Origin of the sequence: Sphingomonas sp. Root720, from assembly GCF_001428605.1 — a bacterium.
Classification (GTDB): Bacteria; Pseudomonadota; Alphaproteobacteria; order Sphingomonadales; family Sphingomonadaceae; genus Rhizorhabdus.
Genome location: NZ_LMID01000011.1, coordinates 57,672 through 113,266, shown reverse-complemented (window position 1 = coordinate 113,266; position 55,595 = coordinate 57,672). Strand labels below are relative to the sequence as shown.

The 55,595-nt window shown below is 66.6% G+C and carries 57 protein-coding genes and 1 tRNA gene (2 of these 58 cut by a window edge); 20 read left to right on the top strand and 38 right to left on the bottom strand.

The window, feature by feature from the left end:
• The 11 genes from ASE22_RS11355 to ASE22_RS11305 form a co-directional block, all read right to left on the bottom strand.
• Positions 1–84, bottom strand: partial view of a hypothetical protein gene (locus ASE22_RS11355; RefSeq protein WP_056359117.1) — the 5' end (the start) only. The gene continues 345 nt to the left of window position 1, outside the view; 84 of the gene's 429 nt are visible here — the first part of the coding sequence; it begins with the start codon at positions 82–84; the stop codon falls past the left edge of the window.
• 53 nt (positions 85–137) lie between these two features.
• Positions 138–485, bottom strand: a complete 348-nt coding sequence (locus tag ASE22_RS11350) for a hypothetical protein (RefSeq protein WP_056359114.1) — start codon at positions 483–485, stop codon at positions 138–140.
• A 51-nt stretch (positions 486–536) separates the two neighbouring features.
• Positions 537–1,076 (bottom strand): helix-turn-helix domain-containing protein, encoded by a 540-nt coding sequence (locus tag ASE22_RS11345; protein WP_235536412.1) that lies wholly within the window; start codon positions 1,074–1,076, stop codon positions 537–539.
• 123 nt (positions 1,077–1,199) lie between these two features.
• Positions 1,200–1,691 carry a transcription elongation factor GreB gene (gene greB / locus ASE22_RS11340; protein WP_082545607.1) on the bottom strand — a complete coding sequence of 164 codons (492 nt, stop codon included), beginning with the start codon at positions 1,689–1,691 and terminating at the stop codon, positions 1,200–1,202.
• The gene (locus ASE22_RS11335) at positions 1,688–2,491 is read right to left on the bottom strand and encodes a TrmH family RNA methyltransferase (RefSeq protein ID WP_056359109.1); all 804 of its coding nucleotides are present in this window, start codon (positions 2,489–2,491) and stop codon (positions 1,688–1,690) included. The genes greB and ASE22_RS11335 overlap by 4 nt, the downstream gene beginning before the upstream one ends.
• Before the next feature lie 115 nt (positions 2,492–2,606).
• On the bottom strand, positions 2,607–2,879 hold the full coding sequence (locus tag ASE22_RS11330; protein WP_056359106.1) for an HPr family phosphocarrier protein: 273 nt from the start codon (positions 2,877–2,879) through the stop codon (positions 2,607–2,609).
• On the bottom strand, positions 2,876–3,283 hold the full coding sequence (locus tag ASE22_RS11325; protein WP_056359104.1) for a PTS sugar transporter subunit IIA: 408 nt from the start codon (positions 3,281–3,283) through the stop codon (positions 2,876–2,878). The genes ASE22_RS11330 and ASE22_RS11325 overlap by 4 nt, the downstream gene beginning before the upstream one ends.
• Before the next feature lie 4 nt (positions 3,284–3,287).
• On the bottom strand, positions 3,288–4,229 hold the full coding sequence (gene rapZ, locus ASE22_RS11320) for an RNase adapter RapZ (RefSeq protein WP_056359101.1): 942 nt from the start codon (positions 4,227–4,229) through the stop codon (positions 3,288–3,290).
• A complete protein-coding gene (locus tag ASE22_RS11315; protein WP_056359098.1) occupies positions 4,226–4,684 on the bottom strand; it encodes an HPr kinase/phosphorylase in 459 nt (152 codons plus the stop codon). Before ASE22_RS11315 ends, rapZ begins: the two co-directional genes overlap by 4 nt.
• 3 nt (positions 4,685–4,687) lie before the next feature.
• The gene (locus ASE22_RS11310) at positions 4,688–6,277 is read right to left on the bottom strand and encodes a sensor histidine kinase (RefSeq protein WP_056359096.1); all 1,590 of its coding nucleotides are present in this window, start codon (positions 6,275–6,277) and stop codon (positions 4,688–4,690) included.
• Positions 6,264–6,971 carry a response regulator transcription factor gene (locus ASE22_RS11305; protein WP_056359094.1) on the bottom strand — a complete coding sequence of 236 codons (708 nt, stop codon included), beginning with the start codon at positions 6,969–6,971 and terminating at the stop codon, positions 6,264–6,266. Before ASE22_RS11305 ends, ASE22_RS11310 begins: the two co-directional genes overlap by 14 nt.
• A 258-nt stretch (positions 6,972–7,229) precedes the next feature.
• Between ASE22_RS11305 and ASE22_RS11300 the strand changes: the two genes are divergently transcribed.
• From ASE22_RS11300 to ASE22_RS11280, 5 genes are all read left to right on the top strand, one after another.
• Positions 7,230–8,828, top strand: a complete 1,599-nt coding sequence (locus tag ASE22_RS11300) for a phosphoenolpyruvate carboxykinase (RefSeq protein ID WP_056359091.1) — start codon at positions 7,230–7,232, stop codon at positions 8,826–8,828.
• Between the two features lie 182 nt (positions 8,829–9,010).
• Positions 9,011–10,153, top strand: coding sequence for a GGDEF domain-containing protein (locus ASE22_RS11295; protein WP_056359088.1), 1,143 nt, complete (start codon positions 9,011–9,013; stop codon positions 10,151–10,153).
• A gap of 107 nt (positions 10,154–10,260) precedes the next feature.
• On the top strand, positions 10,261–11,718 hold the full coding sequence (gene guaB, locus ASE22_RS11290; protein ID WP_056361054.1) for an IMP dehydrogenase: 1,458 nt from the start codon (positions 10,261–10,263) through the stop codon (positions 11,716–11,718).
• A 6-nt stretch (positions 11,719–11,724) separates the two neighbouring features.
• Complete coding sequence (locus ASE22_RS11285; protein ID WP_056359086.1) at positions 11,725–12,894, top strand: RsmB/NOP family class I SAM-dependent RNA methyltransferase; 1,170 nt, start codon at positions 11,725–11,727, stop codon at positions 12,892–12,894.
• 35 nt (positions 12,895–12,929) lie between these two features.
• On the top strand, positions 12,930–13,460 hold the full coding sequence (locus tag ASE22_RS11280) for a hypothetical protein (protein WP_056361051.1): 531 nt from the start codon (positions 12,930–12,932) through the stop codon (positions 13,458–13,460).
• A 45-nt stretch (positions 13,461–13,505) separates the two neighbouring features.
• Here the strand turns inward: ASE22_RS11280 and rsmA are convergent, their stop codons facing one another.
• From rsmA to ASE22_RS11260, 4 genes are all read right to left on the bottom strand, one after another.
• Entirely contained in the window at positions 13,506–14,339 is an 834-nt protein-coding gene (rsmA, locus tag ASE22_RS11275; RefSeq protein WP_056359082.1) for a 16S rRNA (adenine(1518)-N(6)/adenine(1519)-N(6))-dimethyltransferase RsmA, read from the bottom strand.
• On the bottom strand, positions 14,336–15,331 hold the full coding sequence (gene pdxA, locus ASE22_RS11270) for a 4-hydroxythreonine-4-phosphate dehydrogenase PdxA (RefSeq protein ID WP_056359079.1): 996 nt from the start codon (positions 15,329–15,331) through the stop codon (positions 14,336–14,338). The genes rsmA and pdxA overlap by 4 nt, the downstream gene beginning before the upstream one ends.
• 4 nt (positions 15,332–15,335) lie before the next feature.
• Positions 15,336–16,655 carry a peptidylprolyl isomerase gene (locus tag ASE22_RS11265; RefSeq protein ID WP_235536411.1) on the bottom strand — a complete coding sequence of 440 codons (1,320 nt, stop codon included), beginning with the start codon at positions 16,653–16,655 and terminating at the stop codon, positions 15,336–15,338.
• A 97-nt stretch (positions 16,656–16,752) separates the two neighbouring features.
• Complete coding sequence (locus ASE22_RS11260) at positions 16,753–18,999, bottom strand: LPS-assembly protein LptD (protein WP_056359073.1); 2,247 nt, start codon at positions 18,997–18,999, stop codon at positions 16,753–16,755.
• A 157-nt stretch (positions 19,000–19,156) separates the two neighbouring features.
• Here ASE22_RS11260 and ASE22_RS11255 point away from each other — a divergent pair, with 157 nt between their 5' ends.
• Positions 19,157–20,626 (top strand): leucyl aminopeptidase, encoded by a 1,470-nt coding sequence (locus tag ASE22_RS11255; RefSeq protein WP_056359070.1) that lies wholly within the window; start codon positions 19,157–19,159, stop codon positions 20,624–20,626.
• On the opposite strand, the gene cofC is transcribed toward ASE22_RS11255, so the two are convergent.
• The 3 genes from cofC to cofE are packed head-to-tail and all read right to left on the bottom strand — an operon-like array spanning position 20,627 to position 22,907.
• Positions 20,627–21,217, bottom strand: coding sequence for a 2-phospho-L-lactate guanylyltransferase (gene cofC / locus ASE22_RS11250; RefSeq protein ID WP_056359066.1), 591 nt, complete (start codon positions 21,215–21,217; stop codon positions 20,627–20,629). It abuts the gene before it with no gap.
• Positions 21,217–22,140 carry a 2-phospho-L-lactate transferase gene (gene cofD, locus ASE22_RS11245; RefSeq protein ID WP_056359064.1) on the bottom strand — a complete coding sequence of 308 codons (924 nt, stop codon included), beginning with the start codon at positions 22,138–22,140 and terminating at the stop codon, positions 21,217–21,219. Before cofD ends, cofC begins: the two co-directional genes overlap by 1 nt.
• A complete protein-coding gene (gene cofE / locus ASE22_RS11240; RefSeq protein WP_056359061.1) occupies positions 22,137–22,907 on the bottom strand; it encodes a coenzyme F420-0:L-glutamate ligase in 771 nt (256 codons plus the stop codon). The genes cofD and cofE overlap by 4 nt, the downstream gene beginning before the upstream one ends.
• A gap of 233 nt (positions 22,908–23,140) precedes the next feature.
• Between cofE and ASE22_RS11235 the strand changes: the two genes are divergently transcribed.
• The 4 genes from ASE22_RS11235 to ASE22_RS11225 all read left to right on the top strand — a co-directional run bounded on the left by ASE22_RS11235 (position 23,141) and on the right by ASE22_RS11225 (position 26,689).
• Positions 23,141–24,547 (top strand): cytochrome ubiquinol oxidase subunit I, encoded by a 1,407-nt coding sequence (locus tag ASE22_RS11235; protein ID WP_056359057.1) that lies wholly within the window; start codon positions 23,141–23,143, stop codon positions 24,545–24,547.
• Positions 24,544–25,548, top strand: coding sequence for a cytochrome d ubiquinol oxidase subunit II (gene cydB, locus ASE22_RS11230; RefSeq protein WP_056359056.1), 1,005 nt, complete (start codon positions 24,544–24,546; stop codon positions 25,546–25,548). Before ASE22_RS11235 ends, cydB begins: the two co-directional genes overlap by 4 nt.
• The gene (locus ASE22_RS26190) at positions 25,529–25,657 is read left to right on the top strand and encodes a DUF2474 domain-containing protein (protein ID WP_082545605.1); all 129 of its coding nucleotides are present in this window, start codon (positions 25,529–25,531) and stop codon (positions 25,655–25,657) included. The genes cydB and ASE22_RS26190 overlap by 20 nt, the downstream gene beginning before the upstream one ends.
• Before the next feature lie 249 nt (positions 25,658–25,906).
• Complete coding sequence (locus ASE22_RS11225) at positions 25,907–26,689, top strand: FkbM family methyltransferase (protein ID WP_082545604.1); 783 nt, start codon at positions 25,907–25,909, stop codon at positions 26,687–26,689.
• Positions 26,690–26,745: 56 nt separating this feature from the next.
• Here ASE22_RS11225 and ASE22_RS11220 read toward each other — a convergent pair.
• Positions 26,746–26,822: transfer RNA gene (locus ASE22_RS11220), tRNA-Arg, on the bottom strand.
• 59 nt (positions 26,823–26,881) lie between these two features.
• Here ASE22_RS11220 and ASE22_RS11215 point away from each other — a divergent pair.
• Positions 26,882–27,628, top strand: a complete 747-nt coding sequence (locus tag ASE22_RS11215; protein WP_056359046.1) for a queuosine precursor transporter — start codon at positions 26,882–26,884, stop codon at positions 27,626–27,628.
• Between the two features lie 66 nt (positions 27,629–27,694).
• On the opposite strand, the gene ASE22_RS11210 is transcribed toward ASE22_RS11215, so the two are convergent.
• The 13 genes from ASE22_RS11210 to ASE22_RS11150 all read right to left on the bottom strand — a co-directional run bounded on the left by ASE22_RS11210 (position 27,695) and on the right by ASE22_RS11150 (position 39,988).
• Positions 27,695–28,027, bottom strand: coding sequence for a YnfA family protein (locus ASE22_RS11210; protein WP_056359041.1), 333 nt, complete (start codon positions 28,025–28,027; stop codon positions 27,695–27,697).
• Positions 28,027–28,437: a GFA family protein gene (locus ASE22_RS11205; RefSeq protein WP_056359038.1), complete on the bottom strand. Its 411-nt coding sequence runs from the start codon at positions 28,435–28,437 to the stop codon at positions 28,027–28,029. Before ASE22_RS11205 ends, ASE22_RS11210 begins: the two co-directional genes overlap by 1 nt.
• Positions 28,438–28,439: 2 nt before the next feature.
• A complete protein-coding gene (purQ, locus tag ASE22_RS11200; RefSeq protein ID WP_056359036.1) occupies positions 28,440–29,105 on the bottom strand; it encodes a phosphoribosylformylglycinamidine synthase subunit PurQ in 666 nt (221 codons plus the stop codon).
• Between the two features lie 18 nt (positions 29,106–29,123).
• Entirely contained in the window at positions 29,124–29,354 is a 231-nt protein-coding gene (gene purS / locus ASE22_RS11195) for a phosphoribosylformylglycinamidine synthase subunit PurS (RefSeq protein WP_056359034.1), read from the bottom strand.
• 67 nt (positions 29,355–29,421) lie between these two features.
• Complete coding sequence (locus ASE22_RS11190; RefSeq protein ID WP_056359031.1) at positions 29,422–30,285, bottom strand: FAD:protein FMN transferase; 864 nt, start codon at positions 30,283–30,285, stop codon at positions 29,422–29,424.
• A gap of 95 nt (positions 30,286–30,380) precedes the next feature.
• Positions 30,381–31,301 carry a DUF4198 domain-containing protein gene (locus tag ASE22_RS11185; protein ID WP_056359026.1) on the bottom strand — a complete coding sequence of 307 codons (921 nt, stop codon included), beginning with the start codon at positions 31,299–31,301 and terminating at the stop codon, positions 30,381–30,383.
• Positions 31,302–31,312: 11 nt separating this feature from the next.
• On the bottom strand, positions 31,313–31,795 hold the full coding sequence (locus tag ASE22_RS11180; protein ID WP_056359022.1) for a DUF2271 domain-containing protein: 483 nt from the start codon (positions 31,793–31,795) through the stop codon (positions 31,313–31,315).
• Between the two features lie 11 nt (positions 31,796–31,806).
• Positions 31,807–32,427 (bottom strand): PepSY-associated TM helix domain-containing protein, encoded by a 621-nt coding sequence (locus ASE22_RS11175; RefSeq protein ID WP_056359019.1) that lies wholly within the window; start codon positions 32,425–32,427, stop codon positions 31,807–31,809.
• 180 nt (positions 32,428–32,607) lie between these two features.
• A complete protein-coding gene (locus tag ASE22_RS11170) occupies positions 32,608–34,860 on the bottom strand; it encodes a TonB-dependent receptor (protein ID WP_056359017.1) in 2,253 nt (750 codons plus the stop codon).
• 269 nt (positions 34,861–35,129) lie between these two features.
• Complete coding sequence (gene rpoD / locus ASE22_RS11165) at positions 35,130–37,154, bottom strand: RNA polymerase sigma factor RpoD (RefSeq protein WP_056359014.1); 2,025 nt, start codon at positions 37,152–37,154, stop codon at positions 35,130–35,132.
• Positions 37,155–37,206: 52 nt separating this feature from the next.
• Positions 37,207–39,078, bottom strand: a complete 1,872-nt coding sequence (gene dnaG, locus ASE22_RS11160) for a DNA primase (protein WP_056359012.1) — start codon at positions 39,076–39,078, stop codon at positions 37,207–37,209.
• 1 nt (position 39,079) lies between these two features.
• Positions 39,080–39,478 carry an endonuclease domain-containing protein gene (locus ASE22_RS11155; RefSeq protein ID WP_056359011.1) on the bottom strand — a complete coding sequence of 133 codons (399 nt, stop codon included), beginning with the start codon at positions 39,476–39,478 and terminating at the stop codon, positions 39,080–39,082.
• A gap of 57 nt (positions 39,479–39,535) precedes the next feature.
• Entirely contained in the window at positions 39,536–39,988 is a 453-nt protein-coding gene (locus ASE22_RS11150; protein ID WP_056359010.1) for a GatB/YqeY domain-containing protein, read from the bottom strand.
• 135 nt (positions 39,989–40,123) lie between these two features.
• Between ASE22_RS11150 and carA the strand changes: the two genes are divergently transcribed.
• The 5 genes from carA to ASE22_RS11125 all read left to right on the top strand — a co-directional run bounded on the left by carA (position 40,124) and on the right by ASE22_RS11125 (position 46,194).
• Entirely contained in the window at positions 40,124–41,302 is a 1,179-nt protein-coding gene (gene carA, locus ASE22_RS11145) for a glutamine-hydrolyzing carbamoyl-phosphate synthase small subunit (protein WP_056359007.1), read from the top strand.
• Entirely contained in the window at positions 41,299–41,661 is a 363-nt protein-coding gene (locus ASE22_RS11140; RefSeq protein WP_056359003.1) for a ribonuclease E inhibitor RraB, read from the top strand. Before carA ends, ASE22_RS11140 begins: the two co-directional genes overlap by 4 nt.
• Positions 41,661–44,993, top strand: coding sequence for a carbamoyl-phosphate synthase large subunit (gene carB, locus ASE22_RS11135; protein WP_056359001.1), 3,333 nt, complete (start codon positions 41,661–41,663; stop codon positions 44,991–44,993). Before ASE22_RS11140 ends, carB begins: the two co-directional genes overlap by 1 nt.
• An 83-nt stretch (positions 44,994–45,076) precedes the next feature.
• A complete protein-coding gene (gene greA, locus ASE22_RS11130) occupies positions 45,077–45,553 on the top strand; it encodes a transcription elongation factor GreA (RefSeq protein ID WP_056358999.1) in 477 nt (158 codons plus the stop codon).
• Positions 45,554–45,570: 17 nt separating this feature from the next.
• A complete protein-coding gene (locus tag ASE22_RS11125) occupies positions 45,571–46,194 on the top strand; it encodes a rhomboid family intramembrane serine protease (protein WP_056358998.1) in 624 nt (207 codons plus the stop codon).
• Between the two features lie 102 nt (positions 46,195–46,296).
• Here ASE22_RS11125 and ASE22_RS11120 read toward each other — a convergent pair whose 3' ends face one another.
• From ASE22_RS11120 to ASE22_RS11100, 5 genes are all read right to left on the bottom strand, one after another.
• Positions 46,297–46,512 (bottom strand): DUF4170 domain-containing protein, encoded by a 216-nt coding sequence (locus ASE22_RS11120; protein ID WP_056358997.1) that lies wholly within the window; start codon positions 46,510–46,512, stop codon positions 46,297–46,299.
• 156 nt (positions 46,513–46,668) lie between these two features.
• Positions 46,669–47,265, bottom strand: coding sequence for an MlaC/ttg2D family ABC transporter substrate-binding protein (locus tag ASE22_RS11115; RefSeq protein ID WP_056361048.1), 597 nt, complete (start codon positions 47,263–47,265; stop codon positions 46,669–46,671).
• A 101-nt stretch (positions 47,266–47,366) separates the two neighbouring features.
• The gene (locus ASE22_RS11110) at positions 47,367–47,798 is read right to left on the bottom strand and encodes a hypothetical protein (protein ID WP_056358996.1); all 432 of its coding nucleotides are present in this window, start codon (positions 47,796–47,798) and stop codon (positions 47,367–47,369) included.
• Positions 47,795–48,538 (bottom strand): phage holin family protein, encoded by a 744-nt coding sequence (locus ASE22_RS11105; RefSeq protein WP_056358991.1) that lies wholly within the window; start codon positions 48,536–48,538, stop codon positions 47,795–47,797. The genes ASE22_RS11110 and ASE22_RS11105 overlap by 4 nt, the downstream gene beginning before the upstream one ends.
• Positions 48,539–48,541: 3 nt before the next feature.
• Positions 48,542–49,144, bottom strand: a complete 603-nt coding sequence (locus ASE22_RS11100; RefSeq protein WP_235536410.1) for a hypothetical protein — start codon at positions 49,142–49,144, stop codon at positions 48,542–48,544.
• 154 nt (positions 49,145–49,298) lie between these two features.
• Here ASE22_RS11100 and eno point away from each other — a divergent pair, with 154 nt between their 5' ends.
• From eno to ASE22_RS11080, 4 genes are all read left to right on the top strand, one after another.
• Positions 49,299–50,582, top strand: a complete 1,284-nt coding sequence (gene eno / locus ASE22_RS11095; protein ID WP_056358985.1) for a phosphopyruvate hydratase — start codon at positions 49,299–49,301, stop codon at positions 50,580–50,582.
• A gap of 114 nt (positions 50,583–50,696) precedes the next feature.
• Positions 50,697–51,929, top strand: a complete 1,233-nt coding sequence (locus tag ASE22_RS11090) for a sensor histidine kinase (protein ID WP_056358982.1) — start codon at positions 50,697–50,699, stop codon at positions 51,927–51,929.
• An 88-nt stretch (positions 51,930–52,017) separates the two neighbouring features.
• Positions 52,018–53,619, top strand: a complete 1,602-nt coding sequence (gene purH, locus ASE22_RS11085; RefSeq protein WP_056358979.1) for a bifunctional phosphoribosylaminoimidazolecarboxamide formyltransferase/IMP cyclohydrolase — start codon at positions 52,018–52,020, stop codon at positions 53,617–53,619.
• 55 nt (positions 53,620–53,674) lie between these two features.
• On the top strand, positions 53,675–55,342 hold the full coding sequence (locus ASE22_RS11080; RefSeq protein ID WP_056358974.1) for an MFS transporter: 1,668 nt from the start codon (positions 53,675–53,677) through the stop codon (positions 55,340–55,342).
• 172 nt (positions 55,343–55,514) lie between these two features.
• Here the strand turns inward: ASE22_RS11080 and ASE22_RS11075 are convergent, their stop codons facing one another.
• Positions 55,515–55,595: the final stretch of a lipopolysaccharide biosynthesis protein gene (locus tag ASE22_RS11075; RefSeq protein ID WP_056358971.1), read on the bottom strand. It continues 1,428 nt past the right edge of the window; the window shows 81 of its 1,509 coding nt (coding positions 1,429–1,509); its start codon lies off the right edge, out of view — the gene reads right to left on this strand; its stop codon occupies positions 55,515–55,517.

Genomic DNA, 55,595 nt, shown 5'->3' with positions numbered 1-55,595 from the left:
GATGCGTTCGCCCCGTCCGCCTCGGAAGAAGGCGTAAAGGCAGACGCCCCACATCAGCGCGCCGTAGAAGATGAACCGGATCACCCCTCGACCCAATCCGGCTTAGCATGGCCGGCGTCAAGGGGTGATCCGCGGTCTCATGCCACGCGGCGGGGCATCGACTCGCCATTGTCGATCGGCAGCTTCGGGATGCCGGTCTTGTCGCCGGTCGACACGACCGGCAGGTTGAACCTGCGCTGCACGATGGCGAGCTCGCGATGGCCTTCTACGACTTGGCCGCGCGCCGCGACGATCGTGGAGAGCGAGTTGAAAAAGTGCGTGAACGCGCCCTGGGCGACCTCCAGCGCAAAATTGCCGTCGAGCCGCGCCTGCGGGAGCTCGGCTGCCAGGAGGGCGCCGCTCTTGGCGGCCATGTCGAGAGCGCGCTCATATTCTTCGAGTGCGGCATAGACGCGCAGCGTTGCATCATCACGGTTCTTGGACATAGCTCTCCCCATGCGCCGGAACGGGCGCTTCGGAACGGTTGCAGGAAGTCCCTAGTGCTTGAGCGCCAGGGCGATATTCGTCAGAGCGGCAAAACCGGACAACAACGCGCCAGCTCCCAATCCCATTCCGAAGATCAGCACGGCGATCCAGAACAGGCGTTGGGCGATCGACAGGTCATTGCGTGGTTTCCCCCTGGTAGGCACCGGCAAGGGGAGGTCGACGAAGCTTGTTTCGCGGTAGGTCCGGTATGGAACCTGATCTTCCCGAAGCGCGCTCGCCATTTCCCTTTGCCCGTCACCGGCATCCGACGACGGGGCCATGATGGATCTTTCGGTCGGGGAAACAACGGGGCGCGGTTGACTAGTCAATCGCTGACTAGCCTCTCCGCCCTCGTGGGAGGCCAGCATGAGCGCGGCTTCCAGGCGGTTCGACACGCCCAGCGTCTGGATCGCGCTGCGGAAATGATTGTCGACCGTCATCGGCGAAATACCGAGCTCGCGGCCGATCTCCTTCGATTGCTTGTGATGCAGCACGAGGCGCAGGCAATCGCGTTGCCTGGCGGTCAGTTTGCTGATGGCCTCGATGCTCATGCCTGAAAAATACCGCATCGGCGCTTCGAGTCGATGCGAAACTTGGTCTGATCGTCGCAAGTGATTGATCCGGAACGAGACAAGCGCCTCAGAACGCGGTCTGGGACGGCTCTGCCCGGTCGTTCAGGCGTCCGGATACCGAATCGAGAGGATCTCATGCTCGCGCTCGCCCCCCGGCAGGGTGACACGGCGGACCTCGCCGACGGCCGCGCCGCGCAGCGCGCGGGCGATGGGGGACAGCCAGCTGATCCGGCCGCCGCCGGCATCGGCTTCGTCGGCGCCGACCAGGGTCAGGGTCCGCTCGACATCGTCCTCGTCGACGACCGTCACGGTCGCGCCGAAGAAGACACGGTCGCGGTCGGCCTGGCGGGCCGGGTCGACGACCTTCGCCGCCTTCATGCGCCGCGAGAGATGGGCGAGCTCACGGTCAATCTCGCGCAGCTTCTTGCGGCCATAGATATAATCGCCGTTTTCCGACCGGTCGCCATTGCCGGCGGCCCAGCTGATCACCTCGACCAGAGCCGGGCGTTCCGTCCCGAACAGCTGCTCGTAGCGCGCCCGCATCGCGGCGAAGCCGGCCGGCGTGATGTAATTGGGCGGCGGCTGATCGCTCACCGCGTCCTGCGTTGGTTCAGGACCTCATAGGCCATCACCGCCGTCGCCACCGCGGCATTGAGGCTGTCGGCCTTGCCCAGCATCGGCATTCTTACCAGCAGGTCGCACTGATCCTCATAATCGGCCGGCAGGCCCTGTGCCTCGTTGCCGACGAGGATGAAGGTCGGCGCCGCGTAGCGCGGTGCCTGATAGTCCTGGGTGGCCTTGAGGCTGGTGCCGACGAGCTGGCCCGGGCCGGCGCGTAGCCAGGTCAGGAATTCGGACCAGCGCGCGGTCGCGATCGTCTGGGTGAAGAGCGCGCCCATCGTCGCGCGCACGGCTTCGACCGAGAAGGGATCGACGCAGTCGTCGACGAGGATCAGCCCGCCGGCGCCGACCGCGTCGCCGGTCCGGAGGATCGTGCCAAGATTGCCCGGATCGCGCAGCGACTGGGCGACGATCCAGATACCGGCGCGATCGCGATCGATACGATCGAGCGAGGTGTCGAACTCGCGATAGACGCCGATGACGGTCTGGGGATTATCCTTCCCCGACAGCTTGGACAGGATGTCGCGGTCGGTCTCGATCGCTTCGCCGCCATTCGCCTCGACGGCTTCGATAAGTGCTTGTGCCAGGGGGTGTTGGGCGCCGTCCCTCGCAAAGAAGATGAACTCGGGCAGCGTGCCGCTCTCGGACGCCTCGGTCAGGATCCGCAGCCCTTCCGCCAGGAACAGTCCTTCATCGCGCCGGTGCCGCTTCTCGCGAAGCGAACGGACACGCTTGATGAGCGGGTTGGAGAAGGCGGTGATCTGGCGGGGCAGGGCGGTGGTTCCGTAGCTTCGTCATTCCAGCGAGCGCTGGACTCTCATTTTTCTGGCGGTCGCGAAAGCAGGAAACGAGATCCCGGCTTTCGCAGGGACGACGACCGGAGAGCCGTTATTCCTCGCCGAATTTGCCTTCGACCAGTTCTATCAGGGCCGTGAGCGCCTTTTCGGCACCGTCGCCGGTGGCGGATATGACGACGCTGTCACCCTTGGCGGCACCCAGCATCATCAGGCCCATGATCGAGGTGCCGGCGACCTTCGAACCGTCCTTCTCGACCTCGACCTCGGCGCTGTGCGCGCTGGCGAGGGTGACGAATTTGGCGCTGGCCCGGGCGTGTAGCCCCCGAATATTGGTGATCTGCACTTCACGCCGGAACTGCGTCATGCGGCGGCTTCCCCCAGAACCTCGGATGCGACCGAGATATATTTGCGGCCGGCGTCGCGCGCGGCGGCGACGGCGGCCTTGATCTTCATCATCTTGCGCGCGCCTTCGAGACGAATCAGCATCGGCAGGTTGATCCCCGCGATCACCTCGACCCGGCCGGGCTCCATCAGCGAGATGGCGAGATTCGACGGCGTGCCGCCGAACAGGTCGGTCAGCAGGATGACGCCCGAACCGTCGTCGACCCCCTTCACCGCGCGGGCGATGTCGGCCCGACGGCTTTCCATGTCGTCGTCGGGACCGATGCAGATCGCCTCGATCGCTGTCTGCGGACCAACGACATGTTCCATCGCGGTCACGAACTCGGCCGCAAGACGGCCATGGGTAACGAGCACCAATCCGATCATCTGACTAAAAACCCAATGGTCCTGATCCCACGCCTGGCACGGTGCTCTCCTGTACGTCCGACCTCTGGCGAGTCAGATCGCGGTGGCGGACCGTGGGCGAAAATCCCTCGTCACGCAACCGGCTTGCGAGAGTTTCGGCGAAATGCACCGATCTGTGCTTCCCGCCGGTACAGCCGATCGCGATCGTCACATAGCTTTTGCCTTCGGCCTCATAGCGCGGCAGCAGCAGCAAGATAAGCTCCTCGATCCGCGCCCGCGCCTCGGGATAGATGGGATCGCCGGCGATATAGGCACCGACGTCGGGATCGAGACCGGTATGGGGCTTGAGATCGGGCACCCAGTGCGGGTTGCGCAGGAACCGCATGTCGAACATCAGGTCTGCGTCGCGCGGTACTCCACGCGAAAAGGCGAAGGACATCACCGTCAGGGTCGTTCCCGTCCCGGTCGATTCGCCGAAGCGGCGGCGGAGCAGCGCCTGCAGCTCGTTGGTCGAGCTGTCGGTGGTCTCGACCAGTTCGTCGGCGGCCTCACGCAGCGGCGCGAGCAACTCGCGCTCATAGGTGATGCCGTCCTCGACCTGGCGATCCTGCGCCAGCGGGTGACGCGCGCGCGTCTCCGAATAGCGGCGGCTCAGCTCGGCGCCCGAGCAGTCGAGGAACAGGATCGAGGCGTCGCGCCCGCCGTCGCGCAGCGACCGGACCCTACGGATGACGCGCCGGCTGTCGAAATCGCGGGTCCGGCTGTCGATGCCAAGCGCGAGGGGGCGGCCGTCGTCGAGGCTGCCCTCGGGCGGGCTGGCGGCCAACAGCCGGTCGAGCAGCGACAGCGGAAGGTTGTCGACCGTCTCCCAGCCCATGTCCTCGAGCGCCTTGAGCGCGGTCTTCTTTCCGGCACCGGACATGCCGGTGACGAACAATATGCGGCTCGGCTCTCCAGCCTTGGTCATTGCGGGCCTCCCAGCCCATGACGGTGCAGCGCCTGCTCCACCTTGATTGGCGCCGACGCCTCGAAGGCGGCAAGGGCCAGGGTGGGGATGGCGACGCCCTCCAGCGCGGTCGTTGGAAGCGGCTCGTCGGGCAGGCGCTCGACCGGGCCGTCGAGGTCGACCAGCAGGGAGACCATCCCCTCGGCCGCGAACGGCAGGTCGAGGATCCCGACGCCCCGTACCTCGATCTTCCCGGCGATCCGCGGTGGCGGCGTGGCGACCAGCCGGCCTTCGCGGTGGTCCAGCCGGGTATAGTCGTCGGCCACGAGCAGGGCGCCACGATCGACCAGCCGCAACGCGAGATCCGACTTGCCACTGCCGGGGCGGCCCGCGATCAGAACGACGCGGCCGCCGATAGCGACGCTGCTGGCATGTAAAGGGTTGGCGTGCGACGGGGCCAGGGCGGGGGCGCTCATCGTCTAGCGGCTCCAGGCCGGCAGCCGGATGACGAAGCGCGCGCCGTTCGGCGCATTATCCCTGTCGGTTGCGGCGATCGTACCATGATGACCCTCGACGATGGCCTTCGCTATTGCGAGGCCGAGGCCGCTGTGCCGGCCGAATTCCTCGCTTTCGGGCCGGTCGCTGTGGAACCGGTTGAAGATCGCCTCGCGCGCATCGGGCGGCACGCCCGGTCCCTCATCCTCGACCCGTATCACCACATCATCGCCATCGCGGGTGGCTGCAACCTGAACGAGCCCCCCGGCGGGGGAGAAGGAGACGGCATTCTCGACGAGATTCTCGATCACCCGGGTGAGGCGCGAGCCGTCGCCGAACACCACGGCGGTGCCGCGGTGTGGCCGCGCGAAGGCGACGCGGACGTCGCCGTTGCGACCGCGCTCCTCACGGGTCGTCAGCAGCCCCTCGATCATCGTGCCGAGATCGACCGATTCGAACCGGGCGCGGGCCAGCTCGGCATCGACCCGCGAGGCCTCGGCGATGTCGGTGATCAGCCGGTCGAGTCGGCCTACATCGTCGCGAATGACGTCGATCAGCTGCTTCTGGAGCGCCGGATCCGTGACGAGCCCCAGGCTGTCGACCGCCGAGCGCAGCGACGCCAGCGGGTTCTTGAGCTCGTGGGTGACGTCGGCGGCGAAGGCTTCGGTCGCATCGATCCGCTGCCGGATCGCCATGCTCATGTCGGACAAGGCGCGGGCGAGCGTGCCGATCTCGTCGCGCCGTTCGGGCAGGCGCGGCACCTGCACCTCGCGCGCGCGGCCGAGCCGGACCCGGTGCGCGGCAAGAGCGAGGCGGCGGAGCGGGCGGACGATGGTGCGGGCCAGGAACAGGGACAGGCTGACCGAGACGAGCACGACGATCAGCAGGACGACGCCGAGCCGGAGCCGCTCGGCGCGGACGATGCGGGTGATGTCGCGCTGATTCTCGGTCGACAGGATCACGGCGCCGCTGCCGTCGGGACGGCGCAGGTCGATCGCGGCCAGGATCATCGGCGTCCGGTCCGGAGCACGCTCGACCGTGGTGGCGATATTGTGGCTGCGCGCCGCCTGCAACGCGAGCGGCCAGGCCGCGAGCGTGTCATGTCGGGGCTCGCGGAAACGCTCGGGATGGTCGGCGCCGACGATCACGTCGATCGAGCGATCCAGGAAGCGGGCGGCGCGCTTCTGCCATTCCTCCTGCGCCGGATCACGCAGCTCGTAGGTCGGGCCGGAGATCGACCAGCTGTCGAAGCTGCGCGGGACCGCGACGGCGCGCGTGCCCGGCGAGGGATAGGCGTAGACCCGGAGCCGCGTATCGGTAAGCATGCCGAACTTGGCGAGCAGCTGCGGCCGCCCTGGCGGCGGCGTCACCGAATAGGCCTCCGCCACGAGGCGGACCTGGGTGGCCGTCTCCTCGAGACGGGCGTCGATCAGCTGGGCGCGATAGCTGTCCAGGTAGAAGAAGCCCCCCGCCAGCATCGCCAGCGCGAAGATGTTGACCGCCAGGATGCGGGTCGTGAGGGACGTGCGGGCCGCAGCCTCGGGCGTGCCCAGGGCGCTGTCACTCTTCGGCAAAGCGATAGCCCACGCCGTAAAGCGTCTCGATGGCCTTGAACTCGGAATCGACTTGCCGGAACTTGCGCCTCAGCCGCTTGATGTGGCTGTCGATCGTCCTGTCGTCGACATAGACGTCGTCCTGATAGGCGGTGTCCATCAGCTGGTCGCGCGATTTCACGAAACCGGGACGCTGGGCCAGCGCCTCGAGGATCAGGAACTCGGTGACGGTCAGCGTGACGTCCCGCCCGTCCCACTGGACGCGGTGCCGCGCCGGATCCATTTCCAGTCGGCCGCGCACGATCTTTTCGATCGGCGGCGCATCGACCGCGTCCTCGGTCGTCGCCCGCGCTTCGGTGCGGCGCAGTATCGCGCGGATCCGGGCGATCAGCAGCCGTTGCGAGAAGGGCTTCGTGATATAGTCGTCGGCGCCCATGGCGAGGCCGAGCGCCTCGTCGAGTTCATCGTCCTTCGAGGTCAGGAAGATCGTCGGGATGCTGCTCTTCTCGCGCAGGCGCCGCAACAGCTCCATGCCATCCATGCGCGGCATCTTTATGTCGAGAACCGCGAGGTCGGGCGGGTTGTCCAGCAACGCCTTGAGTGCCGATTCGCCATCCGAATAGACACGGACCGCGAACCCTTCCGATTGCAGGGCGATCGACACCGAGGTCAGGATGTTGCGATCGTCGTCGACGAGGGCGATCGTGGGTGTCATGGGACCGATTGGCCTCCCCGAAAGATAAGCTGGCCGACACGCCATGGCCCGGAAAATGCTCGCTCTGCCTAGCGCAGCGCTTATGGCCGTTCAACCATACTGCGCACTCTTTACGATAGGTAGCTTTGAAACTATGCGCGATTTGGAAGATATAAAGGTGCAGAGGATGTCGAACGATGGATTCGCGGCATCGATCGTGCACCTAGACGTTAGGAGGGCGACCAGAAAAAGGTAGCCTCACCCGTATAGGAGACAAAAGTGCCCCAGCTCATCCCCGCCTTTGGCCTCGACAAACAGGGAATCGATGTCGCAGCCCGGCTTCACTGGAACCTGGGAACCGCGCCCCTCGTCGAGCATGCGATCCAGCGGGGCGAAGGGCTGCTTTCCAAGGACGGTCCCATCGTCGTCAAGACCGGCGCGCACACCGGCCGTTCCGCCAATGACAAGTTCATCGTCCGCGACGCCGAGACCGAGGACAGCGTCTGGTGGGGCAAGACCAACAAGGGCATGACCCCCAAGCATTTCGCTGCGCTGAAGGCCGACTTTCTGGCCCACCTGAAAACCAAGGAGACGCTGTTCGTCCAGGATCTTTTCGGTGGTTCGCAGCCCGCGCACCGCGTCAACGTCCGCGTGATCAACGAGCTCGCGTGGCATAACCTGTTCATCCGCACCCTGCTGGTGCGCCCCGAAGCAGCCGAACTGGCGGCCTTCGCGCCCGAGTTCACGATCATCGACCTGCCGAGCTTCGCCGCCGATCCCGATCGGCACGGCTGCCGCAGCCAGACGGTGATCGCGGTCAACCTGACCGAGAAGCTGATCCTGATCGGCGGTACCGCTTATGCGGGCGAGATGAAGAAGTCGGTGTTCGGCATCCTCAATTACAAGCTGCCGGCCAATGGCGTTATGCCGATGCATTGTTCGGCCAACATCGGGCCCAAGGGCGACACCGCGATCTTCTTCGGCTTGTCGGGCACCGGCAAGACGACCCTGTCGGCCGACGCCAGCCGCACGCTGATCGGCGACGACGAGCATGGCTGGTCGGACGAGTCCGTCTTCAACTTCGAAGGCGGCTGCTACGCCAAGATGATCCGCCTGTCGCCGGAGGCCGAGCCGGAAATCTTCGCGACCACCAAGCGCTTCGGCACCGTGCTCGAGAATGTCGTGATCGACGCCGAGACCCGCGAGATCGACCTCGACGACGACAGCCTCGCCGAGAACAGCCGTGGTTCCTACCCCATCGACTTCATCCCGAACGCGTCGGATGAAAATCTCGGCCCGGTTCCGCAGAACCTGATCTTCCTGACGGCCGACGCCTATGGCGTGCTGCCTCCGATCGCGAAGCTGACCCCCGACCAGGCGATGTACCATTTCCTGTCGGGCTATACCGCGCGTGTCGCCGGCACCGAGATCGGCGTCACCGAGCCGTCGGCCACCTTCTCGACCTGCTTCGGCGCCCCGTTCATGCCGCGCCATCCGTCGATCTACGGCAATCTCCTCAAGGAGCGGATCGCCAAGGGCGGCGTGGACTGCTGGCTGGTCAACACCGGTTGGACCGGCGGTCAGTATGGCGTCGGCCACCGCATGCCGATCAAGGTTACCCGTGCGCTGCTCAACGCCGCGCTCGACGGTAGCCTGAACGATGCCGAGTTTCGCATCGACCCCAATTTCGGCTTCAAGGTCCCGGTCGCGGTGCCAGGTGTCGAGAGCAAGATCCTCAACCCGCGCGAAACCTGGCCCGACGCGGCTGCCTATGACGCGACCGCCAAGAAGCTGGTCGACCAGTTCATCGACAATTTCGCGCAATTCGCGGAACATGTGGACGAAGGCGTGCGCCAGGCGGCGCCGAAGGCGGCCTGACGCGATTCCACGGAGCCGGTACGGCTTATAGGAGGGCGTTCCGGCTTCGGCCGGGGCGCCCTTCGTCCGTCCGGGATGGGGATGCCGGCCGGTCGACGCCGGTGATCTTTTCCCGGCGCCGATACCGAAAATTAAGAGGCTGCGGATAATCCCGGACACCTGATCCGCAGAGTGGGTGCCCGATGTACGAAGGAAAACCGCCATCTTCCGCTGGCCGCAAGGCCTGGAGCTTCGACTCGCTGTTCGGCCGCCCCGCCGATGTCCCCGCACCTGGGCCTGCGGCGCAACTTCCGGTCGCCGCCGCGCCCGTAGCGGCCGAGGCGGTCGAGCCGGGTGACCTGTTCGGCCGGATCGGCGGCTTCCTCCGCACACACCGGCTCGATCCGACCCCGGTCAACTACGATCTCGCCTATCAATATCTCGGCGGGCACGATCCGGCGCTGGTCGCCTCGGTCGAGGCTGCGATCGCGCGTGACGGCTTGCTGCGCCGCGACGTGGCCGAGCAGATATCCGAGGGGGCGGCGAACAGGGTCTCGTCCGAGCTGCTCGAGAAGCTGATCGACCAGGCGCACCAGAGCGTCACGCTGGCCGCAGCGCTCGTCGGACAGTCGCGCAGCGACGCCAGCGCCTATGGCAACGCCCTCGACAGGGGCGCGGCCGCGCTCGATGCCGGCGGTGAGCCGGCGGGCCGCGCGCTCGAGCTGATGGTCGAGCTGACCCGCACGATGATCAACAAAACCCAGAATGCCGAGCGTCGTCTCGCCGAGATGGGCAGCCAGATGGACAGTCTCCAGGGGGAGCTGGCCGAAGCACAGGCCGTCGCCGAAAGCGACCCGCTGACCGGCCTCGCCAACCGGCGCGCCTTCCAGTCGCGCCTCGCGAAGGCGATGGCGCAGGCCGCCGTCGACGGCACGCCGCTGTCGGTCGCGTTCTGCGACATCGATCGTTTCAAGTCGATCAACGACAATCACGGCCATGACACCGGCGATCGGATCCTGAAGATGGTCGCAGAGGCGCTGGTCGAAGGCGTCGGAGAAGATGCGTTCGTCGGCCGCTTCGGCGGGGAGGAATTCCTGGTCCTGTTCGACGGTATCATGGCGCGCCGCGCGGCGATGCGGGTCGACGAGGTCCGCGACGAACTGTCGGGCCGCCACCTCGTCTCCAAGACGACGGGCGAGCCGCTGGGGACCGTCACCTTCTCGGCCGGCATCGCGCAGCTTATGACCGGCGAGGACGACGGAGCCATGCTCCGCCGCGCCGACGAGGCGCTTTATGCCGCGAAGAATGGCGGCCGCAACCGGGTGATCATCCACGGCGAGGAATAGGAGCCGCGTAGCGATTGCTACGCAAATCCGACAACCGGACTAGCGGTCTCCGGCCGGCCGACATATATGGCCTCGAATCCTTCAACACCTCGCGGGGATTCGACCTCATGGACATCAGCCTCGGCCTTACTTTCGACGACGTGCTCCTCAGGCCCGGCGAGTCGGACGTATTGCCAAGCCAGGCGATCACCGCGACCCAGGTGACCAAGGCGATCGCCTTGAACATTCCGATCCTGTCCTCGGCGATGGATACCGTCACCGAGGCCGACATGGCGATCGTCATGGCCCAGCTCGGCGGCCTCGGCGTGCTCCACCGCAACCTGACGGTCGAGGAACAGGCCGCCGCCGTCCGCGCGGTCAAGCGCTTCGAATCGGGCATGGTCGTCAATCCGATCACGATGCAGCCGCAGCAGACACTCGCGGATGCGCTGGAGCTCATGTCGCGCAACCGCATCTCGGGCATTCCGGTGGTCGAGGCCGACGGCAAGCTGGTCGGCATCCTGACCAACCGCGACGTCCGCTTCGCCGAGAATCCCAACCAGCCGGTGTCGGAGCTGATGACGAGCCAGAATCTGGCGGTCGTCCCCAGCGGCGTCAGCCAGGAGGAGGCGCGCCGCACGCTCCACCAGCGCCGGATCGAGAAGCTGCTGGTCGTCGACGAGGCCTATCGCTGCGTCGGCCTGATCACGGTCAAGGATATCGAGAAGGCGGTGAACTATCCGTCGGCCACCAAGGACCCGAGCGGGCGGCTGCGCGTCGCCGCCGCGACCACGGTGGGCGACAAGGGTTTCGAGCGCACCGAGGCTCTGGTCGACGCCGAATGCGACCTGATCGTCATCGATACGGCGCATGGCCATAATCGTGACGTCGCCCGCGCGGTCGAGCGGGTGAAGCGCCTGTCCAATTCGGTCCAGGTCATCGCCGGCAACGTCGCGACCGCCGAGGCGACCCGCGCGCTGATCGATGCTGGCGCCGATGGCGTCAAGGTCGGCATCGGTCCGGGCTCGATCTGCACCACCCGCATCGTCGCCGGCGTCGGCGTGCCGCAGTTGACCGCGGTGATGGAGGCGGCCGAGGAAGCCGCAAAGTCGGGCGTGCCCGTGATCGCGGACGGCGGCCTGCGCACGTCGGGCGACCTCGCCAAGGCGCTGGCGGCCGGCGCCGGCACGGTGATGGTCGGTTCGCTGCTGGCGGGGACCGAGGAAGCGCCGGGCGAAACCTTCATCTACCAGGGTCGCGCCTACAAGTCCTACCGGGGCATGGGCTCGGTTGGGGCGATGGCGCGAGGCTCGGCCGACCGCTATTTCCAGCAGGACATCAAGGATCAGATGAAGCTGGTGCCCGAGGGGATCGAGGGCCAGGTTCCGTACAAGGGCACGGCCCGCGACGTGATCCACCAGCTGGTCGGCGGCGTGAAGGCCGCGATGGGCTATACCGGAGCCCGGACCATCCCCGAGCTGCAGAAGCGCGCGCGCTTCGTGCGCATCACCAACGCCGGTCTGAAGGAAAGCCACGTGCATGACGTGTCGATCACCCGCGAGGCACCCAATTACCCGACTCGCTGACCCGTCATGACGCCGGGCGCGCGCGCGCAGGCGGCGATCGAGCTGCTCGACGAGATCGTCCGGGCAGCGCGCGAGGGCGGCGCTGCGGCCGACACGCTGATCGCGCGCTATTTCAAGACGCGCCGCTATGCAGGATCGAAGGATCGCCGGGCGATCCGCGACCTGATCTACCGCGCGATCCGCCGCACCGGCGAGTTGCCGTCGAGCGGTCGCGCCGCGCTGGTCGGCCTCGCCCGCGAGGATGAGGCGCTGGCGGCGGCGTTCGATGGCGCCCCCCACACCCCGGCACCGATCGTCGCGGACGAGGAGGGGAGCCCAAGAGGGGAAGTGCCGCGCTGGCTCGCCGACCGCATCGACCCGGCCGAGCATGCGGCGCTGCTCGAACGGGCGCCGCTCGACCTCCGGGTCAACCATATGCGCGCCGGGCGGGACGCGATCGTCGCGCAGCTTCCCGCTGCGGCGCCGACCCCGTTCGCGCCGCATGGCCTGCGCCTGCCCGAAGGTACCCCGATCGAAGCCAGTGCGCCGTGGATCGAGGGCCTGATCGAGATCCAGGACGAAGGCAGCCAGCTGATCGCGCTCGCCGCGCTGGCGACCGGCGATATGACCGTCCTCGATCTCTGTGCCGGGGCGGGCGGAAAGACCCTGGCCCTGGCCGCCGACATGGGCGGCGAGGGCCGGCTGATCGCCAGCGACACCAACCGCGCGCGGCTCGATCGCCTGGCGCCGCGCGCGCGGCGCGCGGGCTTCGGCGGCGTCGAGGTGCGGTTGCTCGACCCCGGGCGCGAGATGGAGGTGCTGCGCGACCTCCGAGAGGGCTGCGATGTCGTCCTGGTCGATGCGCCCTGTTCGGGCACCGGCACCTGGCGGCGCAATCCGGAGGCGCGCTGGCGGTTGACGCCCACCCGACTTGCGAAGCTTATGGAAACGCAGGCGCATGTCCTCGATCTCGCCGCCGGCCTGGTCCGGCCCGGCGGCGCGCTCGTCTACGCGGTCTGCTCGTTGCTCGACGACGAAGGCAGCGGACAGCTGCGTGCGTTTCTCGACAGAAGCCCGTTCTTTACCGTCGATAAGCTTCCGTTCATCGCCGGTCGTGAACATGGGGGTGGAAAGCTGCTCAGCCCGCGGCATGATGGCACCGACGGCTTTTTCGTCGCCAGGCTGGTGCGTGCATGATAGAAAGCCGGCAAGCTTCGGTATTGGAGATGTTGATGCGTTTTTCGCCTGTTGCGATGGCCTTGTCCCTGTCCCTGCTGGCGGTTTCGAGCGGCGTGAACGGCCAGAAGGCCGACGACCAGATCAATCCCAGGTCACTTGCGCTGCTGGCCGAAGGGCAGACCGCGCTGAAGACGGGCAATCTCCAGGGCGCCAATGACGCGCTGGAAACCGCGCTCGCGATCGACCCCCGCAATCGCGCTGCTTTCATCGCGCTGGGCCGGGTCGCGCAGGCGCAGCAACTCCCGGGCAAGGCGATCCGCATGTATTTCGAGGCGCTCGCGCTCGAGCCCAACGATGTCGGCGCGCTGTCGGCGCAGGGCGAGGCGATGGTTCAGAAGGGCGCCGTCGAGCGCGCCCGCGCCAATCTGGCCCGGGTCAAGGCGCTCTGCAAGGCGGAATGCGCCCCTGCGGTCGAGCTGGCCGCCGCCATCGCGAAGGGCCCGCCACCGGCCGTCGTCGCCGCAAAGGCCAGCGACAAGGTCCCGCCCAAGGGCGAGGAAACGAGCGTCGTCAGCGAGAAATAGGGCCTGACGGGGAAGCCCGTCCTCGCCTGAACGCGGGTTAGCGCTTCAGGCCGACAAGGACCGTGCCAGGGCCACGAATTCGTCGACGGTCACCGTCTCCGCGCGACGCTCGGGGTCGATGCCGACCGTCGCCAGTGTCTCGACCGCGCCCTTTACGCTTTTCAGGCTCTGCCGCAGCATCTTGCGGCGCTGACCGAAGGCAGCGGCGGTCAGAGTCTCGATCATGGTCATGCTCGCGCCTTCGGGCTGCGTACCGGGTACGACATGGATGACCGCCGACATCACCTTGGGCGGCGGCACGAAAGCCGACCGGTGGACGTTCATCGCGATCGCCGGGGTCGCGCGCCACTGCGCGAGCACCGCCAGCCGGCCATAGGCCGCGCTTCCGGGCTTCGCGACGATCCGCTCGGCGACCTCCTTCTGGAACATCAGGGTCAGCGAGCGCCACCAGGGCGGCCAGGCGTCGAGTGTCATCCAGCGGACGAACAGGGCGGTGCCGACATTATAGGGCAGGTTGGAGGCGATATGGGCGCCGTCGCCGGCCTCCGCCCGCTCGTCGGTCTTCATCGCGTCGGCGGAGATGACCCGCAGTCGTCCCCCCGAGGCTTGGTTGAGTTCCTCGAGCGCGGCGAGGCAGCGGTCGTCGCGCTCCACCGCGACCACCGACGCGCCGGCACCGAGCAGGGCGCGGGTGAGGCCACCCGGACCAGGCCCGACCTCATAGACGACCTCGCCGTCGAGGCTGCCGGGAACACGGGCGATCCTGTCGAGCAACTGGCCGTCCAGCAGGAAATTCTGCCCGAGTGCCTTGTTCGCGCTGAGGCCGTGGCGCGCGATCACCTCGCGCAGCGGCGGCAGATCCGGCAATGCGTGTCTCATGCGTGGACGAGGCGGTTCCGTGCGGCTTCCGCGGCCAGTCTTATCGCCGCGATCATCGCACCCGGGTGGGCCTGGTTACTGCCGGCGATGGCGAAGGCGGTGCCGTGGTCGGGCGCGGTCCGCACGATCGGCAGGCCGAGCGTCATGTTCACGCCCTCGTCGAAATGCAGCGTCTTGAGCGGGATCAGCGCCTGGTCGTGATAGAGGCACAGCGCGCAGTCATATTGGGCGCGGGCGCGGGCATGGAACATCGTATCGGCGGCAAGCGGGCCGACGATGTCGATCCCCTCGGCGCGGAGCTGTTCGACGGCGGGAATGATCAGGTCGATTTCCTCGCGCCCGATCGCGCCCTGTTCTCCGGCATGGGGATTGAAGCCGGCAATGGCCAGGCGCGGCCGCTCGATCCCGAAATTGCGGGTCAGCCCGCGGTCGGTGGCACGGGCCTTGGCGACGATCAGGTCGATCGACACGGTCTCGGCCACATCGCGCAGCGGGATGTGGGTGGTGATCGGTACCGCGCGCAGGGTCGGACCGGCCAGCATCATCACCGTGTTGGCCGCCGCCACGCCGCAGCGCTCGGCGACGAATTCGGTCTGCCCGGGATGGGTGAAGCCGATAGCGTAGAGTTGTGCCTTGGCGACCGGCGCGGTGACGAGGCCGCCAACCATGCCCGAGCGGGCGAGCCCGGCGGCCATTTCGAGGGAATCGAGCGCGCAGCGCGCACCAGCGAGGTCGGGCTGGCCGGGGATGATCGGCCCGGTATCCTGAATCTGGATCAGCGGCAGCGCGTTGCGGAAACAGGCGCCCGCCTCGTCGGGGCTGGCGATCTGGTGGATCGGACCGGGCCAGACGGCCTCGACCGAACGGCGGTCCCCGACGGCGAAGAACGGCGCGAGGCCATGCTCCTCGCGGGCGTCCCAGGCCTTGGCGACGATCTCCGGGCCGATCCCCGCGGGATCGCCCAGTGCAACGGCGAGAGGCCCTATCCCCATCGCCTCATCGATATTCGATAACGGCGTCGCGGCGCAGGTCGCGCAGGTAGCGCTGGGCGCGGCGATTGACGCGTTCCTGCTCGATCTGCGACTGGATCTGCTCGAACGACGGGCCAGAGGTCGGCGCCGGATCGTCGCGTCCGCACAGGATCAGCGCGCGGATGCCGTCGCGCAACGATCCGAAGGGCGGGGTGGCCTGGCCGATCTGGAGGCCGAGCATCACGTCCTGGAGCTGCGGTGGCAGGTCGCGGATCTTCATCTGGTCGTTGTTGACGATCTCGGCACCGATGCTGGCGGCGACTTCATTGGCGTTGCCGCAGCCCTTGATCTGTTCGAGCGCCTTGGCGAAAGCCTCGACCTTGGGGGTGGCCTGCGCCTGAGTTATGCCCGGCGGGAAGTTGACGGTGATCTGCTTCAGCAGCAGCGACGCATCGCGCGGGTCGGTGCCCAGCACCTGCCGCTTGTCGATCAGCAGGAGGATCGAATAGCCGCCCGGAATCGCGACGGGCTGGCTGATCTGGCCGGCCTGGAGCTGGTTGACGACCGAGGAGAGCTGTTCGGGGAGCTGCTCGGCACGGACCCAGCCGAGGTCACCGCCCACCGCCGCGGTCGACGCCTCGGAGAATTGCCGCGCATAGGCCGCGAAGGACGCGCCGCGGCGGATCTGGTCGATGATCCGCTCGGCATTGGCGCTCGCCTCGTTCATCGTCTCCGGCGTCGAGGACAGGAAGATTTCGCCGACATGATATTCGTTGGCGCCCTTGGAGGCCTTGAGGCGGGCGATGATCGCGTTGACCTCTTCCTCGCTGACCGCGACGAAGGGTTCGACCTTGCGGCTGAGCACGCGCCGCCAGGCGGCCTCGCCTTCGATCTGCCGCTTGATCGAGGCCTCGGACGATCCCTTCTCGTGAAGGAAGGCGGCGAACTCCTTGGGGGACTTGCGGAAATTGGTCGCGACCCGGTCATAGGTCTGCTGCACTTCCTCGGGCGACACCTCGACCTTCTGGGCGGTCGCCTCCTGGATCTGCAGGGTCTCGTCGATCAGGTTGCGCAGCACCTGCAGGCGCAGACGCTCACGCTCCTCGTCGGCGATGCGGCCGCCATTGGCCGCGACCACCAGTGCGAGGCGCTGTTCGACGTCGGTCTGCGTGATGATCGTACCGTTGACGATCGCCGTCGCGGTCCGGACGTTCGGGTCCTTGTTGCCGAAGACGGTGATATCCTTCGGGATGTTGAGGCCGCCGGAGACATCCTCCTCATCGTCCATGACCGTCTGGCCGATGATCGGCGCCGCCAGGGCAATCGCCCCGGCTGCCGCCGCCATCCAAAAGCCGCCCCGCCTCAGCATCAGTCCACGCACCTAGTCACATCCTCAATCTGGCCAGAGAGCTTTCCCTGGCACGCGCCCGCTGAATGCAGGCTTAGCGGCCCAAATTCTTGAGCGCCAGTCGCAACAGGAAGGTATTTCCGCGCCGGGCATCGCCGATCGCGTCATATTCGCGGCGCCAGGTGACGCCAAGTTCGATGCAGTCGTCGTCGTAGAGGATGCCGAGACGGTGCCGAATCGGCTGATAGCCGTCGGACAATGTCAGCGGGTCTTCGCGCCGCCCGGTCAGGTCGATGACGGTCGAACCGAAGATCGACCAGTAGCGGGCGATCTGCACGCGAGCGCCCAGCCGGACCTCCTCGCGGTCGCGCAGGTCCTCGATCGTCGCGGCTATGTCGCGGTTGAGTTTCAGATATCCGATCGTCGCATAGGTGCGGCGGGTGCCGATGGTCGCGTCGATCTCGTTCCGGTGGATCGCGAAATTATCCTTGTCGAGCCGGAAGCGATGCGTGAACTCGAGGAAGCGGCCATATTTGACGGTGGTGCGGCCGACGATGTCCGACAGCCGTTCGGACAATCCGGTTCCGACCGGCAGTAGGGTCGGCTTGTCCGTAAGGCGGTAGCTCTGGCCGATCACCGTGTTGAACGAGATGCCGGGCAGGTCGACCGCCCATTCGGCGCCGTAGGTGATGCGGCTGCCGTCTTCCCAGCGGTCGTAGCCCGAGAATCGATTGAGCGCGAAGAGGTTGGAATCCTCGAGATCGATCGAACGGGCGTCCTCGTTCGGGATGCTGAGATTGCGGGTCTTCGGGCTGGCGACGATCTGGACGCGCGGGGTGATCCGTTGCGAGCCGCCGAGGAATTCGCCGATGAAGGGCCAGCGCATGTCGGCCGCGAGAGCTGCGATGCCGCGCGTCGTCCAGCCCGGATCGCCGCGATAGATGATCGTCGTCGTCCGCCCGACCTGATCGGTGTGGTAGAGATCGCCGCGGCCATAGGCGGTGAGGGTGAATTCCTGGCCGAGCGGGGTGTAGCGGCGCATGTCCCACTGCACGGCGGCGAAAGCGCGCTGGGTATCCTGGCCGTCGGTGCGAAGCAGGGCGAGGCTGTTGGCCTGGATACTGAGCATGCCGCCGACCCAGGGATCCGCCATGCGCAGCCGATAGTCGATCGCGGGCAGGGCGATCGGCTGCTGGCCCTGCTTGTCGTTGGTCCTGAGGGTCTGTACCGCCCAGCCCTTGATCGACAGATAGCTGTTCTCGGTAATCCGCTCGGCCTGGATCTGGTTCCGCAGCCGATCGTCGCGCGAAATGTCGTAGCGGCGCAGGAAGGTACGGTCGCTGGTGCCGCGGATGGAACCCGACAGCGTCCAGTCCGGGCCGAACTGGAAGCGGCCATTGGCGTCGATATAGCCGCGGATGTCCTTGTTGCCATTCGGCGCCGGCGTGGTGCCGGTGGTCGCCGCGAAGCGCGAGCTGTAGGTCAGCATGCCCGCCGCCTGCCAGGCGCCGTTGTCGGTCAGCGCGCGATATTGCGCTTCGATCGCCGGCAGGACCTTGGTGTAGACATGCGGGGTGATCGTCAGGTCGCGGTTGGGCGCGAGCTGGAAATAATAGGGCAGGCCGAGTTCGGCGCCGTTGACCCGGCTATATTTGATGTCGGGCAGCAGCAGGCCCGAACCGCCGCCGCCGCTGCCGTCGGGATGCGACAGCCCGGGCAGCCACAGGATCGGCGCGCCGAGGAAGCTGATACGCGCCCCGTCGTAGCTGATCCGATGCTTGTTCGGATCATGGACCACCCGGACCGCGCTGATCTTCCAGATCGGCTCCTTGGGACAGCCCTTGTCGTCCATGACCGCGCACGGCGTATAGACCGCCTTGTCGAGCGTGGTGACCTCGTTGCGGCGCACCCCGTGGATGGCGGCGAGGCGGCCACCGTCGTTGAGAACCAGAAGAAGATTCTCGATCACGCCGTCGCGCAGCGAATCGGCCAGCTCGACCGAGTCGCCATACACCGTGTCGTTGCTGGAGTTGACGACCGCGACATTGCCCTCGGCCTGGACCATGCCGGTCTTCTGGTTCCACGCGACCTTGTCGGCGCGCAGGCGGTCGCCCTGCCGCATCATGCGGACATTGCCGGTCGCGGTAACGATCTCCGCATTGTCGTCATAGGTCAGCGTATCGGCCGCGAAGGTGACTTCCTCCTCGTTCGACGGTGTGGGGGCGTCGCCCTGGAGCGGAGGCCCGGCCGCCGGCGTCGCGAGGTTCTGCGCGCGAAGCTGTGCACCTGCGAAGGGCAGGGGGAGCGTCGTCGCCAGGAGGATGAGGATCGGCTTCTTCACACTACCCCTTATGACGCACGCGGGCGGATCACCCGGACAGCGCGTCCGCGCCGCCTATCGCACCCGGGGCCCGGCTGCAATCCTCTGGCGAACCCCCGTTGCGACGCACGGTTGCTCGCCCTAGATGGGAGCCGACACAATAAGGAAGCTTTCCCCGATGCGCATCAGCTTTGTCGACAGCCGGCCCGCCCAGGCCCATGCCCTCGCGATCGTGGTCGCACCCGCCACGGTCGGCGGTGCCGGCCTCGCCGCGTTGCCCGAGGCGACCCAGGCCCTGGCGCGGGCTGCGGCCCAGGCCAACCGCTTCGACGGCGAGAATGGCGCGGTCGTCGAATTCTTCGGCGAAACCGATGCGTCGAACCGGCGCCTGCTGCTCGTCGGCATCGGTGCCAAGAATGATTTCGAGCGCGCGGGCGCGGCACTCGCGGCCCGGCTGCTGACCTCGGGCGAGACCGTGCTGGTCGTGGACATGTCAGCCGTCGCTGGCGACAAGGCGGCCGATGCCGCCGCCGCGCTGGCGTTTGGCGCGGTGCTGCGCAGCTGGCGGCACGACGCCTATCGCACGAAGCTCGATGCCAAGCAGCGTCCGTCGCTCGAGGAGATCGTCATCGTCGGTGGCGGCGCCGGCGCCGCGGCTGCCTGGAAGAACCGCGAGGCGGTTGCCGAGGGTGTGATGTTCGCCCGCACGCTGGTCGCCGAGCCGGCCAACATCGTCTATCCGGAAAGCTTCGTCGAACGCTGCCGTCCGCTCGCCGATATGGGCGTGAAGATCGAGGTGCTCGACCAGGAGGCGATGGCGGCGCTCGGCATGGGCGCGCTGCTCGGCGTCTCGCAGGGATCGGCTCGTCCGCCCCGGCTGCTCGTGATGACCTGGGACGGCACCGCCGGCGCCGAGCCGCCGATCGCGCTGGTCGGCAAGGGCGTCACCTTCGATACCGGCGGCATTTCGCTGAAGCCCGCCGCCGGTATGGAGGACATGAAGTGGGACATGGGCGGCGCAGGGGCCGTCGCGGGGACGATGAAGGCGCTGGCGCTGCGCAAGGCGAAGGCGCACGTCATCGGCGTCTGCGGCCTCGTCGAGAACATGCCCGACGGCAATGCGCAGCGGCCGGGTGACGTGGTGACCTCGATGTCCGGACAGACGATCGAGGTGATCAACACCGATGCGGAAGGCCGCCTCGTCCTATGCGATGCGCTGACCTGGGTGCAGCGGACCCACAAGCCCAAGACGATCGTCGACCTCGCCACCCTGACCGGCGCGATGGTGATCTCGCTCGGTCACGAATATGGCGGCATGTTCGCCAATGACGACGTGCTCGCGGACCAGCTGTCGGCCGCCGGCAGCGCGGTCGGCGACAAGCTGTGGCGGATGCCGCTCGGCGATCCCTATGACAAGCTGATCGACTCGCCGATCGCCGACATGAAGAATGTCGGTCCGCGCGAAGGCGGCTCGATCACCGCTGCGCAGTTCCTCAAGCGCTATGTCGACGAAGATGTCCGCTGGGCGCATCTCGACATCGCCGGCATGGTCTGGGCCTCCAAGCCCGGGGCGACCTGGGACAAGGGCGCGACCGGTTTCGGCGTGCGTCTGCTCGATCGCTTCGTTGCCGACAATTTCGAGAAATAGTCAGGATCTACGGTCGGATCGCAGTTCGGCCAGGTCGGCGGGCGTATCGATATCGTTCGCGAGGCCTGGCCGTTCGACGACCGTCGCCTCCAGCCCCGCCGCTCGCGCCGCGGCGAGATGCGCGGCGAGGCTGCCTTCGCCATAGCGAAAGCGGATCGCCCCCGCCGGACGCATCCGCAGGCCGTTGGTGCCCTGACGCAGGCGGTCGGTGGCGATCGCGATGGCGGTCGGCGCGTCGAGCAGCGCCTGGACATCGTCCGCCGTTAGCGCGGGCAGGTCGCTGCTCAACGACAGCAAGGCTTCCGCGCCCCGCTCGATCGCATGGCGCGTGGCCTGTTCCAGCGCGGCGTTGAGATCGTTTCCGGCCTCGGCAAGGGCTTGGGCCCCGAGCGCGCGGGCCTCGTCGAGAAGCGCCGGAGACCGGCTGACGACGATGATCCTGTCGGCGCGGAAGAGTTCTCTTCCGACTTTCAGACTATGTCGGAACATATTGAAATTCAGTTCGATTCTTTTCGAGTGATCGAGCGTCTCGGCGAGCCGGCTCTTTCCTTCTTCGGGCGGACGCACGGCGAGGAGAAGATGGCAGCCCATCAGCCCAGGCTGCGCGCGAAGGCGAGCGTTTCCATGGCGAGCCGCCGCTGGTCGTCGATATCGCGCATCAGCGTGTCGGTGACGTGGAGAGCGACGCCTCCGGCTACTTCCCCGGCATCGGTCCGGTCGATGACGATACCGTCGAGCAGGCCGTTAAAATAAGCGGCGAGCCCCGCCGGGGTGGTGGCGATGCCGATCTCGTCCATGATCTTGGCGGCGGGGCCCTTGATCGCCCGTCCGCCGATGAAGGGCGAGACCGCGACGATCGGGACCTTGCGCCCGGTCAGCCTGTCGCGGAGGCCGGGCAGTGCGAGGATCGGCGTGATGCTCAGAACCGGGTTGGAGGGGCAGAGGATGATCGCCTCCAGCGCCGGATCGTCGATCGCGGCGAGCAGGCCGGCGGAGGGCCGGGCTTCGTCGATCCCCTCGAAACCGATCCCCCGGAAGCGGGGCTCAGCCCGGCGGCGGACGAAATAATGCTGGAAGGGCAATGCGCCTTCGTCGGTATCGACGATCGTCCGCACGCGCTGGTCGCTCATCGGGACGATGCGGTGGACGATTCCCATCCGCGCAGCGAGCAGGGCGGTGATCTCCGACAGGTCGTGCCGCCCGATCATGGCGGTGCGCAGCACATGGGTCGCGAGGTCGCGGTCGCCGAGGTTGAACCATGCCTCGCCGCCGAGCTTGCCGAGCGCGTCCATGAAGGACCAGCTCTCTCCCTCCAGCCCCCAGCCCTGTGCCGTGTTGTTGATCCCCGCCAGCGTGTAGCAAACCGTGTCGATGTCTGGGCAGACGAGCAGGCCGAGATGTTCGAAATCGTCGCCGGTGTTGACGGCGACCGTCAGCCCGTCGGCGGGCAGGATGGCCGCCAGCCCCCGTGCCAGCCGGGCCCCGCCGACGCCGCCCGCCAGCGCGAGGATCATGCGAACAGGTCCATGTGGCGCGGGCGGATCAACTCGGCGGCGCTGCCGTCGCGCCGGTCGTAGCCGACCCCGCGGACAATCACGATCGGACGGCCCTCGTCGGCCTGTCCCATGATCAGCGAGGCGGCGGCGGCCACCTCGTCCGCCAGTCCGAGTTCGCTGGTTTCCAGCCGCCGGCCGTGCAGGTCCTCGCGCCCACGCAGGTCGACGAGGCCGGGCATGCCGGCGATGCCGATCGCGGTGCCGACGGTGCCGGTCCGCCAGGCGCGGCCGAGGCTGTCGATGATCAGCACCGCGACATCGGCGCCGCTGCGTTCGACGAGCGTGTCGCGCAGCGCGCTGGCGCTGGCGTCGGGATCGACGGGGAGGAGCAGCGCGCGCGCCTCGTCGCCCTGGTCGATGTTCGACTGGTCGATCCCGGCGTTGGCGAGGACCAGGCCGAGCCGGTGGCGAACGATCAGTACGCCCTTGCGGACCCGCATCACCTCCTTGGCCTCGGACAGGATCAGCTCGACGAGGCGCGGATCCTTGTCGACCTGTCGGGCGATGTCGATCGCCTGGGTCGATGCGGTGACGCCCGACAGCGCGATCATCCGCCCCTCGGCCTTGGACACGATCTTCTGAGCGAGGACGACGATGTCGCCGTCGGCCAGCCTGCGGCCGCTGGCCTCCAGCGCGGCGAGCACCACCGAGGCGAGGTCGGCGCCCTCCTCGATCAGGGGCACGCCGGCGAGCGGGATGAGCGAGAGGGAGGCGTCGGTCGTCATGGGCCGGGATTAGGTCGCCGGGAAGACGCGCGCAATCGCATTGGTACCGCCGGCCCGGAATCCTTCGTGAAGTTGCCGGAACGGCTCGGGAAATATACGAATGGACACGATTTTTCCTGCATGGCCGTCAAAAGTTGATATAGCGCGCGGCGTGCCGGCAGCCGCCGGATAGCATCGACTCGGGGACGGCCCGAACCTGATCCGCCCCCGCAAAAAGGGGGAGCATCGTGCCGATGCTGGACGCCTTCGATCCTGTGGTGCTGGCGCGCATCCAGTTCGCCTTCACCGTCAGTTTCCACTTCATCTTCCCGTCCTTCTCGATCGGGCTCGCCAGCTATCTGATGGTGCTCGAGGGGCTGTGGCTGAAGACGGGACGGTCGGTCTACGACAACCTCTACCGCTACTGGCTGAAGATCTTCGCGATCGCCTTCGCGATGGGTGTCGTATCGGGCATCGTCATGTCCTATCAGTTCGGCACCAACTGGTCGGTGTTCAGCGACCGGGCGGGGCCGGTCATCGGTCCGCTCATGGCCTATGAAGTGCTGACCGCCTTCTTCCTGGAGGCAGGCTTCCTCGGCGTCATGCTGTTCGGGATCAACAAAGTGGGACGGAAGCTGCACTTCGCGGCGACCTGCGCGGTCGCGATCGGTACCTTCATCTCGGCCTTCTGGATCCTGTCGGTGAACAGCTGGATGCAGACTCCGGTCGGTCATGAGATCGCCGCGAACGGCCAGTTCGTGCCCGGTCCGAGCTGGCTGGCGATCATCTTCAATCCCAGCTTCCCCTATCGGCTCGTCCATACGGTGATCGCCGCCTATCTGACGACCGCGCTCGTCGTCGGCGGCGTCGGCGGGTGGCACCTGCTGCGCGATCGCGCCAATCGCGGCGCGCGGACGATGTTCTCGATGGCGATGTGGATGGCCGCGCTGGTGGCGCCGATCCAGATTCTCGCGGGCGACATGCACGGGCTCAACACGCTCGAGCATCAGCCGGTCAAGGTGATGGCGATGGAGGGCCATTATAGGAGCCACCCCGATGGCGCGCCGCTGATCCTGTTCGGCATCCCCAACAGCGCCGAGAAGCGGGTCGACTACGCTGTCGAGATCCCCAAGATGTCATCGCTGATCCTCAAGCACGACATGAACGCACCGCTGGCCGGGCTCGACACGGTCCCCGAGAGCGAACATCCGCCGGTCGGCATCGTCTTCTGGTCGTTCCGCATCATGGTCGGCATCGGCTTCGCGATCTTCGGTCTCGGCCTGCTGAGCCTGCTCGCGCGCGCGACGGGGCACCTCTACAACTGGTCGCTGCTCCACCGCTTGGCCATCCTGCTCGGCCCGGCGGGCTTCGTGGCGGTGATCGCGGGATGGGTGACGACCGAGGTCGGCCGCCAGCCCTATGTCGTCTACGGCCTGCTCCGCACCGCAGACGCGGCCTCGCCGCTCGCGGCGCCGGCGGTGGGGGCATCGTTGCTCGCGTTCATCATCGTCTATTTCGCGGTGTTCGGGGTGGGAGTCTGGTACATCCTCAAGCTGATGGCCAAGCCGCCCCAGCGCGGGGAGAGCGCGGAGCCGGTCGAGGGACCGATCCGCAGCGCCGGCATCACGCCCGCGCCTAGCGTCGAAGGAGAAAGGCGATGAGCGGGATCGATCTCACCCTCGTCTGGGCGGCGATCATCGCCTTCGCGGTGGCCGCCTATGTCGTGATGGACGGCTTCGACCTCGGTATCGGCATCCTCTTTCCGGCGTTCCGGGTCGGCGGCGAACGCGACATGGCGATGAACAGCATCGCGCCAGTCTGGGACGGCAACGAGACCTGGCTGGTGCTCGGCGGGGGCGGGCTGCTCGCCGCCTTTCCGCTGGCTTATGCGATCGTCCTGCCGGCGCTCTACGCACCGCTGACGGCCATGCTGCTCGGCCTCGTCTTCCGCGGCGTCGCGTTCGAGTTCCGCTGGCGGGATCCCGCGCACCGGGCGTTCTGGGACACGGCCTTCTGCGGCGGATCGCTGGTCGCGACCCTGGCGCAGGGGATCACCCTCGGCGCGCTGCTGCAGGGAATCGAGGTAAATGGCCGCGCCTATGCCGGCGGATGGTGGGACTGGCTGACGCCTTTCTCGCTGCTGACCGGAATCAGCCTCGTCATCGGTTATGCGCTGCTGGGTTCAGGCTGGCTGATCTGGAAGACGCAGGGCGCGCTGCAGGCCGACGCGCGGCGCTTCGCCAGGCCGCTGGCCGCCGCGCTGGTGGTCGCGATCGCGGCGGTCAGCGCCTACACGCCCTTCCTCGAAGGCAAATATCACGAGCGCTGGTTCGGCTATCCGGGCTTGTTCGTGACGATCCCCGTGCCGCTGCTCGTCGCCGTCACCGCACTGCTGCTGTGGCGGTCGATCGGCGGCGGGCGCGACGGCATGCCCTTCCTGCTGACCCTCGGCCTGTTCGGCCTGTCGATGCTGGGGCTGGCCATCTCGATCTATCCCGACGTGATCCCGGGCCGGGTCACCATCTGGGAAGCGGCAGCGCCGGAAAGGAGCCAGATCTTCATGCTGGTCGGCGCCGCGGTGCTGGTGCCGATCATCCTCGGCTACACCGCCTGGGCCTATTGGGTGTTCCGAGGCAAGGTCGATGAAGCCGGATATCACTGAGCCTGGGCCGCTCTGGCGTAGGCTTGCCTGGTTCGCCGGCATCTGGGCGGCCAGCGTCGCGACGCTCGGGCTCGTCGCCTGGGCGATCCGGCGGATGATCAACGGTTGAAGCGCGTCCACGGATCGCCGCAATATTCTTGACGACGGCAGGCGCGAACCTGCTCGTTCCCATCAGGCCATGAGACGGCTCTCCGGGGTTCTGCGCGGCTTCGCCCAGGATCAGGAAGCATAGGCCGACTATACTCACCGTCGGCGACTTCCAAGCAGACCTGTGACGGATGCCCGATCTATTGGGAAACCAGATCACAGGCCGGCCCGCTCTATTGACCGCCGAGATGGACTCGGGCAGCCTGCATCGATGACGCTGCTAGAAAAACTATCGTTCTTTTTGTACCGGCGCTTGTCCGCTGCAGGCGTCATCCGCGTTCGACTCAGCAATGAGCCGGACTGGGCGATATGGCTTCGGGACAAATATCAGGTTGCCAGCTTTCAGGACGTTTTCCTCGATCCGAATTACTGGCGAGCCTTCCAGATCTTCGACGAAGATCCCAAACTCGTCGTCGATTGTGGAGCGCATTGCGGCCACTTCGCAATCCTGCTCGACATCTGCTTGCGTGCGCGGTTCGGTGTATCACGCACGGAATATATCCTGATCGAGCCGAACGAGGCGCTGCACCGGGCGCTGGAGCTCAATATCGCGAGTGCCAATATGCGCGATCGCGTCACGCTGCTCACCGGTCTCGTCGGGCGCAAGGATGGCCGGGCGATGTTCGCCACCAATGCCAAGAATTTTCTGGTCTCTCATATCGGCGACGGCGGAGGACGCGGAAAGATGATCGAGTATCTCGATCTCGCCGAGCTGACCGCTGGCCGCCCGATAGATTTGCTGAAGCTGGATATCGAGGGAGCGGAATTCGAATTCGCCGAGGCAAATCAGGACGTTCTTTCCGTTACGCGCAATGCAGTCGTCGAAGTGCATCACCAAGCTGGAACCTTCGAGGAATTTGCCAGGGCCCTGGAGCGCAGCGGGCTGTTCCAGAGCGGGCCGATCCTAACCGGCCGCGACAATGAAATGACCTGGTTCCAGCAGCGGCGGACCACCGAAGACGACCAGCCCGTCCTGGCCGAAGCCCGGATATGATCCGGCCGGGGAGCGTGCAAAGACGCGATTAGCGACCCGGCGCAAATGTGGCGAACTGGCGCGCCCGACAGGATTCGAACCTGTGACCCCAAGCTTAGAAGGCTCGTGCTCTATCCAACTGAGCTACGGGCGCGCTACCGGCTGCCAGATAGCGTGGATTGCGCTCGGATGGAACGCGGTTAGTGTAGCGTCATGATCGACAGCAGCGCCGCGCCCGTCGCCTTCGACGCCGAAGCCATCAAGGGCCGGCACTTCCGCTATTTCGACTTCGTGATGGCGGCCTTCGTCACGATATTGCTGCTGTCCAACGTGCTGGGCGCGGGCAAGGTCGCGACGATCGACATTCCGGGGGTGGGGCCTTGGCCGTTCGGGGCGGGCATCCTGTTCTTTCCGGTCGGCTATGTGATCGGCGACATCATGACTGAGGTTTACGGCTACGGCCGGGCGCGTCGCTGCATATGGGCGGGGACGGCGGCGCTGCTGTTCATGGTCTTCATGAGCTGGGTGGTCGTGGCGCTGCCGCCCGACCCCGAATGGACCGGGCAGCAGGCCTATGAACAGGTATTCGGGCAGGTGCCGCGCATCGTGATCGCCTCGATCACCGCCTTCTGGGCGGGCGAGTTCGTCAACAGCTACGTCCTTGCCAAGATGAAGCTGTGGACGGGTGGCAAGCATCTATGGACGCGCACGATCGGATCGACGGTGGCGGGGCAGGGGATCGACAGCCTGATCTTCTATCCGCTGGCTTTTCTCGGCGCGCAGGGCTGGACCACCGACCTGGTGCTGAAGGTGCTCGTCACCCAATGGGTGCTGAAGGTGAGCTGGGAAGTGATCCTGACCCCCGCCACCTATGCCGCGGTCAATTTCCTCAAGAGCCGCGAGGGCATCGACGTCTTCGACGAGAGCACGAGCTTCACCCCGTTCAAGACAGGGGTGTGACGACTGTTATTCGGGCTGCAATGGGCTTCGGCCATCGACCACGGGTTGGGCGGCCCGGTGGGCATCTCAGGCCGTACGCGGCCCCATCAGGATGACGGCGCTGCCCAGGATGCAGAGCGTCGCGCCGATCGCATCCCAGCGATCGGGCCGGCTACCCTCGATCGCCCACATCCAGGCCAGCGACGTACAGATGTAGATGCCACCATAGGCCGCGAACACACGGCCGGCAGCGGCGCTGTCGATGCGGGTCAATGCCCATGCGAACAGGATGAGGAGCAGCGTGCCGCCGGCCGCCCAGAAGGGCGACTTGCCGAGCTTCAGCCACGCCCAGAAAGCGAAGCAGCCGCCGATCTCGCACAGCGCGGCGGCGACGAACAGGAAAAGGCCCGCGCCCGGCATCAGGCGACCGGGGGAGGCTGGCTCTCGAGGTTCGGTATCTCGGTCGAGATGCAGGCCCAGCCGGGCGCCTGCGAGGTCCAGATCGTCGCCTGCGGGGCCATCAGATCGGGGTCGTCCAGCGCGCCGATGCGCAGGAACAACAGATGCGGCCGGCTCAGCGCCTCGCTGGTCAGCGGGGTGCCGCAGGTCGGGCAGAAGCCGCGCCGCATCGCATTGCCGCTGTCGGCCACCGCCGCATGATAGCGTATCTCGCCCGTCCAGCTGACCTTATCGGCCGGGAAGCAGATATTCGCCGTCGCCGTGCCGCCGCCAAGATATTGGCACAGCCGGCACCAACAGGTGCGCGCGGCCATCGGCTCGGCGTCGATGGTGAAGCGGACCGCGCCGCAGAGGCAGCCCGCGCCGTGCATCGTCAGGCCACAGCTTCCAGCAGGCCCTCGAACAGGCGGCGGCCGTCGCTGTTGCCGTGCGCGGGCTCGATCACCCGTTCGGGGTGCGGCATCATGCCCAGCACGTTGCCCGCGTCGTTGAGGATGCCGGCGATGCCGCGCGCCGATCCGTTGACCGCCTCGGCATAGCGGAAGGCGACACGGCCTTCGCCCTCGATGCGGTCGAGCGTTTCGCGGTCGGCGGTGAAATTGCCGTCATGGTGCGCGACCGGGAAATGGACCTTCTCGCCCTTGTAGTAGCGCGCGGTGAAGGTCGACTGGCTGTTCTCGACGGTCAGCGCCACGTCGCGGCAGACGAAGTTCAGCCCTTCGTTGCGCATCAGCGCACCGGGCAACAGGCCGGCTTCGGTGAGGATCTGGAAGCCGTTGCAGATGCCGAGCACCGGCACGCCGCGACCGGCGGCCTCGACGATCGCGCGCATGATCGGCGAGCGCGCGGCCATCGCGCCCGAACGCAGATAGTCGCCATAGGAGAAGCCGCCCGGCACGGCGATCAGGCCGATGCCGTCGGGCAGATCGGTCTCCTGGTGCCAGAGCATCTCGGGTGCCTTGCCGGTGACGTCGCGGATCGCCACGGCGAGGTCGCGATCGCAATTGGAACCGGGGAAGACGATGACCGCGCTCTTCATGATGCTGTCTCCTCGGGCCTAGGCCCGCTCGATCCGGAAATTCTCGATGACTGTGTTGGCGAGCAGCTTCTTGCACATCGCCTCGATGTCGGCGTCGCTGACGCCGTCGTCGTGGTCGAGTTCTATCAGCTTGCCGGCACGGACATCGTTAACGCCCGAAAAACCGAGCGAGCCGAGCGCATGGTGGATCGCCTTGCCCTGGGGATCGAGCACGCCGCCCTTCAGGGTGACATAGACGCGGGTCTTCATCGCGGCCTCATATGTTGGAATTCATGCGCCCTATGGCGCCGAAGGGCGCGGCGGGCAAGGGCCGGGATCAATATTCCAGCATTTCGACGAGCGCGGGGCTCAGCCATTCGCGATCGCCGACGATCCGGGCGGCGATGCGTTCGCGTGCGGCCAGCGCCAGGCCGGCTTCGGGGCCCGCCACCGTCAGCGCGGTCGCCCAGGCGTCGGCCAGCATCGCGCTGCGGTGGATCACGCTCACCGAGCGGACGCCGTTGGCCGTCGATCGCCCGGTGCGCGGGTCGATGCTGTGCGCGCCGCGCCGATAGTCACCCGAGGTCGCGACGGCGATGCCGTGAAGTGCGATGCGTAGCCGGGGCAGCGGGATATCGGGAGGATTTTCCAGGTCGACCCACCAGGGGTCGCCATCGGGGCGGACGCCGCGCCCGGCCAGTTCGCCGCCGATCTCGACCAGGGCATGGGCGATGCCGAGCGCGCCGAGGGCGTCGGCGACGGCGTCGACGGCATGGCCCTTGGCGATTCCCGAAAGATCGAGCGCGAGCCCGCCGGGCTGGAGCAACCGGCCGTCGAGGAGGCGGAGACGTTGCCATCCCGTGGTCTGGCGGGCGTGGGCCAGCGACGCATCGGAAGCGTCGCGCTGGCGGGGGTCGGGGCCAAAACCGGCAAGGTCGACGAGCTGCCCGATCGTCGGGTCGAAGACGCCGCCGCTACGCTCGGCGACATGGAGGCTGGCCGCGATCACTTCGGCGAAATCGGCGGGCAGGTCATGCCAGCTGGCCGGCTCGCCGCGGTTGAAGGCGGAGATCAGCGAGTCCGGCCGCCAATGGCTCATCTCGACGATGATCGTGTCGAGCCGGGCGAGGATCGCCGCCTCGACCCTTGCTGGGTCGCAGCCGGACGGCGCGGCGAAGCGCACCGACCAGCCCGTTCCCATCGTCTCCCCGCCGAGATCGACCAGCGGTCGGCTCGGATCGCGATCGGCGAAGGCCTCGATCGCGATCTCGCGCGGCAGGGCGATCCTGGGCCGGCTCAGGGAAGCAGTACCTCGACCGTCGTCACATAGTTCATGCGGCGCTGGGTCGCGCGCGGCACCGACGGCTTGTCGTCGGTTGCCGACGCGTTGATCCAGTAAAGACCCGCCGCCGGCCAGTCGATCCTGGCGACGCCGTCCGCGCCGGTCGTGAACTCCCGCGCGCCGTCGTCGTTGCGGTAGCGCTTGCCGCCGGGGACGACGGTGACCTTCAGCCCGTTGGCCGGCTTGCCGTCGATGAGGAAGCGGAAGCTGGCGGTCTCGCCGGCGACGAGCTCGTCGGGATGCGTCACCGGCTCGAACTCCAGGCCCTTGCCGGTCGGCTTGAACACCGTCGCGCTCGGCGCATCGGCGGTGATGTAGAGCTCGTTACGGCCGATCACCTCGGTCAGCTTGACGTCGGTGGCGTCGGCGGGGATGTCGGCGACCGATACCGGCGGCGCGCGGCGTGCCGCGGGGGCCGGACCTTCGCCGCCGCCGGGACCACCCGGTCCTCCCGGGCCCATGCCCTGGGCGCCAGGGACGCCCGGGCCGCCACCGCCGCCGGGACGGCCGCCGACCCGGCGCTCCTCGCCAGCGACCTTGAAGCTGCCCATCACCGACGAGGTGAAGGTGCCGATCTTCCAGGTGCCCGGTTTGTCGAGCTTGACGTCGAAGGTCGAGCGGTAGCGGCCGGTTGACCCATTGGCGATCGCCCCTTCGCTGCCGTCGGGCGCCCACACCTTCACGCCGTCCAGCCGCATCGGCTGATGGTCGGCGAAGAACAGGTCGTTCGAGGCGGCGGCGTCGACCGTCACCCAGCTGTCGGTGCCGGAAAAGACGGTCGCGTTCGGCACCATCCACTGGCGGTGCGCCGAGGCGGCGGCGGGGAGGACGAGGATCGCGGCGGCGGCGAGCAGGCGAATGGAGAAGCGCGTCATCGGCGGTCCTTTCAGCGGGCGGAGAGGGTGATGGCGCCGAGTTCTGTCTTGCCGGCCGCCTTGGCGGGCTTGGCCGGAACGCTGATCGGCAGGGTGACATATTCGCGGCCGCCGGTCTCGCGCGCGGCCTCGACGCCCAGGACATAATTGCCGGGCTTCAGGTCGGCGGGGAGCGGGATGCTGTGGGTGCCGGGCGCGCGGGTTGCGCCGCTGATGCCGTCGGCGGGCATAGCCGCGCTCTTGCCGCCCTTGCGCCACCAGGCGCGCAGGTCGGACAGCCACTTGGTGCCGGGCTCGTTGCCGCCCTTCTTGAGGTCGTACCACACCGCCAGGGTGCGCGCCGCACCGCCGCCGACGGGCTCCAGCCACACCGCGACATAGGGCCGGTGATACTCGGCGACCTTGAGCTGCGGGATAGTGATGCTGATCGTCCCGGCCGCCGAAGCGGGGGCTGCGACCATTCCACCGACAATCAGGAAAGGCGAATAACGCATTGCAATCTCTTTCAATGAATGAAGAGGATGATGATTAGCAGCGGTGCTGCCAAGCCCAGCCCGACGAGCGGCCAGGTCAGCGGCCGCGGCCTCGAATGCATGTAGAGCAGGAACAGGCCGGTCAGCGTGAACAGGATGCAGCCCCCGGCGAAGATGTCGATGAACCAGCCCCAGGCACTACCGGCGTTGCGACCCTTGTGGAGATCGTTCGCGAAGCTGATCCAGCCGCGATCGGTGATCTCGGCGGTCACCGCGCCGGTGGTGCGGTCGATGCTGATCCAGGCGTCCCCGCCCGGTCGGGGCAACGCGACATAGACTTCGCCGTCGGACCATTCGCCAGGCTTGCCGGCGGCGTCCAGATCGAGCCTGGCGTCGAGATCGGCTGCGACGGCCCTCGGCAGGGGCGCCGTATCGGAGGCAGGCTTGGCGAGCCGGGCGAGCAGCGGCGGCGGAAGTTGGGCGGTGAGGTTCTGAACCTTGGGCGACGCGCCGATCGTCGCGGCGTGGTTGAGGGTGATGCCGGTCGCTGCGAACAGGAGCATCCCGATCAGCGAGATGGCCGCACTCATCCAGTGCCAGTTATGGAGCTGCTTCAGCCACCAGCCGCGCGAACGATACCAGGGTTTGGCCACTGGCCTGCGTTTGGCCGCGAAGGATGAAGAGGCTGGAGTCTGGCTCACAGCTCGCCGCGTAGCGCGAACGATTCGCGCCTGCAATAGCTAATGCGAATGGTTCGCAATAATTCAGTTCTGAAATATTCCGGCGAGTTGCCATCGCCGCGGCCAAACCGGGCGGCGATGGCGTCTCGGGACTTAGAAGCTCGCCTTCAGTTCCACGCCGATGATCCGCGGTTCGTTGATCATGCCGGTGAGGTTGTTGAAGTCGATCGCGCTGATGCTGCGGATCTGGTTGGTGATATTGCGGGCGAAGACCGCAGCCTCCCAGCCGCCGTCTGACTTGTAGCCGAGCTTCAGGCCGCCTTCGATCAGCGACCGGCCCCGGAACTCCCGAGCGGTGTAGAGGAAATAGTTGATGCTGCTGCGATACGCCCAGTCGGTGAACGCGAAGACCTCGCCGCTTCCCACGGGAATGGCGTAGCGCGCCGTCGCATTGGCGACATAGCGCGGCGCCTGCGGCAGGTCGTTGCCGTCGATCAGCGCGAGGCCCGCGCCGTTGAGCGGATCGGTGACGGTGCAGAGTGAGCCGCAGGGCGCCACCGCGATGTTCGGGTCGCGGATCTCTGTGAAGTTCCAGCTCGCCCCGGCGGTAAGGCTCAACTGCGGCATTGGGCGGAACTCGACCGTGCCTTCGACGCCGTAGCCGATCGCCTTGTCCGCGTTGAGCAGCTGGGCCGAGTTCGTCGCGCCGCCGACCGCGGTCAGCTGAAGGTCCTTGGTGCGGTACCAGTAGCCGTCGAGGTCGAACTGAAGCGTGCCGTCGCCGGTCGCGCCCTTGAGGCCGGCCTCGCCCGAGATCGTCGTTTGCTTGCCGGCGACCGACGGCACGCTGCCGAAGGTAACGCGGTCCTGGATCGCCGGGCCGAGATAACCGGTCGCGAAGCGCGCATAGACGCTGATCTGGTCGGAAAGCTTGTAGGTCGCGCTGGCATCCCAGGAGATGTTGCTTGCCTTTGCCTGGTTGGTCAGCGGCAGCGGCACGAGGATGACCTGGCTGGCGGTGCTCGATGCGGCGAGCGCGGGATCGAGCGAGATGGTGTCGCGCTTCTTGTCGTGCGAGTAGCGGACGCCCGCGCGCAGGGTCAGCGCCTCGCTCGCCTTATATTCGCCCGAAGCGAACAGGCCGTAATTCTCGTTCTTGTTGTCGTGCAGGATTGCGCTGACCCGGGTGCCGGTGCCGTCATAGGCATATTCGGCATAGTCGAGCTTCTGGTGGAAATAATATGCGCCCGCCTGGAAACGGAAACCGTCCATGTCTTCGCTGGCAAAGCGGAATTCCTGACTGAATTCCTTCGGCTTGGTGCGCCCGCCGGTGTTGACCGGGAAGAGGGCGACGCCGAGCCCGAGCGCGGGGAAGCCGTAGGCCGCGCCGCCGTCGATATCGCCGGTGCTCTGGACATTGGCGCGCTCATAGGCGGTGGTCGAGTAGAAGGTGCCGAGGCCGTCGGCACGGTAATCGAGCCGCGCATTGGCGCCGAACTGCTTTAGGCTCTGGCTGGTCAGGCCGTCGAGCGTGACATGATCCTTGTCGAATCCCGGCGAGAAGCGGTTGCTGCCCTGCTGGAACAGGCCGGCACGGAACACGCGCGGGGAAGCCTCGAGATCGCGGCCATGGACGTTGAACAGCGCGTTGAAATCGCCGCTGGTATAGCCGAGCTGAACGCGGCCGGCGAGGTCGCGATAGCCTTCGAGGCGGCGGTCGGCGAGGGTGGGGGAGCTATCGTTCTTCACCCAGTCGTCGCGGCGCTGCAGCAGGCCCGAGGCGCGGAAGCTGAGGCCTTCGCCGAGCGGACCGGTGAGGGCGGCTTCGGCGTTGACGGTGTTGTATGTGCCCCAGCTGACGCTCCCATAGCCGCCGAAGCTGTCGCTCGGCTTGGCCGAGTTGAGCTTGATCACGCCGGCCGGCGTATTGCGGCCGAACAGTGTGCCCTGCGGCCCGCGTAGCACCTCGACGCTGGCGAGGTCGAACACCGGGAAGCTCTTGAGCATCGGGCTTTCGAGCGCGACGTCGTCATAGACGACCGATACGGGCTGCGCCGCATTGGGATCGAAATCGGTATTGCCGAGGCCGCGGATGTAGAAGCGCGGGAAGGTGCGACCGAAGGAGCTTTCGATCTGCAGGCTGGGCGTGCGCGACGACAGGAAGCGGATGTCGAGCCCGCTCGAATTGAGTACCGCCAGCTTCTCGCCGCCGATCGCGGTGACGGCGACGGGCACGTCCTTGATGTTCTCGGCACGGCGGGTCGCGGTGACGACGATTTCGCCGTCATCGGCGGCGGCATCGGGCGTTGACTGCGCCAGGAGCGGCGCCGCGGCACCGAGCGCCAGCAGGCTCGCACCGGCGGCGCGGAGGGCAAGACGTCGCGATTTTTCGGACAGCAAAGACATGAGAGCGTTTCCCTTTTGGCGCCCCGCACCCTCTCCGGTGACATTATCGTGGCGGGACTGCTACCAGTTGGGGAAAGCGGGTCAAACCCGTAACTGACATGCCGGAAAGTAAGGCTGTCGGGCGTTGCCGGAAAAGCACAGTGACGGTCGGACGCGACCGTTGATGCAAAGATCTCGCCAGTGCTGAAAACGACGGCTTGAGACGGCAAAAAAACGCCCCGGCCTTCTTGGAAGACCAGGGCGTTTTATATCGAACCCTTCGGACGACCTTACTGGTCGAGAAAGCTGCGCATCTTGCGGCTGCGGCTCGGATGCTTGAGCTTGCGCAGTGCCTTCGCCTCGATCTGGCGGATGCGCTCGCGGGTCACCGAGAATTGCTGGCCCACCTCTTCGAGCGTGTGATCGGTGTTCATGCCGATGCCGAAGCGCATGCGCAGCACGCGCTCCTCGCGGGGGGTGAGGCTGGCGAGGACGCGGGTGACGGTTTCCTTCAGATTGGACTGGATCGCGGCGTCGACCGGGATGATCGCGTTCTTGTCCTCGATGAAGTCGCCGAGATGGCTGTCCTCCTCGTCGCCGATCGGCGTTTCGAGGCTGATCGGCTCCTTGGCGATCTTCATCACCTTGCGGACCTTCTCGAGCGGCATCGAGAGCCGCTCGGCCAGTTCCTCCGGCGTCGGCTCGCGGCCGATCTCGTGCAGGATCTGGCGGCTCGTGCGGACGAGCTTGTTGATCGTCTCGATCATGTGGACCGGGATACGGATGGTCCGCGCCTGATCGGCGATCGAGCGGGTGATCGCCTGCCTGATCCACCAGGTCGCATAGGTGCTGAACTTGTAGCCGCGGCGATATTCGAACTTATCGACCGCTTTCATCAGGCCGATATTGCCCTCCTGGATCAGATCCAGGAACTGCAGGCCGCGGTTCGTGTATTTCTTGGCGATCGAGATGACGAGGCGGAGATTGGCTTCGACCATCTCCTTCTTCGCGATGCGCGCCTCGCGCTCGCCCTTCTGCACCATGTTGACGATGCGGCGGAACTCGCTGAGAGCCATGCCGGTTGCCTGGGCGATCTCGCCGATCTCGTTGCGGATGCGGTCGACGGCGTCGCCCTCGACAGCCGCGAAATTGGCCCACTTCTTGTCGATCTTGGCCACGCGCTCAAGCCAGCCATCTTCCATCTCGCGGTTGATATAGGCTTCGAGGAAGTCGCGGCGCGGCACCTTGTGGCGCTCGGCGAGGCGCAGCATCTGCCCGCCCAGCGTCGTCAGCCGGCGGTTGAACGAATAGAGCTGGTCGACGAGATATTCGATCTTGGCGCCGTGGAACTGGACGCTCTCGACCTCCGCGGTGAGCTGCTCGCGCAGGCCCTGGTAACGCTCCTCCTCGGCGGCGGGAAAGTCGTCGCCGACGCCCAGCGCCGCAACGCGCGCCAACTGCACGTCGGAGAAGGTCTTGTAGAGATCGGTGATCGCGGCGAACCGCTCAAGCGCGAGCGGCTTGAGCTGCTCCTCCATCTGGGCGAGGCTGAGGGTGTTGTCCTCGTCTTCCTCCTCCTGCGGGCGCGGAGTGCGCCGCTCGGTCATCGAATCCTCGTCCTCGTCGGCCGGAGCCTCCTCTTCGGGCTCCTCCTCTTCCTTGAAGGTCGGGCCCGCGGTTTCGGCCGAGATCTCGCCGCCGGCGTCCTCATTCTCGACCTGCTCGGCGGTCGGGCCCTTGGACAGCATCGCGTCGAGATCGAGGATCTCGCGCAGCTGCATCGTGCCTTCGTTGAGGGCGTTCGACCATTCGATGATCGCGTTGAAGGTGATGGGGCTTTCGCACAGCCCAAGGATCATCGTGTCGCGACCGGCTTCGATCCGCTTGGCGATCGCGATCTCACCCTCGCGGCTGAGCAGCTCGACGGCGCCCATTTCGCGCAGGTACATGCGCACCGGGTCATCGGTACGGTCGACCGTTTCCTTCTTCGCGGTGGCGGCAAGGGCAGGGCCGGTATCGCCGTCGTCGGGCGACGAAGCCTCGTCGACATTGTCGTCCTCGGGCTGCTCGTCTTCGCCCGCATCCTCGTTCTCGACGATGTTGACGCCCATCTCGTTGAGCGCGGACATGACGTCCTCGAGCTGATCGGAGGTCATCTGATCCTGCGGCAGCGCTTCGTTGAGCTGCTCGTAGGTGATGTAGCCCTTGCGCTTTGCGCGGGCGATCAGCTTCTTGAGCGATCCTTCGTTGAGATCGATGAGCGGGGCGTCACCGTCGATCCGATCGCCACCCTCGCTCCCGTTCGTCTTCGCCATCTAAGACCAGCCCTCAATCAAATTCGGCCGGAAACCGCCGGCCTCAAACAGTTTAAGCGCCCTCGCCGTCCTCGCCCAGGGCGAGATCGGTGAGCGCGCGATCCGCCGCCTCGCGGGCCGTGAGCAGTCTGCGCTGCTCCTCGAGCCCTGCATCGTCGGTCGCCATGCCCAGCCTTTCGGTGGCTTCCTTCAGCGCCGCATCCAGCAAGGGACGCGCCGCCATAGCCTCGATCGCCGCCGAGAGATCGCGCACAGCACGGTCAGGATCGGCATTGCCGCGCAAAAAGGAAAAGGCAAGAGCGTTCGTAGCCTTGAGCTCCTCGATCACAGCCCCAAGACCCGCGTCGACCAATATGGTTTCGAGGCTTTCCTTTTCAAGCGCGGCCCCGGAAAATCCGGCGTCGAAGGCCTCCGCGCGCAATCTTTCGAGCCGCTCGTCGCCCAGTTCGAGCTGTCCGATCGCCTCCATATGCGACGAGAAAAGTACCGGGAAGCGTAACAGTCCCGCCATCACCGCGCGGATCACCATCGGGTTGACCCCGCTGCGGTTGACCGCATGGGCGGCGCGCGAGGGCGGCAACGGCTCGGGTTTCCAGGGCTGGCCGGGGCGGCGTTGCTGGCGGGGCTGGAAAGGCTGGAAGGTGCGTTCGAACGGCCGGCGCTGGGGGCTGCCGAACAGCTCGTCGAATCGGCGGCGGAACTCGGCCTGGTAGAGCTCGCGGACGTCGCGGTCCTGGATCGAGGCGGCGAGGTCGCCCAGGCGCTTGCGCAGGCCCGCGCGCGCCTCGGGCGTCGACAGGGGCTGCGCCTCATGTTCGGCGCGCCACAGCAGCTCGTCGAGGCTGATCGCCTCGCCCAGCACCTGCTCGACGGCGCGGACGCCGCCGGACTTGACCAGGTCGTCGGGGTCCTGGCCGCCGGGCAGCAAGGCGAAGCGCAGGGTCCGGCCCGGCGCGACCATCGGCAGCGCGCGTTGGGCGGCGCGGACGGCGGCCTTCTGCCCGGCCTTGTCGCCGTCGAAGCAGAGGATCGGAACCTCGCCCATCCGCCACAGCCGCTCGAGCTGCATCTCGGTGAGCGCGGTGCCGAGCGGCGCGACCGCCTCGTCGATCCCGGCTTTGGCCAGCGCGATCACGTCCATATAGCCTTCGACCGCGATCACCCGGTCGGTCTTGCGCGCGGCCGGGCCCGCTCGGCCGATGTTGAACAGGGTACGGCCCTTGTCGAACAGCGGCGTGTCCGGCGAGTTGAGATATTTGGGCTCGCCCTGGTCGAGGATCCGGCCGCCAAAGGCGATCACCCGCCCACGCTGATCGCGGATCGGGATCATCAGCCGGCCGCGGAACCGGTCATAGGGCTCCTTGTCCTCGACCAGAATCAACAGGCCGGTCTCGATCAGCTTCGCCTCGCCGAAGCCCTTCAATGCCGCCTTCAGCTTGCCGCGCGAGTCGGGGGCGAAGCCGATCCCGAAATCCCGGGCGAGTTGGTCGCCGATCCCGCGCTTCTGGAGATAGGCGCGCGCCTGGGCACCCTCGATTCCGCCAAGCTGCTCCTGGAACCAAGTCGCGGCGGCGGCCATCACCTCGTGCAGCCCGGCATGATGCTCGTTGCGCTGCGCCGAACGGGCGTCGGGGGCGGGGACTTCCATCCCCGCGCTCTGGGCGAGCTCCTTGACCGCATCGATGAAGGGCAGGCCCTTCGCCTCGGTCAGGAAGCGAATCGCGTCGCCATGCGCGCCGCAGCCGAAGCAATGATAGAAGCCCTTGTCGTCATTGACGTAGAAGCTCGGCGACTTCTCGTTGTGGAACGGACAGCACGCCTTGAACTCGCGACCGGCCTTGGTGAGCTTCACCGACTTACCGATCAAGGTCGACAAGGTGACGCGGGTGCGGAGTTCGTCGAGAAACTGGGGAGAGAGGGACATATTACACCCCTCCCGCTCGCGGGAGGGGTTGGGGGTGGGCATCCGACGCATTGGTCAGCGCTTCCGTAATACGGACCAGCACCCCTTCGAGCCGTTCGTTCACGTCATTGTTCCAGAAACGGAGCACCCGATAGCCTTCCGCCTCGATCCGCCGGGTGCGCGCTTCGTCCGCGGCAGTCTGGTGGTCATGCTGACCTCCATCGAGTTCAATGACAAGCCGCGCCGATCGGCACAGGACATCACAGGCGAAGCCGGCGATCGGCATCTGCCGGCTGAACTTGAAGCCGTTAGGGCGGCTACCGCGCAGATGGCGCCAGAGCTTGTGCTCGGTATCGGTGGCGTTGTTGCGGAGATGCCTGGCGAAGCGGGACGGGCGCGGCTTGAAGGCCGGAGAGCCCACCCCTCGATCCCCTCCCGCAAGCGGGAGGGGGGGATTTTCACCCTCGGCTGTGTTCACTCAGCCCAGCCGCGCCTTCACCAGGCCGCTCGCCTTCGCCATGTCCATCTTGCCGGCGAAACGCTCCTTGATCGCCGCCATGACCCGGCCCATGTCCTTGACCGAGGCGGCGCCCAGTTCGGTCGCCAACGCGTCGATCGCGGCCTTCGCCTCGTCCTCGCTCATCTGCTGGGGCAGGAAGCGCTCGATCACGGCGACCTCCGCGGCCTCGGCCGCCGCGAGTTCGGGGCGGTTGCCCTTCTCGTACATCTCGATCGATTCGCGGCGCTGCTTGATCATCTTCTGCAGCACCTCGGTGACGAGCAGGTCGTCATCGGGCTGCTGGGTCGCGGTGCGCAGTTCGATGTCGCGGTTCTTGATCGACGACTGGATGAGGCGGATCGCCGCGGTCGTCGTGGCGTCGCGCGCCTTCATAGCGGCGACGAGCGCCGTCTTGATCTCGTCTCGAATCATGGAAATCACCGGGCTGGTTCGGGAAAGGAGAACCGGTAGCACAGAGATTCTTATTTTAATAGAATTGACCCGGTCGGGAGGGGTGCCTAGTTACGCCGCCGTTTGCCCACCGACCCACAGCCGAGGAGAGCCCTAGTGGCCGAAACCGATCACGCGCGTCTGACACCCCCCGAGGGCGCAACGGGCGTTTTGGTTCTCGGTGACGGGACGCTGATCTGGGGCAGGGGCTTCGGGGCCGAGGGCGATGCCGTCGGCGAGGTCTGCTTCAACACCGCGATGACGGGCTATCAGGAGGTGATGACCGATCCCTCCTATGCCGGGCAGATCATCACCTTCACCTTTCCGCATATCGGCAATGTCGGCACCAACGCCGAGGATGTCGAGGCGATCAACCCGCACGCGCTGGGCATGGTGGTCCGCGAGGACGTTACCGACCCTGCCAATTTCCGTAGCAGCCAGCATCTCGACGCATGGCTGAAGGCGAATGGCCGGATAGGACTTTCGGGCGTCGATACCCGCGCGCTCACCCGCGCCATCCGCGTGGGCGGCGCGCCCAACGGCGTGATCGCCCATAATGCCGGGGGCAAGTTCGACATCGAGGCGCTGAAGACGAAGGCGCGCGAATGGCCCGGGCTGGAGGGCATGGACCTCGCCAAGCAGGTCAGCGCCACCCAGACCTACAAATGGGGCGACGGGCTGTGGACGCTGGGCGAGGGTTATGATGTCGATGCCGCCGCGCCCGACGCCCCCCATGTCGTCGCGATCGACTATGGCCTGAAGCGCAACATCCTGCGCAATCTCGTCGCCGCCGGCGCGCGGGTGACCGTCGTTCCCGCCGGCGCCACCTTCGAGGAGGTGATGGCGCACGATCCCGACGGCGTGTTCCTGTCGAACGGCCCGGGCGATCCCGCCGCGACCGGCGAATATGCGGTGCCGGTGATCCGCAAGCTGCTGGAGACCGGCAAGCCGATCTTCGGCATCTGCCTGGGACACCAGATGCTCGGCCTCGCGGTCGGCGCGAAGACCTTCAAGATGCACCAGGGCCACCGCGGCGCGAACCACCCGGTCAAGCGCAGCTCGGACGGCAAGGTCGAGATCACCTCGATGAACCACGGCTTCGCGGTCGATACCGGCAGCCTGCCCGCCAATGCCGAGGCGACCCACATTTCGCTGTTCGACGGCTCGCTCGCGGGTTTGCGCCTCACCGACAAGCCGGCGTTCAGCGTCCAATATCATCCCGAAGCCAGCCCCGGCCCGCAGGACAGCCATTATCTGTTCGAGCAGTTCGTAGCCGGTCTGAGGAAAGTCGCGTGACCAAGGGCGCCGTCGATCCCCGTCGGCTCGAGGAAGAGTGGCAGGCCGATCAGGAGGTCCTGGCGAACCTCGTCGAGAATGGCGATCGTCCCGAGATCGAGCGCGCTGTGGACGTGAGCTTTCGCGGCAGCGCGGAGGCGCTGGAGCGCCTGAGCGACGCCGCCGAGGAGCTCGGCTTCGACTTTCTCGACATGGAGGAAAACGAAGACGGCGAGCCCTGCCTCTTTCTGGTACGGGAACAGCGCGCCGATCCGGAATCAATCAAAGCCCTTACCGTCACCTGCTTGCAGATCGAGGCCGACTTCGGCGTCGAATATGATGGTTGGGGGTGCGTCGCACAGGATGGAATAACCGAATAATGCCCAAACGCACCGACATCTCCTCCATCCTCATCATCGGCGCCGGGCCGATCGTGATCGGGCAGGCGTGCGAGTTCGATTATTCGGGGACGCAGGCCTGCAAGGCGCTGCGCGAGGAAGGCTATCGCATCATCCTCGTCAACTCGAACCCCGCGACGATCATGACCGATCCGGACATGGCGGACGCCACTTATGTCGAGCCGATCACCCCCGAGATCGTCGCCAAGATCATCGAGAAGGAGCGTCCCGATGCCGTCCTGCCGACGATGGGCGGGCAGACCGCGCTCAACACTGCGCTCGCCCTGTTCAACGACGGGACCCTCGAAAAATATAATTGCCAGATGATCGGCGCCGACGCCGAGGCGATCGACAAGGCCGAGGACCGGATGAAGTTCCGCCAGGCGATGGACAAGATCGGCCTGGAAAGCCCGCGCTCGGAGGTCGCGCACACCCTCGACGAGGCGCTGCGCGCGCTCGATTATGTCGGCCTGCCGGCGATCATCCGGCCGAGCTTCACGATGGGCGGCACCGGTGGCGGCATCGCCTACAACAAGGACGAATTCCTCAAGATCGTGACCGGCGGGCTCGATGCCTCGCCGACCACCGAGGTGCTGATCGAAGAATCGGTGCTCGGCTGGAAGGAATATGAGATGGAGGTCGTGCGGGATCGCAACGACAACTGCATCATCATCTGCTCGATCGAGAATGTCGATCCGATGGGGGTCCATACCGGGGATTCCATCACCGTCGCGCCGGCGCTGACGCTGACCGACAAGGAATATCAGATCATGCGCAACGCGAGCATCGCGGTGCTGCGCGAGATCGGCGTGGAAACCGGCGGCTCGAACGTTCAGTTCGCGGTCAATCCGGCCGACGGCCGCCTGGTCGTGATCGAAATGAACCCGCGCGTGTCGCGCTCCTCGGCATTGGCGTCGAAGGCGACCGGCTTCCCGATCGCCAAGGTCGCCGCCAAGCTCGCGGTCGGCTATACGCTCGACGAGATCATGAACGACATCACCGGCGCGACGCCGGCCTCGTTCGAGCCGACGATCGATTATGTCGTCACCAAGATCCCGCGCTTCGCCTTCGAGAAATTCAAGGGATCCGAGCCGCTGCTGTCGACCGCGATGAAGTCGGTCGGCGAGACGATGGCGATCGGCCGCAACATCCACGAATCGATGCAGAAGGCGCTGCGCGGCCTTGAGACCGGTCTTGCCGGCTTCAACGTTGTCGACGCCCTGAGGGGCGCCTCGCGCTCGATGATCGAGGAGGAACTGGCGCGTCCGACCCCCGATCGGCTGCTGGTCGCCGCCCAGGCGCTGCGCGAGGGATTCTCGGTCGACGACATCCACCGCATCTCCAAATATGAGCCGTGGTTCATCGAGCGTCTTGCCGAGATCGTCGCCGCCGAGGAGCGGGTGTGCCGCGACGGCCTGCCGCAGGACGCGGCGGGCATGCGCCGGCTGAAGGCGATGGGCTTTTCCGACAAGCGGCTCGCCTGGCTGGCGCTGCAGTCGGCCAATCTCGCCGGCATGGCGCGCGAACAGGCGCGCGGATCGGGCATCGTGCATGACGCCGCCAAGGCGATGACCGGCGGCATCACCGAGAAGGAGGTGCGCGCGCTCCGCCACAGGCTGGGTGTCCGGCCGGTGTTCAAGCGGATCGACACCTGCGCGGCCGAGTTCGAGGCGAAGACGCCCTATATGTACTCGACCTACGAGGCGCCGAGCTTCGGCGAGCCCGAGTGCGAGAGCAATCCCACCGACCGCGAGAAGATCGTTATCCTCGGCGGCGGCCCGAACCGGATCGGGCAGGGGATCGAGTTCGACTATTGCTGTTGCCACGCCTGTTTCGCGCTGGCCGACGCGGGCTATGAGACGATCATGGTCAACTGCAACCCGGAGACGGTGTCGACCGACTACGACACGTCCGACCGGCTCTATTTCGAGCCGCTGACCGCCGAGGACGTGCTGGAGATCCTCCATGTCGAACAGTCGAACGGTACGCTGAAGGGTGTGATCGTCCAGTTCGGCGGCCAGACCCCTCTCAAACTCGCCCAGGAACTCGAGGATGCCGGGATCCCGATCCTCGGCACGTCGCCCGACGCCATCGACCTCGCCGAGGATCGCGAGCGCTTCGCCGACCTCGTCGCCAAGCTCGGCCTCAGCCAGCCGCGCAACGGGATCGCACGGAGCCGCGAGGAGGCGCTGATCGTAGCCGAACGGGTCGGCTATCCTGTCCTGATGCGTCCCTCCTATGTGCTGGGCGGACGCGCCATGGAGATCGTCGAGGATCCGGCTCAGCTCGAGCAATATATCAGCACTGCCGTGCAAGTATCTGGTGATTCGCCAGTTTTGATCGATCAGTATCTGCGCGACGCGATCGAGGTCGATGTCGACGCGATCTGCGACGGCGACGACGTGGTGGTCGCGGGCGTGCTCCAGCATATCGAGGAAGCTGGCGTCCATTCGGGCGACAGCGCCTGCACGCTGCCGCCCTACAACCTGCCTGAGGACATCATCCGCGAGATCGAGCGGCAGACCGACGCGCTGGCCCGCGCGCTCAAGGTGCGTGGCCTGATGAACGTCCAATATGCGGTCAAGGACGGCACGGTCTATCTGATCGAAGTCAATCCGCGCGCCAGCCGCACGGTGCCCTTCGTCGCCAAGGCGATCGGCCAGCCGATCGCCAAGATCGCCGCGCGGGTGATGGCGGGCGAGAAGCTCAAGGCGCTGCCGCGCATCCGACTCGACATCGACTATATCGCGGTCAAGGAAGCGGTCTTCCCCTTTGCCCGCTTCCCCGGCGTCGATCCGGTGCTTAGCCCGGAGATGAAGTCCACCGGCGAAGTGATGGGCATCGACAGCGATTTCGCCACCGCCTTCGCCAAGGCGCAACTTGGCGCGGGGACGAAGCTGCCGCTCGGCGGCACTGCCTTCGTCTCGGTCAAGGAGGGCGACAAGGGCCATATCCTGCCGGCCGTGCAACAGCTGATCGCAATGGACTTCACCATCCTTGCCACCAGCGGCACGGCGGCTTTCCTTCGCGCGCAGGGGCTGGAGGTCGAAACCGTCCTCAAGAAGCGCGAGGGGCGCCCGAACATCGTCGACCGGCTGGTCGACGGCGACGTCGACCTGATCTTCAACACCACCGAGGGCTGGCAGTCGCTGCTGGATTCGAAGGCGATCCGGACGTCGGCGCTCTACGGCCGCATCCCCTATTTCACCACGGCGGCGGCCAGCGTGGCCGCGGCGCAGGCGATCGGAGCTTTGCGGGAGCGGAAGCTTGAAGTGCGAGCACTTCAATCCTATTATTCGATGTCTCAGACCTGATCCCCATTTTGCAGGAGTTCAGGGCGGGCGGCCCGGCCGGGGTCGTCCGGGTATCGGGGTTTTGACGAAGGGGTTGTTGAACGATGGCGAGCATTGAGAAGATGCCGATGCTGGCGGAGGGGCAGAAGATGCTCACTCAGGAGCTCGCACGCCTCAAAGCCGAACGGCCGCTGATCATCGACGCGATCGAGGAAGCCCGCGCCCATGGCGATCTTTCGGAAAACGCCGAATATCACGCCGCCAAGGAACGCCAGGGCCAGATCGAGGCGTCGATCGCCGATATCGAGGACCGGCTGAGCCGTGCCCAGGTGATCGACCCGAGCATGTTGTCCGGCGACAAGATCGTATTCGGCGCGACCGTCACTCTGCTCGACGACGACGAGAAGCCGGTCAAGTACCAGATCGTCGGCCAGACCGAGGCGGACGCCAAGACCGGGAAGATCTCCTACAATTCGCCGCTCGGCCGCGCGCTGATCGGCAAGAAGGTCGACGACGATGTCGAGGTGACGGTGCCGTCGGGCGACCGTTTCTACGTCGTCGCCAAGATCGAGTTCATCTGAGCGCTTCCGCGCCGCCGATGCGATTGCCGTCCAGTCGCTGCACCAATGCCATCGCCATCGGCACGACGGCGGTCTATCTGCTGCTCGTCGTGCTGGGATGGAGCAATGCCGCGGATCTGCTCGGCGGCTTCATTCCCGCGCGGCTGATCGGCCTCGACCTGCCTGGTGCAGTGCCGGTCTGGATAACCCCGCTGACCGCGACCCTGCTTCATGGCGGAATCCTTCATCTCGGCTTCAACATGGTGATGCTGCTATTCTGCGGTCGCATGGTGGAAACGGCGATCGGCCCGGTCGCACTGGCGATCCTCTATGTCGTCGGCGCCTATGCGGCCGCGGGAGTGCAATTCCTGGCCAATCCGGCCGACGGAACCCCGATGATCGGAGCGAGCGGCGCGATCTCGGCGCTTTTCGCAGCCTATGCGCTGCTGTTCGGCCGACCGCGCGGCTTCGCCGGCCATCCCACGATCGGCGCCGCGGTCAATGTCCTGTGGCTCGCGGCCGCCTGGATCGGCGTGCAGTTCCTGATGGGACTGGCCTTCGCCGACATGGGCATGGCGATCGCGACCGGCGCGCATGTTGGCGGTTTCCTGGCCGGGCTGTTGTTGACGCGGCCGCTGCTGGGAATGCGCAGGCGGGACTGAAGGCACCGTTCCGGCGAAAGCCGGACTCTCTATTCCGCCGCTCACGAGCGAAGGGGAAGTACGGAGATCCCGGCTTTCGCCGGGATGACGGGTTTGCCGCGCTCAGCCCAACTCCGGCTCGAGCAGCTTGTGGAGATGTACGACGACATATTTCATCTCGGCATCGTCGACCGTTCGTTGCGCCGCGCCACGCCACGCCTTCTCGGCGCTTTTATAATCCTCATAGAAGCCTACGACGTCGATCTGGTTGAGATCCTCGAAATCGAGGCCCCGCGGATCCTTGACGCGGCCGCCGAACACCAAGTGGATCTTGCTCATGCGAATACTCCGTTGATCGTCCTCATGACGAAACCTCGCACCTCTCCTGATGAAAATAGGCGATTCGGGATAGCCCCGAACCGCCTTCAACTCTTTTTGCAATCGGTGACGACCGCCGCCGGTACCATCGGCCCCGGCGGCGAACCATCGGGAAGATCAGCCGCGCGCTTTCATCATCGCGATCAGGCCGTCGATCCCCTTGCGCTGGATGATCGCGTCGAAATCCTGGCCCTGGGTCACCGCGAGGTTGATGTTCGCGACGGTCAGGTTGGTGACCTTGAAGCCGCCGCCGACCTTGGCGACCGACCAGACTGCGTTGATAGGCTGCGCACCGGGCTTCTGCACCTGGGTTACGACATTGAAGCCGCTGCCCGCGGGCGCCGTGCGGACCACCTTCATCGAGGCGTTGGCATAATCGTAGAGATTGTCCGAATAGGTGCCGATGATGAAATTCGGGATGGCGGCCTTGTAGGAGGCTTTCTGTGCCGGGGTGATCTGGCTGCTCCAGCGCCGGATCAGCCGCTCGCCGATCGCGTCGATCGCGAAATGCTGCGATAGCAATTCGCGGAACTTGGTGCGGACCACGGCCTTGTTGCCGGTCTTCAAGACCGCGAAGGATTCGGCGCCGAGCGACGAGATGAAGGTCGCTGCATCCTGATTGGCGACGACCGCCGCCTGGACGGACGCGAGAGGCACGGCGGCGCTCGTGCCGACGAGCATCAGGGCGGCGGTAAGCTTGGTGAACCTGTTCATTATAATCTTCTTCTCCATCGCGCGCGTCGGGGCACGCTCTTGCTGGTGGAATAGCTGGCGGGCGATGAACCCTGATTGAACCGTGACGGTTCCGAAAGCGGTCAGTGGCGAACCGAGTCCACCGCCGCGCTGCCGGCGCTTTCCGCAACCTGGGCGAGCGAGTCGATCAGTCGGCCGACCTGCTTGCCCGCGGCGTCGGTGCTGATGCCGAGTTCGTCGAGTTTGGCCTGCCCGGCGTCGCGAGCGGCATTGACCGCGTCCTTGGCGCGGTCGTTGATCGTGCCGCCGATTGTGCCGAGCAACTCCTCCTCCTGCCGGGTGCGCGGCAGGAGAGCGCCGATCGCCACGCCGACCGCCAGGCCGCCGAGCAGCGCCGCCACCGGGAAACTCTCCACGCCCTCGACCGCCCTGCGGCCCGCGGTACGCGCGGCCTCGCCGCCGGTCCTGATCGTCTCACTGGCGAAGTCGCCTGCGCGGGTCGCGCGCTGCTTGATTTCGGCGCCGGCCGCGCCGGCCTTGCTCTTGATGGTCACGCGCTCGTCTCCTCATCCTCGCGAGACGACGACTCTCGCCGCCGGTTGCTGCTGAAACTCGTGGGCCGGCCGCGGGTTGCACGGGCGATACCCTTGGCGATCCGATACAGTGGCGGGCGGAGCACCAGCATCGCCAGCGCGGCGGCCGCCAGCGCGGTCCGGCCGGGACGGCGGCGTACCGCATCGACCAGCTTATGGCTCATCTCCTGGGCCTGATCGACCACGATCTCGGCCAGATCGGCTATCAGCGCTTGCGGATGCAGCCGCGCCTGTGCCTCGCCAACGGTCTCTACCAGCTGGTTGCGCGCATCCTGCGACCGTTGCCGGACCCGTTCGAACAGGTCGTCGATCGGGCTGGCATCCCGACGGGCGCCGAGACCCGGTGCGTCATCGTCATCGTCGGGGTCCTCGACGACCAGCATCAGCTTTCGAACCCCGATCCTGATCAGCAACACGGCCAAGCCGATGCCGAGCAGGACCGAAACCGCCGCTCCGCCCAGCCGGCCGATCCACGGTGTCAGAACGAAAGACAATGTGACTAGGAAGGTCACCGCCGCCGCCTGTCCCATGATGGCGCCGATCAGGCACAGCAGCACGCCGGTGCGCGCGCGGCCGATGCGGCGATAGAAGTCGGTCCGGAACAGGGCGAGCTCGGCCTTGGCCAGCGTGCGGCCGTCCTCGACCAGCCGCGCCAGCAACGCGCCGAGCGTCTCCTGTCCGACTGGGTTCCCCGCTTCCAAGGATCAGACTGCGGACGGCGTGCCGTCGGGCATCGCCGGGCTATCGGCGATCGGGGTATCGGCCAGCGGCGCCGCGGGCGCCTTCGGCTTGGCTGCAGTCTTGGCACGCGTGGCGGTCTTTGCAGGCGCCTTGGCCGCGGGCTTGCGCGCGCGCGGCGCGGCGACCGGCGTTTCGGCCAGACCGGCCGCGCTCTTCGGCGTCAGTCCCGATTTCACGACTCGCGCGAGCAGGAAGCCCACCGCCGCCGCCGCCGCGATCGCCACCGTGGGAGATGAGCGGACCACGTTGCGCGCATCGTCGATCAACTCGTCGGCATCCTTGTCGCGCAGGGTCGTCGCCAGGCCGCTGACGGCGTCGGCGGCCTGCTGGATATAGCCGCCATATTGGTCGCCCAGCTTCTCGCTGACCTGCGCCGCAGCGTCGCCGACCAGCCCGGCGACGTTGTCGAGCGCCTCGACCGCGCGATCCTTGCCCTGCTCGGTATAATCGCGGACCCTGGATTCCGCCTGTCCGGTGAAACTGGCGGCGGTTTCGCCGAACGCCTTGCGGGCGCTCTCGAACGCGCTGCCAGCGCCTGCACCGCTGTCCTGATTCTCGGTCGCCATGTCGATCGTCTCCATCAAAGAGGCCAGCTTATCAACCAAATGGGGCGGATAGCGTTCCTTTACCAGACCCGAAACGACTTCAATATTTGCCTAACGTGGATCACGCGGATAGAGCGCGCGCATCCCAACGTCCATCAGCAAAGGTTGCGCGCCCATGACCGCCATCGTTGACGTCCACGCCCGCCAGATCATCGATAGCCGCGGCAATCCCACGGTCGAAGTCGATATCACGCTGGAGGATGGCAGCTTCGGCCGCGCGGCGGTCCCCTCGGGCGCGTCGACCGGTGCCTATGAAGCGGTCGAGAAACGCGACGGGGACAAGGGCAAGTGGCTCGGCAAGGGCGTCCAGGCTGCCGTCGACGCCGCCAACGACGAGATCGCCGACGCGGTCATCGGCATGGAGGCCGAGGACCAGAGCGAGGTCGACGCCCGCATGATCGAGCTCGACGGCACCGCGAACAAGAACCGGCTCGGCGCCAACGCGATCCTGGGCGTCAGCCTCGCGGTCGCCCGCGCGGCGGCCGAGGCCCGCGCGCTGCCGCTCTATCGTTATGTCGGCGGCGTCTCGGCGCAGGTCCTGCCGGTGCCGATGATGAACATCATCAATGGTGGCGCCCATGCGGACAACCCGATCGACTTCCAGGAATTCATGATCATGCCGGTTGGCGCGCCGACCCTGTTCGACGCGGTCCGCTGCGGCTCGGAGATCTTCCACACGTTGAAGAAGGCGCTCCACGACAAGGGGCTGGCGACGGCGGTCGGTGACGAGGGCGGCTTCGCGCCGAACCTCGCCTCGGCACCCGACGCGCTCGACTTCATCATGCAGTCGATCGAGAAGGCCGGCTACAAGCCGGGCGACGACGTCGTGCTGGCGCTCGACTGCGCCGCGACCGAGTTCTTCAAGGACGGCGTCTACGACTTCCACGGCGAAGGCGTGAAGCGTTCGCCGGCCGAGATGGCCGACTATCTCGCCGATCTCGCGGCCCGCTACCCGATCGTTTCGATCGAGGACGGCATGGGCGAGGATGATTTCGAGGGCTGGAAGATCCTGACCGACAAGATCGGCCACAAGTGCCAGCTGGTCGGCGACGACCTGTTCGTGACCAACCCGAAGCGGCTCGCCCAGGGCATCAAGGACGGTCTCGCCAACTCGCTGCTCGTCAAGGTCAACCAGATCGGCACGTTGTCCGAGACGCTGGAGGCGGTGACCATGGCGCAGCGCGCGGGCTATACCGCGGTCATGTCGCACCGCTCGGGCGAAACCGAGGATTCGACGATCGCCGACCTCGCCGTCGCCACCAACTGCGGCCAGATCAAGACCGGCAGCCTCGCCCGCTCGGACCGGCTCGCCAAGTATAATCAGTTGATCCGCATCGAGGAGGAACTTGGTCCGGTCGCCGTCTATGCGGGCCGCAACGCGATCAAGGCGCTCGGCTGAGACTTATGACAAAAGCCAGGTAGGGGCGATCACGGGTTTGTGATCGGTCCGCGCCTGGTCTACCCTCGTGCCGCCGGTGTCTTTGGGGAGGATCGGCGGTATGGGGCGTCGTGGATGGACCTTGAGCGTTTCCGGGGATTGATAGCGATCCAGCAGGCGATCGCGAGCAGGGGCGGCGGCCTTCAGCCCGCACTGGAGGCGGTAACCAACGAGCGGTCGGTCATGCCGCAGGCCAATGGCGTGGTCATTGAACTGCGCGATGGCGATCAGCTCTATTATGCCGCCGCCAGCGGCGCCTCCGCCGGACTCGTCGGGCTGCGCCTGCCGCTCAATGCCAGCCTGTCGGGGATGAGCATCCTGACCGGCCAGCCGCTCCGGTGCGACGATTCTGAGCAGGACTCTCGCGTCAACCGCCTCGCCTGCCGGCGGGTGGGGCTGCGCTCGATGATCGTCGTTCCGATCCCGCATAATGGCCAGACGGTCGGCGTCCTGAAATATCACGCGTCCGGGGTGGCTGCCTTTTCCGAGGAGGACATGCTCGTCGCCCATCTGCTGGTCGGGCCGATCGCGGTCGGTTTCAGCAGCATGGCGGAGGCGGATGCGCAACGGGCGCAGAAGGCCCTCCAGGACATCGTCCGCCTCAAGCAGCAGTTCGTCTCGACGGTCAGCCATGAGCTGCGCACGCCGCTGACCTCGATCGCCGGTGCGCTGGGCCTGCTGGCGAGCGGGGCGGCGGGAGAATTGCCGAACACCGCGACCTCGCTGGTCGATGTCGCCGCCCGCAACGCGGGGCGGCTGAAAAGGCTCGTCGACGACCTGCTCGATCTCGACCGGATGGATTCCGGCCAGTTCGAATATCGCTTCGCCCGCGCCGACATCAGCGTATTGCTGCGCGACGTCGCGGCCCAGAACATGCCGTTTGCGGCCCAGGCCGGCGTCACCCTGCGCCTGACCCTGCCGAAGCGCGCCGTGTCGGCAAGGACCGATGCCGACCGGCTGTTCCAGGCTATCACCAACCTCGTGTCCAATGCGGCCAAATTCTCGCCGCGCGGATCGGTCGTCGACATGTCGCTGACGACGTCCACGACGGGAATCAGGATCCGGGTAAGCGACCAGGGACCCGGTATTCCTCCGGAATTCAGCGCGCGACTGTTCGATCGGTTCACCCAGTCTCCCCATACCGAGGGACTGACCAACTTGCCGGGAACCGGGCTAGGGCTCGCCATCGCCAAGACCATCGTCACCCAGCTCGGCGGCGAGCTTCGCCTCGACGAGACGGTCGAGAGCGGGGCGGCGTTCGAAATCGTCCTGCCCCGGGAATCGTCGCGCCGGCAGCGCGCGGCCTGATCGGCCCGAGCCCCGTCCCCGCGGGGTGGCAATTCGCGCCGTCATCGCCTAACCGGTCGGCGACTCCGTTTCGCTGCAGGATAGCCATATGAAGACCCCGACGACGCAAGCCCCCGACCAGGTGAAGATCAAGCGCGCGCTGCTTTCGGTCTCCGACAAGAGCGGGCTGGTCGAGCTCGGGCAGGCCCTGGCAGGGTGGGGCGTCGAGCTGGTCTCGACCGGCGGCACCGCCAAGGCGCTGCGCGACGCGGGGCTCGACGTGAAGGACGTCTCCGACATTACCGGCTTCCCGGAGATGATGGACGGGCGGGTCAAGACGCTCCATCCGATGGTTCATGGGGGCCTGCTCAGCGTCCGCGACGATCCCGAGCACGCCAAGGCGATGACCGACCATGGCATCGGCGCGATCGACCTCGTCGTGGTCAATCTCTACCCCTTCGCGCAGACCGTCGCCAAGGGCGCCGTCCGCGACGAGGTGATCGAGAATATCGACATCGGGGGCCCATCGATGGTCCGCTCGGCCGCCAAGAACCACGCCTATGTCGTCATCGCCACCGACCCGGCCGACTATGCCGAGATCATCGCGAGCGGCGGCACGACGGGCTTCGACCTTCGCAAGCGCTTCGCCGCCAAGGCGTTCGCGGCGACGGCGACCTATGACGCGATGATATCGAGCTGGTTCGCCCATGCCGACCAGGGGCAGTTCTTCCCCGAGACGCTGTCTATTCCCATCCGCAAGGCCGAGGCGCTGCGCTATGGCGAGAACCCGCACCAGCAGGCGGCGCTCTACCTGCCGGTGGGCCCGTCGGCGCGCGGCATCGCCCAGGCAACCCAGATCCAGGGCAAGGAACTGAGCTACAACAATTACAACGACGCCGACGCCGCGCTCGAGCTGGTCAGCGAATTCCGCGATGGCCCGCCGACCGTCGTCATCGTCAAGCACGCCAATCCCTGCGGCGTCGCCAGCGCCGACACGCTGATCGAGGCCTATGAGGCGGCGCTCGCCTGCGACAGCGTCTCGGCATTCGGCGGTATCATCGCGGTCAACCGGCCGCTCGACGGCAGGACGGCGGAGGCGATCAGCGGCATCTTCACCGAAGTCGTGGCCGCGCCCGATGCCGACGATGAGGCCAAGGCGGTTTTCGCGAAGAAGAAGAACCTCCGACTGCTGCTGACCGGCGAGCTGCCCGATCCGGCGCGCGCGGGCATGACGATGAAGAGCATCGCTGGCGGCGTGCTGCTTCAGTCGCGGGACGACGGCCGGATCGGCCCCGACGACCTCAAGCTGGTGACCAAGCGCGCGCCGACCGAGCAAGAGCTCAAGGACTGCCTGTTCGCATGGACCGTCGCCAAGCACGTCAAGTCTAACGCCATCGTCTATGCCAGGGGCGGATCGACCGCCGGTGTCGGCGCGGGCCAGATGAACCGCCTCGAATCCGCCCGGATCGCCGCGTGGAAGGCCAAGGATGCCGCTGAAAAGGCGGGCTGGGCCGAACCGCGGACGATCGGCTCGGCGGTCGCGTCCGATGCCTTTTTCCCGTTCGCGGATGGCCTGCTGGCGGCAGTCGAGGCAGGCGCGACGGCGGTGATCCAGCCTGGCGGCTCGATCCGCGACGCCGAGGTGATCGCCGCGGCCGACGATGCCGGGCTCGCGATGCTGTTCACGGGCATGCGCCATTTCCGACATTGATCTCTGACGACGTTTCCGCGTTAGGGAGGGGCACGACGAAGGAGGTTGGGCGGACATGGCCGATGGCAGTGGGGAAGCCGCCGGGCGGATAGGCCCCTTCGATCCGCTGCGTCATGGCCTGTTCAGGCGGATCTGGACCGCCAGCCTCTTTTCCAATTTCGGCCAGCTGATCCAGGGTGTCGGCGCCGCCTGGGCGATGACACAGCTCACCGGCCGCGCCGACATGGTCGCGCTGGTGCAGTCGGCGACCTTCGCGCCGCTGATGCTGCTGTCGCTGTTCGCGGGCGCGATCGCCGACAGCTACGATCGGCGCAAGATCGCCCTCGTGGCACTGTGCATCGCGCTGCTCGGCGCGGTGGGGCTCAGCCTGATCACGATGCTCGGTCTGCTGACGCCGGCCTGGATCCTGTTCTTCTGCTTCGTCGTCGGCACCGGAACGGCGCTATTCGGTCCCGCCTGGCAAAGTTCGGTCGGCGAGCAGGTGCCCTCGCGCGAGCTCGCCCAGGCGATCGCCCTCAACTCTATCAGCTACAATATCGCGCGCAGCTTCGGGCCGGCGATCGGCGGGCTGCTCGTCGCACTGGCGGGCGTGCTCGCGGCATTCGCCTTCAACGCGCTCGCCTATCTGCCGCTGATCATCGTCATGGTCTTCTGGCGCCGCCTGCCCGAAACCTCGCGGCTTCCGCCGGAAGCGTTGGGCCGCGCGGTCATCTCCGGCGCCCGCTACGTCGTCTATTCGCCCCCGATCCGCGCGGTGCTGGTGCGGACCTTGCTGATCGCCTTTGCCGGCGTGGCGGCCTCGGCACTCATGCCGCTGGTCGCGCGGGAACTGCTCGGCGGCGGGGCCGGCCTCTATGGAGTGCTGCTCGGCTGCTTCGGCGCCGGAGCGGTGCTGGGCGCGCTGTTCCTCACCCCGATCAAGGAACGGATGTCCGATCAGGCCGCCGTCGGGCTCGCCACCGCGCTGATGGGGCTCTGCATGATCGGCACCGGCCTCAGCCGGCACGAGGTGCTCACCGGCCTGTTGGTGATGGGCGCGGGGGCGGGATGGATGATCTCGATGGCGCTCTGCAACATCAATATCCAGATGTCGTCGCCGCGCTGGGTGACCGGGCGGGCGCTGGCGGCCTGCGTGACCTCGGTCTGCGGCGGAATGACGATCGGCGGATGGGTCTGGGGCCGGATCGCGGCCTCCGAAGGCACCGATCTCGCCCTTATCACCGCGGGGACGACGCTGATCGTAACGATCGGGGCCGGCCTGCTCTGGCGGATGCCGGCGGTCGAGGAGCAGCGCGACCGGGATACGCCGCTCAGCGAGCCCGAAACCAATCTCGACCTCAACGGCCGCAGCGGGCCGATCGTCGTCACCATCGAATATCGCGTACCGGTCGACCAGGCCCGCGGCTTCTACACCGCGATGATGCCGCTTGAGGAAATCCGCCATCGCACCGGCGGCTATGGCTGGTCGATCTCGCGCGATGTCGGCGATCCGGAGATCTGGACCGAGCGTTACCACACCCCGACCTGGCACGATTATCTGCGCCAGCGCAGCCGCCTGACCGCTGCCGATCTCGACGCCTGGCAGCGGGCGATCGATTTCCACCAGGACGCGGATCCGATCCGGGTCCGGCGCAAACTGGAACGGCCCTATGGTTCGGTCCGCTGGCGCGAGGACGTGCCCGATCGCGGCATCATCGTGCAGTTGCCGTCGCCGGGAAGCTGATACCGTCGGATCATTTTTCGAGAAACACTCCATCGTCATGCCAGCGCAGGCTGGCATCTCTGGAGAGACGCGGCTTGCTTCGCCCCACGAGATGCCGGCCTTCGCCGGCATGAGGCAGCGTGGACAAGTCCCGGGCAAGCGCAAACGACGAAGGGCGACGGGGAGACGCCGATCAGGCCTCCTTGAGCCGGAACAGCGTCCGGTCCTCGCTGGTGAAGCCGAAGCGCCAGATGACCGCGCCGAACACCAGCAG

What these genes read in the sequence shown, in the direction of transcription:
- ASE22_RS11315 (WP_056359098.1), bottom strand. Translation starts at nt 4,684, where the DNA reads ATGAGCGCCCCCGCCCTGGCCCCGTCGCACGCCAACCCTTTACATGCC.
- ASE22_RS11235 (WP_056359057.1), top strand. Translation starts at nt 23,141, where the DNA reads ATGCTGGACGCCTTCGATCCTGTGGTGCTGGCGCGCATCCAGTTCGCC.
- cofE (WP_056359061.1), bottom strand. Translation starts at nt 22,907, where the DNA reads ATGACGACCGACGCCTCCCTCTCGCTCATCCCGCTCGCCGGCGTGCCC.
- cofC (WP_056359066.1), bottom strand. Translation starts at nt 21,217, where the DNA reads ATGGGCTGCCATCTTCTCCTCGCCGTGCGTCCGCCCGAAGAAGGAAAG.
- ASE22_RS11180 (WP_056359022.1), bottom strand. Translation starts at nt 31,795, where the DNA reads ATGCGTTATTCGCCTTTCCTGATTGTCGGTGGAATGGTCGCAGCCCCC.
- ASE22_RS11080 (WP_056358974.1), top strand. Translation starts at nt 53,675, where the DNA reads ATGGCCGATGGCAGTGGGGAAGCCGCCGGGCGGATAGGCCCCTTCGAT.
- cofD (WP_056359064.1), bottom strand. Translation starts at nt 22,140, where the DNA reads ATGATCCTCGCGCTGGCGGGCGGCGTCGGCGGGGCCCGGCTGGCACGG.
- ASE22_RS11150 (WP_056359010.1), bottom strand. Translation starts at nt 39,988, where the DNA reads ATGATTCGAGACGAGATCAAGACGGCGCTCGTCGCCGCTATGAAGGCG.
- ASE22_RS11285 (WP_056359086.1), top strand. Translation starts at nt 11,725, where the DNA reads ATGACGCCGGGCGCGCGCGCGCAGGCGGCGATCGAGCTGCTCGACGAG.
- dnaG (WP_056359012.1), bottom strand. Translation starts at nt 39,078, where the DNA reads ATGTCCCTCTCTCCCCAGTTTCTCGACGAACTCCGCACCCGCGTCACC.
- ASE22_RS11255 (WP_056359070.1), top strand. Translation starts at nt 19,157, where the DNA reads ATGCGCATCAGCTTTGTCGACAGCCGGCCCGCCCAGGCCCATGCCCTC.
- pdxA (WP_056359079.1), bottom strand. Translation starts at nt 15,331, where the DNA reads ATGGGGATAGGGCCTCTCGCCGTTGCACTGGGCGATCCCGCGGGGATC.
- ASE22_RS26190 (WP_082545605.1), top strand. Translation starts at nt 25,529, where the DNA reads ATGAAGCCGGATATCACTGAGCCTGGGCCGCTCTGGCGTAGGCTTGCC.
- greA (WP_056358999.1), top strand. Translation starts at nt 45,077, where the DNA reads ATGGCGAGCATTGAGAAGATGCCGATGCTGGCGGAGGGGCAGAAGATG.
- ASE22_RS11185 (WP_056359026.1), bottom strand. Translation starts at nt 31,301, where the DNA reads ATGACGCGCTTCTCCATTCGCCTGCTCGCCGCCGCCGCGATCCTCGTC.
- carB (WP_056359001.1), top strand. Translation starts at nt 41,661, where the DNA reads ATGCCCAAACGCACCGACATCTCCTCCATCCTCATCATCGGCGCCGGG.
- ASE22_RS11210 (WP_056359041.1), bottom strand. Translation starts at nt 28,027, where the DNA reads ATGCCGGGCGCGGGCCTTTTCCTGTTCGTCGCCGCCGCGCTGTGCGAG.
- ASE22_RS11115 (WP_056361048.1), bottom strand. Translation starts at nt 47,265, where the DNA reads ATGAACAGGTTCACCAAGCTTACCGCCGCCCTGATGCTCGTCGGCACG.
- ASE22_RS11090 (WP_056358982.1), top strand. Translation starts at nt 50,697, where the DNA reads ATGGACCTTGAGCGTTTCCGGGGATTGATAGCGATCCAGCAGGCGATC.
- ASE22_RS11100 (WP_235536410.1), bottom strand. Translation starts at nt 49,144, where the DNA reads ATGGCGACCGAGAATCAGGACAGCGGTGCAGGCGCTGGCAGCGCGTTC.
- guaB (WP_056361054.1), top strand. Translation starts at nt 10,261, where the DNA reads ATGGACATCAGCCTCGGCCTTACTTTCGACGACGTGCTCCTCAGGCCC.
- purS (WP_056359034.1), bottom strand. Translation starts at nt 29,354, where the DNA reads ATGAAGACCCGCGTCTATGTCACCCTGAAGGGCGGCGTGCTCGATCCC.
- ASE22_RS11125 (WP_056358998.1), top strand. Translation starts at nt 45,571, where the DNA reads ATGCGATTGCCGTCCAGTCGCTGCACCAATGCCATCGCCATCGGCACG.
- ASE22_RS11345 (WP_235536412.1), bottom strand. Translation starts at nt 1,076, where the DNA reads ATGAGCATCGAGGCCATCAGCAAACTGACCGCCAGGCAACGCGATTGC.
- ASE22_RS11190 (WP_056359031.1), bottom strand. Translation starts at nt 30,285, where the DNA reads ATGGGAACGGGCTGGTCGGTGCGCTTCGCCGCGCCGTCCGGCTGCGAC.
- ASE22_RS11170 (WP_056359017.1), bottom strand. Translation starts at nt 34,860, where the DNA reads ATGTCTTTGCTGTCCGAAAAATCGCGACGTCTTGCCCTCCGCGCCGCC.
- ASE22_RS11305 (WP_056359094.1), bottom strand. Translation starts at nt 6,971, where the DNA reads ATGACACCCACGATCGCCCTCGTCGACGACGATCGCAACATCCTGACC.
- ASE22_RS11330 (WP_056359106.1), bottom strand. Translation starts at nt 2,879, where the DNA reads ATGACGCAGTTCCGGCGTGAAGTGCAGATCACCAATATTCGGGGGCTA.
- ASE22_RS11295 (WP_056359088.1), top strand. Translation starts at nt 9,011, where the DNA reads ATGTACGAAGGAAAACCGCCATCTTCCGCTGGCCGCAAGGCCTGGAGC.
- rsmA (WP_056359082.1), bottom strand. Translation starts at nt 14,339, where the DNA reads ATGAGACACGCATTGCCGGATCTGCCGCCGCTGCGCGAGGTGATCGCG.
- ASE22_RS11215 (WP_056359046.1), top strand. Translation starts at nt 26,882, where the DNA reads ATGATCGACAGCAGCGCCGCGCCCGTCGCCTTCGACGCCGAAGCCATC.
- rapZ (WP_056359101.1), bottom strand. Translation starts at nt 4,229, where the DNA reads ATGACCAAGGCTGGAGAGCCGAGCCGCATATTGTTCGTCACCGGCATG.
- ASE22_RS11225 (WP_082545604.1), top strand. Translation starts at nt 25,907, where the DNA reads ATGACGCTGCTAGAAAAACTATCGTTCTTTTTGTACCGGCGCTTGTCC.
- cydB (WP_056359056.1), top strand. Translation starts at nt 24,544, where the DNA reads ATGAGCGGGATCGATCTCACCCTCGTCTGGGCGGCGATCATCGCCTTC.
- rpoD (WP_056359014.1), bottom strand. Translation starts at nt 37,154, where the DNA reads ATGGCGAAGACGAACGGGAGCGAGGGTGGCGATCGGATCGACGGTGAC.
- purH (WP_056358979.1), top strand. Translation starts at nt 52,018, where the DNA reads ATGAAGACCCCGACGACGCAAGCCCCCGACCAGGTGAAGATCAAGCGC.
- eno (WP_056358985.1), top strand. Translation starts at nt 49,299, where the DNA reads ATGACCGCCATCGTTGACGTCCACGCCCGCCAGATCATCGATAGCCGC.
- ASE22_RS11265 (WP_235536411.1), bottom strand. Translation starts at nt 16,655, where the DNA reads ATGGCGGCGGCAGCCGGGGCGATTGCCCTGGCGGCGCCGATCATCGGC.
- ASE22_RS11205 (WP_056359038.1), bottom strand. Translation starts at nt 28,437, where the DNA reads ATGCACGGCGCGGGCTGCCTCTGCGGCGCGGTCCGCTTCACCATCGAC.
- ASE22_RS11120 (WP_056358997.1), bottom strand. Translation starts at nt 46,512, where the DNA reads ATGAGCAAGATCCACTTGGTGTTCGGCGGCCGCGTCAAGGATCCGCGG.
- purQ (WP_056359036.1), bottom strand. Translation starts at nt 29,105, where the DNA reads ATGAAGAGCGCGGTCATCGTCTTCCCCGGTTCCAATTGCGATCGCGAC.
- ASE22_RS11350 (WP_056359114.1), bottom strand. Translation starts at nt 485, where the DNA reads ATGTCCAAGAACCGTGATGATGCAACGCTGCGCGTCTATGCCGCACTC.
- ASE22_RS11325 (WP_056359104.1), bottom strand. Translation starts at nt 3,283, where the DNA reads ATGATCGGATTGGTGCTCGTTACCCATGGCCGTCTTGCGGCCGAGTTC.
- ASE22_RS11280 (WP_056361051.1), top strand. Translation starts at nt 12,930, where the DNA reads ATGCGTTTTTCGCCTGTTGCGATGGCCTTGTCCCTGTCCCTGCTGGCG.